Below are 55,333 nucleotides of genomic sequence, written 5' to 3'. Positions count from 1 at the left end.
ATCGGATTTCATCAGGGCCAGCGGTCGTAAACCCGCACCAACAGGCCGGACATATGACTGAAGCCGACCAAGTCGTTCGATATTTCAAAAAGTGCTTGCCAATAGGGGCCGTCCACATATGACGGGGTGGAGAAACTATCCCCCCACCGCGCCTTGCGTGTTCACATACAGCGCGTAGATCGACTGGCTCGCCGCCATGAACAGGCGGTTGCGCTTGACGCCGCCGAAGCAGAGATTGGCGCAGCGTTCGGGCAGGGCGATGCGGCCGATCATGACGCCGTCCGGCGCGAACACGACCACGCCGTCGAGCTCGGGATCGCCCATGCCCCAGCCGCACCAGAGATTCCCGTCGACGTCGCAGCGCATGCCGTCGGGCGTGCCTGGGCCTGCATCGATGTGGACGCGCTTGTTGGAAATCGTGGTGCCGTCGGCCGAGACGTCATAGGCGAGGATCTTGCGGTTCGGCACCCCGCGCGATTCCACGACGTAGAGGATCTTCTCATCCGGCGAGAAGCACAGTCCGTTCGGCCCGAGCACGCCTTCGGCGACGATCGTCGCCTTGCCGGTCGCGGGATCGAGCCGGTAGACGTTGGGCTCGATCTCGGGTTCTGCCTTGTAACCCTCGTAGTTGCCGAGCAGGCCGAAGGTGGGATCGGTGAACCAGATCGAGCCGTCGGATTTGACGACGACGTCGTTCGGCGAGTTCAGCCGCTTGCCGTCGAACGAATCCATCAGCACGGTGATGCTGCCATCATACTCGGTGCGAACAACGCGTCGGCCGCCATGTTCGCAGGTGATGAGCCGTCCCTGCCGGTCGCGCGTGTTGCCATTCGCGAAATTCGAGGGTTTGCGGAACACGCTGACGGCGCCAGTCTCTTCCTCCCATTTGAGGATGCGCTGGTTCGGAATGTCGCTGCAGAGCAGATAACGCCCGTCGCCGAACCACACCGGACCCTCCGCCCAGCGTAAGCCCGTCGCCAGCCGCTCCACCGCAGAAAGTTTCAGCCAGTATTTTTCGAAGCGCGGATCGAGTGCCTTGATCGCGGGGTCGGGGTAACAGGTCGCCGGCCGCCAGCCTTGCGTTTGGGACGATGCATCGTTCATGTGCGGTTCTCGTGTTGCGTTCCCTCTGTCCAAGTCTGCTAGCATCAGATATCCATGGTCGCAAATCGGTCGCTATGGGCGAGGGAACGACATGCCGCGCATTTTGATGACGGGAGCTTCGGGCGGAATCGGAACGCGGCTGCGCAAACTGCTGCCGCCGATCTATCCGGATCTGTTGCTCTCCGACATCAAGCCACCGGCCGATCTCGGAGCCAACGAAGAATTCAAAGCGGCGGACCTCGCCGATCTCGCGCAGTGCGAAGCGATCTGCGAGGGCATCGACGGCATCCTCCATTTCGGCGGCTATTCGGTCGAAGGCACCTGGGATCAAATCCTCCAGGCCAACATCATCGGCGGCTACAATCTGTTCGAGGCCGCCTACCGCAAGGGCGTCAAGCGCGTGGTGTTTGCCTCGTCGAACCACGCCGTCGGCTTCTATCCGCGCCACCACAAGATCGGCACCGACGTCACCGCGCGGCCCGATAGCCGCTACGGCGTCAGCAAAGTGTTCGGCGAGGCCGTCGGCGCGCTCTATGCCGACAAGCATGGCCTCAAGGTGACGTGCCTGCGCATCGGCAATTTCGGCGACATGCCGTTGGACCAGCGCCGGCTCGCGATCTGGCTCAAGCCCGACGACCTCGTGCAGCTCTGCCGCATCGGACTCGAGCATCCCGACATCCATTTCGAGGTCTTCTATGGCGCCTCCTTCAACGAGCGCGCCTGGTGGGACAATCACCGCGCCTACGAATTCGGCTATCGCCCGACCGGCCGTGCCGAAGATTTCCGCGAGCACGCGATGGCCGAGCAGGCCAAGCTGAAGCCGGACCCGGTCGGCGATTATTTCCAGGGCGGCACGTTCTGCAGCATGGAGTTCGATGCCGACCCAGCCCGCGTGATCGACTGGAATAAGCGGTAGAAGCGGTTTACCTGCCGAGCGTCACCAGCGGCTTGCCTGTCTCGACGATGTACGTCGCAAGCTCCGACGCGGTGCCGCTGCCGACGTTCTTCACCTCATGGTGTATCCCGTGAGGGATGAGCAGTACGGCGCCAGCCTTCAGGATCACCGGCTGCTTGCCGTCGAGGCGATATTCCAGCTCGCCTTCGATCAGATAGACGAGCTCTTCGCCCGGGTGACTGTGCCTGACGGCGACAACGCCCGGAGGAAAGTCGACGCGGACCTGGACGACCTCGCGTCCGGGGACGCTCAGAGCTTCCTTCATGAGATGTGTTCGCTTGATGTCTCCCAGCCGTGGCTCTTCGGATCGTGCAGCGAGCGAAGTCAGGCTGGTTGCGGCGATCAATGCCGCCGCAACGATGATTCCATGTCTCTTCATGTGAATGTCCTATCGGTTGTGCGCGTCCTTGCGCGGATGTCGATCAGGCGGCGGCCGCCGCCGAGGGTGTTGCGCGAAAGCTGATGGCCATGCGGTTGTAGGCGTTCATCAGGCTGATGGCGATCGTGAGGTCCACGAGCTCACGCTCCTCGAAGACGGCGCGCGCGGCCTGGTATGCCTCGTCAGGAACGCCGGTCTCGGCAACCCGTGTCACCGTTTCGGCCCATCCCAGGGCGGCCCGCTCGCGCTCGTCGAAGAGATTGCCGGCCTCGCGCCATGCCTGCAGCAGCGCGATCTTCTCGACCTTCTCTCCCTTCTTGAGCAGGTCGCGCGTGTGCATGTCGAGGCAGTAGGCGCAATTGTTGATCTGGGAGATCCGCAGATAGACCAGCTCGATCAGCGTGGGGGAGAGGCGGCTCTGCAGGACGTAGCCGTAGACGCCACCGAGCGTCTTGATGCCTGCCGGCGCGATCTGGTTGTAGTCGAGACGCTTACTCATGGTCTTCTCCTTGATGATGATCCTGCTCGGAGGCGGTGGTCAGATCCTTCTCGCCGCTGTCGACGACGAATACTGCGAGCAGGCTAGCGGGCTTGGACTTGCTCGCGTTGCGGCTGACGGGATGACGGGAGCCCGGCGGCTCGTAAAAGCTCTCGCCGGCGCGGTAGACCCGTCTCGGTCCGTCGTTCACCTGGGACTCGATCGAGCCCGACAGCACGTAGCCGAAAATGAAGGCCGACTTGGCGTGGATGTGCGGAGGCGACGCTCCGCCAGGTGCATAGTTGACGACCAGGGCCACGACTGACTTGCCCGGGATATTGGGAATCGATTGCTCGAAATGCGGCATGACCGTTTCGCCGATGCCGTGGGCGGCGCTCGGCGTCGCACCCGCAATGGCAATGGCAGCGCAAGCCGCACCGAAGATGGATGGCACTTTCATGGAGGTCTCCTGTTTCGAATTCGTGTCTGTTGTGCTGCGGCGCGTTGTTCACCTGCGGATGACCGCCTTCACCGAGTCCGCGAACACCCAGAAGGAAGCAGCCAAAAGGCCGACGTCCTTCAGCAGGAACTGCCCCGGAGCGACCGTGATCGCGGGCGCACCGAGCTCCGGCACGACGACGCCAGGCGTCGAGATCATGAAGCTCAGCGTCGTGACGAACAGTCCGGCCGAGAGAAGGCCGCCGGCTGCGGAATAGATCGGGCTTGCCAGCCGGAGCGCGATCAACGACCCGATGCTCAGTTCGACGAAGCCGAGAAAAGTGGAGAAGCCGCGGACCGAGAACAGCGCGTAGAACCAGCGCAACAGCGGGCTGTTTTCCACCAGAGGCACCAGCCCCTGGGCTTCGTAATCGGTGAATTTCATCCCGCCGAACCAGGCATAGATGATTGCAAGCGACGCATAGAGACCGATCCGGCTGACCGGTTCTGCGTAGGCCAGCAGGCGTTCAGACTGATCGCGCCAGCTGATGGTTTGGCTCAGCGCGATGGGTGAGGTGGACGAGTGGCTGACGATGCGTGACATGGTTGTCTCCATTTTTTGATGCTGGGTATCGCTCACGCATTCACGTGCGTGTGCAGGTTGTAGCGAGGGGCGGGAATGGCGCTCGAGAGCGTGTTCGTCATGGCGAGCCGCGCGCTCTCGTGGCGATCCCACACGGACTTGTCGGCCAGCGCCGGGATCGTCACGACTTCGCCGAGGTCGAGACCCGCGAGCGCGGCGTCGACCATGTCGTCGGCCGACATGACGATCTCGGCGGGCAGTTGGTGAACCGGCGTACCGGCGACATCCCAAAACTCGGTCGCAGTGGCGCCCGGCAGCACGGCTTGCACGCGGATGCCCTTGCCGGCGAGCTCGTGAACGAGTGACTGGGTGAATGCGAGCACGAACGCTTTCGAGCCGCCGTAGACGCCGTTCAGCAGTTCCGGTGCGATCGCGACGATGGAGGCGATGTTGATGATCGTGCCGTGGCCGCGGTCGATGAATCCGGGGACCGCCGCGTATGTCAGGCGCGTGAGCGCGCCGACGTTGAGGCGGATCATGTCCTCCATTTTGTCGACGTCGGAGGCGATCAGCGGGGCTGAGGCACCGACGCCGGCGTTGTTGACCAGCAGCGAGATGCCGGGCTCGGTTCTGAGGAGTTGCTCGACACGGCGCAGGTCGGTAGGGGATGTGAGATCGGCTTCCACCGTCTCCACCTTGCGGCCGCTTTCGTTGGCGAGCCTGCGCGCCAGCGATGCGAGCCGCTGCCTGTTGCGTGCAACGAGGATGAGGTCGTGGCCGCGCTTCGCCAGGCGATCGGCGTAGATCGCGCCGATACCGGTCGAAGCACCGGTGATGAGGGCAGTGCCTTTTCTGGTCTGGGTCATTTTCGTCTCTCCGTTTCGGTGCGGAGAGGAATAGGCGCTTCCGGAAATGACGGGTATCTGGCAAATTCGGGATCTATCCTTCCAGAATATGGAAGTCATAAATGGATCGTCTCGAAAGCATGTCGGTGGTTTTGGCAGTGGCGGAGGCCGGCAGCCTGTCAGCTGCTGCACGCCATCAGAAAATGCCCCTGGCAACGGTGAGTCGAAAGGTGTCGGAGCTCGAGGAGCACCTGCACACCAAGCTGTTTCACCGATCGAGCCGCGTCCTCGTTCCTACTGACGCCGGACGCTCCTACATCGCGGCGGCCAAGCGAATTCTTGCTGATCTTGCCGAGGCCGAACGCGTCGCCTCCGGCGAATACACCACGCCGCGCGGAGATCTGAGTGTCACGACGCTCGTTGCACTCGGCCGCTTGTGCCTGCAGCCGATCCTGGCCGAGTTCCTTGCGGCCTTCCCGGAGGTCGACGTTCAGCTCAACTTGCAGGACCGGACGCTCAATCTCCTGGACGAGCACATTGACGTCGCGCTTCGTGTCGGCGATCTCGCCGACAGCGGCCTGATCGCCGTGCGCGCGGGGGAAATTCACCGCGTGGTGTGCGCCAGCCCGGCCTATCTGGAACTGCGCGGTATGCCGAAGTCTCCCGACGATCTCTCTACGCATGACTGCATCAGCTATCCTCCGCTCCAATCGCCGAGCACGTGGAGATTCAAGCGAGGGCAGACCGAGTATGCGGTGCCGGTGCGGTCGCGCTTCATTGCGAGCAATCTGGAATCCGCCTTCGATGCCGCACGCGCAGGCATAGGGGTCACCGTCGCGTTCTCATACCTCGTCGCAGATCCGCTGCGGTCGGGAGAACTCGTCGCGCTTCTGCAGGACTTTCAGCCCCCGCCGCAACCGGTCAACTTCGTCTATTCGCCCAACCGCTTCATGCCGGCCAAACTGCGAGCCTTTCTCGATTTTGCAGTACCGCGCCTGAGGGCGCGCCTGGCCAATATGCCCCGGGACGTGGCGTCGCGTAAGCAACGGTCGTAACTGTCGGACCCGGACGTCAGAAATGCAGGTTGAGACGCAACAGCGCCTGGTGCCGTTCGAACTGCTCCAGGTTGAGGCTGCGGCTGTCGCCGACCGCGCTGCCTGCAACCTGCATCTGCCAGGTACCGGAGATGCCGACTTCCTTCGAGATGGTGTAGGAGAAGGTCGGGCCAGCGAAGATGGCATCGCCGACGAAGCGGTCGAGTGCGCCGCCGTCATACGCCCGTGCGTAGCGAACGCCGAGGCCGAGCACGAGTTCGGGCTTCACTGCGTACGAGATCGCTGCCTGGAGCTGCATCTCGGAATCGTGTCGCCAAAGATTGGTGGCGATCTCGCGGGTTCCGCCGGTCCCATACCAGACGTTGAAGGCCGCAAACAGCCTGTCCTTGACCAGCTCGCGATCGAAGAGCGCGGCAAACTCTGCGCCATATTGCTGGATATGCATGCCGCTGGCATCGTCGATCCGGCTCCAGCCGGGCTGCGCATGGAGGGTGAGCCCAAAGGGCGCGACGGCACGATCGACCAGCTTGTAGCGCAGTTCGAGCGCGGCGCCGCCGAAAGAGACGTCCGAATGATCGGCAAGTCCCGGAACGCCGTTGATGCGCTGTCCGCTCAGCGCAAATCCGGGTGCGATCCGGAAATTGTCCGAGACCGTGTATTTGACCTGATTGAGATTGGCCCAGGCCGCGTAGCTGCCGGCGCGCTTGCCGAACGCACCGACATTCTCGAATTCGATCTCGGTTTCGCCGGGCTTGCCGATGTCGGAACCCATGCTGAAGCCGAAGATGTGCTCGGTATCGATGTCCGCGTGAGCTGACGGCAGACCGCCCGGCAACTTGACGCCGAGACCAGGTGCGGAGCCGGGCCATGGAGCAGCATATGCGAGGCCGCGTGCGCCCTCGTCCGCGGAGGCGGAGACGCAGCTCGCAAGATAACCGGCGACGATGGTTGCCGCCGCCATTGCGCCCGGGAAGCTCGATTTTCTCACCAACACAATCCACCAACCCACACAAACCAAAGCCCGATCGACGCAGGGGTTTAGGTTCGCGCAATCTTCCCTGCGATTGCAAGTCATTCGCAACAGCATTCCATGGAACGGCCCGGAATGCAACTACTTGCTAATCATTCTTAGTTGCGTTCGAGACGATTATCCGTATCGCTGGCCTGGAGCAGGGGAAGCCGGCGGAGGCGCACCTGAGGTTCAGCTGCTTGCTTCATGCGAATTGCAGAGACGCCGAGTTCCAGCGAACCCGCGCCGCAGAAGCTGGAAAACCGGAGCACTAGCGCTCGTTCGGGAGCGTCGAGAATCGGCAAACCAGATGTAGGATTGGGAGTTGAACCTGCGGCGAGCCGCGCTGTGAGATGCTCGCGTGAGAAGGGCCCCGGCCACCAAGCGTCAGGCCTGCACCCCGGCTTATTGACAATCAGGGGGCTGGCCTTACCACGACGACAAAGCTGAAGGGAGCGACCTGATGACGAGTGGCTTGCGCAAGGGTCTGACGAGCTATGGCGACGCCGGCTTCTCGCTGTTCCTGCGCAAGGCGTTCATCAAGGCGATGGGCTATTCCGACGACGCGCTGGAGCGCCCGATCGTCGGCATCACCAACACCTATAGCGACTACAATCCCTGCCACGGCAACGTCCCGCAGATCATCGAAGCGGCGAAGCGCGGCGTTATGCTGTCGGGCGCGATGCCGTTCGTATTCCCGACCATCTCGATCGCCGAAAGCTTTGCGCATCCGACCTCGATGTACCTGCGCAATTTAATGGCGATGGACACCGAGGAGATGATCCGCGCCCAGCCGATGGATGCGGTGATCGTGATCGGCGGCTGCGACAAGACGCTGCCGGCGCAGGTGATGGCGGCGATCAGTGCGGATCTGCCGACGGTGGTGATCCCCGTAGGTCCCATGGTGGTCGGCCATCACAAGGGCGAGGTGCTGGGCGCCTGCACCGACTGCCGTCGGCTGTGGGCGAAATATCGCGCCGGCGACATGGATGATGCCGAGATCGAGGCGGTGAATGGCCGCCTGGCGCCATCGGTCGGCACCTGCATGGTGATGGGCACGGCCTCGACCATGGCCTGCATGATCGAAGCCATGGGCCTGTCGCTGCCGATGAGTGCGACGATCCCCGCGCCGCATGCCGAGCGTTTCCGCCTCGCCGAGGCGAGCGGCAAGGTGGCCGCCGAGATGGCCAAGACCAAGGGACCGAAACCCAGCGAGTTGCTGACGCCTGCCTCTTTCAGGAATGCGCAGGTCGTCCTCCAGGCAATCGGCGGCTCCACCAATGGCCTGATCCACCTGACCGCAATGGCGCATCGCTCGCCGCACCGGCTCGATCTCGACGTGTTCGACCAGATCGGCCGCGAGGTGCCGGTGCTGGTCGACCTCAAGCCGTCGGGCGAGCATTACATGGAGCATTTCCATCACGCCGGCGGCGTGCCGAAAATGCTGGCGCAGCTCGGCGACCTCGTCGATCTCGACGCCAGGACCATCTCGGGCCAGACGCTGCGCGACGTCGTCGCCAATGCGGAAGAGGTGCCCGGCCAGGACGCGATCCGCCCGCGTGACAATCCGATCAAGAAGGAAGGCGGCCTCGCCATTCTGCACGGCAATCTCGCCCCGCGCGGCGCAGTCATCAAGCAATCGGCCGCGAGCCCGAAGCTGTTGCAGCACACCGGGCGCGCCGTCGTTTTCGAATCCGTCGAGGACATGACCTTGCGGGTCGACGCTCCCGATCTCGACGTCACCGCCGACGACGTGCTGGTGCTGCGCAATGCCGGGCCGAAGGGTGCGCCGGGCATGCCCGAGGCGGGCTATCTGCCGATCCCGAAGAAGCTCGCGCGCGGCGGCACCAAGGACATGGTACGCATCTCGGACGCACGCATGAGCGGCACCGCGTTCGGCACCATCGTGCTGCACATCACGCCCGAGTCCGCCGTCGGCGGGCCGCTGGCCCTGGTGCAGAACGGCGACATGATCAGCCTCGACGTGGCCAGGCGCAGCATCGAGCTGCTGGTCGATGCCGCCGAGCTGGAGCGACGGCGCGCCGCCTTGAAACCCGCAGCAGCGCCTGACGAGGCGCGGCGCGGCTACGCGTGGCTGTTCAACGAAACCATCATGCAGGCCGACGAGGGCTGCGATTTCGATTTCATGCAGAGGACGGGCCCCGCGAAGGGCTGAGCCACCGACCGCAGGACTATCGCATTCGAGAGCTTCCCTGCGGCCATCCTTCGAGACGCCCGCTTTAGGCGGGCTCCTCAGGATGAGGACGGAGTGCGCGGCTGCAGTTTCAACGGGTGCTGACGCTGATGAGCCTCATCCTGAGGAGGCGCGTAAGCGCCGTCTCGAAGGACGAGGCGTACGCACAGGCCGCCGCCACGGGTCATATGCGATAGCCTGCCACCGATCGTGTGGCCTACTTGCCTTTGCTGGTGAACTTCTTCACGGCGGCGCGGAACGGCTCCGTGTTCATCGCCATGATGATCTTGTGCTCCTCGGCATCGAGCTGCTGCTTCACCGGCGTGGTCGCGGCCTGGTAGACCAGCTGTTTGGTGCCGGCGATCGCGGCCGGTGGATTCTGCGCCAGCCGTTCGGCAAGCTGCCGCGTTGCCGCCTTCAGCTCGGTTGCGGGAACGGTCTTGGCGACCAGGCCCCATTCATAGGCCTGCTGCGCGGTAAAATTGTCCTCGGCGAGAAAGATCTGCAGCGCCCGGCGCGAGCCCACCGTGCCGACGATGCCGACAGTCGAGCCGCCGTCCGGCGACACCCCGATCTTGGCATAGGCCGGCGTGAACTTCGCGTCCTCAGCGGCAATGCAGAGGTCGGTGACGAAGGCGAGGCCCATGCCGGCGCCGGCGGCCGAGCCGTGCACGCTGGACAGCGAGATCTTCGGCATGCGGCGGACGATCTCGATGAAGGCATGATAGTGCTTCAGGAGCTCGCCGACGACAGGCGTCACCGTGCCGGCTTCGGCGGCGGCTCCGATCGTCTGCAGATCGCCGCCGGCCGAGAAGGCGCGGCCTTCGCCTTCGAGGACGACGACCTTGATGTCGTCCGCGCCTTCGAGATAGGCCGCGAGCTGCTCGAGCTTCTGCGCGATCGCGAGATTGATCGAGTTGTACGCGGCAGGGCGGTTGAGGGTGATGGTCGCGATTGGGCCGTCGATCCGCAGCAGGGCAGGATCGTCGGGCTTTGAGATGGGAGCTGGCATCTTGAAATCCCCGGCAGGAGGTCGAGGCTCGAACTAAATCGCAGAAGGCGAGGGGTGACAATCCCCAGCCGCTCTTGCACTGGGCCAAACGATAGGCTCAAATGGGCTCGCCTTCGCCAAGGAACGGACACGAGCGCCGGCTCCTCCGCGGCCAGCAAACCAAAATCAGCGAGAGAGGAGCCGGCATGGGTTACGCTCGTGTCTTCCGGAAATGGGCTGTCCAATGACGGACGGTCCGGTGATCATCGTCGGCGCCGGCCATGGCGGCTACCAGGTCGCGGCATCGCTGCGCCAGGCGGGTTTTTCAGAGCGCATCTGCCTGATCAATGACGAGGCGCATCTGCCCTATCAGCGCCCGCCGCTGTCGAAGGCCTACATCAAGGGCTCGGCGGGGCCCGAGAGCCTGATGCTCCGGCCGGAGAAATTCTACCAGGACCAGAAGATCGAGCTGATCGCCGGCCGCGCCGTCTCGATCGACCGCGCCGGCCGCAAGGTCCTGCTCGCCTCAGGCGACACGCTGCCTTACGGCCATCTCGTGCTGGCGACGGGCGCGCGCAACCGCCTGCTCGATCTCCCCAACGCCAACCTGCCCGACGTCAAATATCTGCGCATCCTCGACGACAGCGAGGCGCTGCGGCAGATCATGCCCACCAAGAAGCGCGCCGTCATCATCGGCGCCGGCTTCATCGGCCTCGAATTCGCTTCCACGGCGCGGATCAAGGGCCTCGAGGTCGACGTGCTCGAGCTTGCCCCGCGCGTGATGGCGCGCGCGGTGACGGCCGAGGTCTCGGAGTATTTTCAAGAGCGCCACCGCGAGGCCGGCATCCGCATCCATCTCGGCGTGCAAGCCACTTCGATCGAGGCGGAGGGCGGCAAGGTCACCGGCGTGTCCTTGAGCGATGGGCGGCATCTGCCGGCCGATCTCGTCGTGGTCGGCGTCGGCGTGCTGCCGAACATCGAGCTCGCGGCCGAGGCGGGGCTGCCGGTCGCCGCCGGCATCATCGTCGACGAATATCTTGCGACGGCAGATCCCGACATCTCGGCGATCGGCGACTGCGCGCTGTTCGCAAGCCCGCGCTTTGGCGGATCGCTCCGGCTGGAATCGGTGCAGAACGCCACCGACCACGCCCGCTGCCTCGCGGCACGCCTGACCGGAGACAAGAAGCCCTACGACAGTCATCCCTGGTTCTGGAGCGATCAGGGCGACGACAAGCTCCAGATCGCAGGGCTCACCACCGGCTACGACCGCGTCGTGCTGCGCGGAGACCCCGCCAGGAAGGCGTTCTCGGCGTTCTGCTACAAGGGCGACAAGCTGCTCGGCATCGAGTCCATCAACCGCGCCGGCGATCACATGTTCGGCCGCAGATTGCAGGGCATGGATCGCTCGATCACACCGGAGCAGGCCGCTGACGAGAGCTTCGACCTGAAGAGCGCGCTGGCGTGAGCGCTTAGAGCGGCAAGACCGCCGCCACCTCCGCGGCCGTCGGCATCGACGGCCCGGCGCCCATTCGCTGCACGCTGATCGAGGCGGCGGCATTGGCGAAGGCGAGAGCGGCGGGTAACGGCATATCGTCGGCCAGTTGCGCGGCCAGCGCGCCGACAAAGCAGTCGCCGGCGCCTGTGGTGTCGACCGCTTTCACTGCGCGGCCGGCCACGGCAATCTCCTCTCGCACCGCCAGCGCGAGCACGCCGCGTTTGCCGAGCGTGACGCAGATGGTCTGGTCGTCGCGCGCCTGAAGCTGTCGCGCCACCTCGATGATCCGCGCAGCAGTATCGTCCTCCGAAAGCTCCACGCCGGCGAGGAAGCCGAGCTCGGTCTCGTTCAGCACGAGGATGTCGACGAGCGCGAGCAGCTCGCGGGACATGGCCTGCGCCGGTGCGGGGTTGAGCAGCGTCGTGGCCCCGGCGGCGCGGGCGCGCCGGAAGAACGCGGCGATGGCCGGCAGCGGAATCTCGAACTGGCTGACGGCGACGTCGCCCGCCAGCAGCGGCACGACCTCGACGTCTTCAGCGCCGACAAGCCCGTTGGCGCCGGGAACGACGACAATGGTGTTGTCGGCCTGCGCCACCGTGATGATCGCGGTGCCGGTGTGGGCGTCCGCCGTCTCCACGACATAGCCGAGATCGATGCCCTGATCGCACAGGAACGCCTTCAGCTCGGCCCCGAACGAATCCTTGCCCAGCCGTCCGATCAGCGTGGTCCGCGCGCCAAGCCGAGACGCGGCGACTGCCTGGTTGGCACCCTTGCCGCCCGGAAAATACAGGACTTGGCGGCCGGCAACGGTCTCGCCGACTTTCGGATGGCGATCGGCGGTCGCCACCACATCCATGTTGATGCTGCCGGCGACGAAGACGCGCCCCATCCTGATCCCCGCGCCTGTTAGACCCTGACCTCGAACTCGTGCCTGACCTTGGCGATGTCGACGAGTGTCGGCAGGCCGGCCTCGTTGCCGAGACGCTGGATCTTGAAGGTCGAGGCTGCGCGCGCGAAATCGAAATGCTCGCGCCAGCTTTTCCCGGGATGGGCGAGGTAGGAATAGACGTAAGCGCCGTGGAAGACGTCGCCGGCGCCGTTGGTGTCGATGACGCGCTCGCGCGGGATCGGCATCGCCGGCATCACCTGCACCGTTCCTGTCTCGTCGTACCAGAGCAGCCCCTTCTCGCCCATGGTGATGCCGCCGATCTTGCAGCCGCGGCCCTTGAGGTAGTCGAGCATCTTCTCCGGCGTCAGGTCCATCTGTTCGCACAGACGCTCGGCGACGATCGCGACGTCGATATATTCGAGCAGCTCGTGGGTGTTGGTGCGCAGCCCGCCGCCGTCGAGCGAAGTCAGGATGCCCGCCTCGCGGCAGACTTTTGCGTAGTGGATCGCGGCGTCCGGCTGGTGTCCGTCGACATGCAGCGCGCGACAGCCGCCGAGATTGAGCATCGGGAAGGGATGGATATGCTCGTCGTCGCGGCAGCGGACGATGGCGCGCTTACCGTCCTTGGGCATGATGAAGGAGAGCGAGGACTGGTTGACCTTGCGCCCATGCAGCGAGATCCCGTACTTCGCGCACATGTCCTGGAACATGCGTCCCAGCCAGTCATTGGCTGCCGTGGCGATGAGATCGGGCACGATGCCGAGCTTGGCGCAGCAGAAGGCCGCCGTTACCGCATTGCCGCCGAAGGAAACCGCGTAGTCCGAGGCCACGTGCTTCTCGTCGCCGGTCGGCATGTGGTCGGTGATGAAGACGACGTCGATATAGGTCTGTCCGATGAAGAGAGCCTGCATTGATTGTCCGTGATGCGCTTGTGGTCCCGGCCGGCGGGATTACTCTAGCACCGGTTCCGCTCCGGAGGGACGCTGAAATTATTCGCAAAACTGCCGCCCGAAGCGCTTGAGGTCAGCATGTTGCCGGAATACGACCAAGTCGGGCCAATGCCAAGCCCGGACAAACGCCGTCTTTCGGGCCGTGAGTTCCAAGTCGATCCTAGAGGGTGCAGGATGATCACCGGTCTCGATCACATCGTCGTTCTGGTGAGCGATATCGGTGCGGCCAAGGCGGCCTATCAGACGCTGCTCGCCCGCGCGCCGGCTTGGCAGAATTCCGGCGATGGCGCTGACCGGGTGCTGTTCACCCTCGACAACATGACGATCGAGCTGATGGCGCCGAGCGGCTCCAGCGTCACCGCCGACCGCATGCGCGCGCTGCTCGACGACCAGGAGGGCATGCTCGCCAGCCTGTGCTTTCGTGTCGCGGACATCGGCAAGATGCACCGGCGGCTGGAGCGGGTGGCCTTGGGGCCGGACCCGGTTGCGGAGGTCGAAAGCAGCGACGCGGTCACTGGCGCCGTGCTGCACTGGAAGCGCACGCGTGCCGCCACGGAGCTCACGCGCGGCGTGCGCATGTTCTTCCTCGAGCTGGCCGACGAGCGTCCGAAATCGGTCGCGACCGATATCGCGCCGATCGACGCGCTCGACCATGTCGTGATTACCACCGAGGACTCCGAGCGCGCCGCCGCACTCTATGGTGCGCGGCTCGGGCTTGATCTCGCGCTCGACCGCTCGCACCAGGACTGGGGCCAGCTGATGTTCTTCCGCTGCGGCGACCTCATCGTCGAGGTGGTGCGCCGGCCCGTCGCCGGCGGTGACCTCGCGCATGACCGGCTCTGGGGCCTGAGCTGGCGGGTCGCCGACATCGACGCCACCCGCGCCCGCCTGATCGCCAGCGGACTCGATGTGAGCGAGGTTCGCAACGGCCGCAAGCCGGGCACGCGGATCATGACGGTGCGGAACGGGACCTGCGGAATCCAGACCGTGCTGCTGGAGCGCTCGCCGAAGCCGGTGGATTGAGGCACGGTCTCTCCCCCGTCATTGCGAGCGCAGCGAAGCAATCCAGAATCTTTCGGCGGTGGCAGTCTGGATTGCTTCGTCGCTTCGCTCCTCGCAATGACGGCGCCCACGTGTTACACGCGCCTTGTAAGCATCCCAGCGAGCACCCGGTTTGGCGAAGGCAAAGCGAACTCTGAAATGGCAACGCGACCCCGAGGGGATGCGGCTGCGCATTCTCGAAGCGGCCAAGCAGGAGTTTTCCGCCCATGGGCTCGCCGGCGCACGCGTCGACCGCATCGCGGCGAAGGCCGGCGCGAACAAGCGCATGCTCTATTATCACGTCGGCAACAAGGACGAGCTCTATCTCGCCGTGCTCGAAGGGGCCTATGACAAGATCCGCAGCGAGGAGCGCGGGCTCGATCTCGAGCATCTAGATCCGCCCGAGGCCATCAGGCGGCTGATCGAATTCACCTGGAATTACTTCCTGCGCAATCCGGAGTTCCTGTCGCTGCTCCAGACCGAGAACCTCGCGCGCGCAAAGCACCTGAAGAAATCGACCAAGGTCAAGTCGATGCACTCGCCCTTCGTCGAGATGATCCGCACCGTGGTGCGGCGCGGTGTCGACAGCGGCGACTTCCAGGTCGCGGTGGATCCGGTGCAGCTCTACATCTCGATCGCGGCTCTGAGCTTCTTCTATCTCTCCAACTCGGCGACGCTCAGCGTCATCTTCGGCCGCGATCTCCTGGACAAGAAGGCCAAGGACGAGCGCCTCGCGCATATGGTCGGCCTGGTCCTGGCGGCGCTGACGGGGCAGTCCGCCGCGCTTTTCGCGATCGCGAAAGCGCCGAAGGCCCGCGCGAGCGTGGTGCAGACGGCGTAGCCGGAATCCGCGCCACGCCCTGTGATCGCAGCACGCAAGTGATGCACTGCTGAGCCGGAGTCCATGTTGCTGTCGAGCATGTCGCCGCTAGGTCCGGCTCAGTGCAGCAACGCTTCGCGTCGCAGCGCGGCCGCGACACGGAGGCGATAGTCCCGTCCCCCACAGCCCGGAACCCAGCACAAAACGTCACAGGGAAAGCTCTGGACAGTATTTATCCAACGGGTTAATTTCTCCTCACAACGAAGAAAATGCCGGGAGTGGAAATTGGCCGAGCCGAAGCCGCAAAATGCGGTGTCCAAGTTGCTGAATGCGGCCTGGGTTCGGCCGTTCTTGTTCCTGGTCTTCATCGTCGTCGCCTGGGACCTGGCGATTCGCCTGTTCGGGATTCCCGCCTACCAGATCCCGTCGCCGCTCGACGTCGTTGCCGTGCTGCGCACCGAATGGCCGGAGCTGCTGCGCCAGTCATGGCCGACCACCTACGCAACCGTCTGCGGCTTCCTGCTGTCGGCGCTGTTCGGCATTCCCGTGGCGATGCTGATCGCGGGCTCGAAGACGGTGGAGAGCTACGTCTATCCACTGCTGGTGTTCTCCCAGTCCGTGCCGAAGATCGCGATCGCGCCCTTGTTCGTGGTCTGGTTCGGCTTCGGCATCATTCCCAAGGTGATCTCGGCCTTCCTGCTCGGCTTCTTCCCGGTGGTGGTCTCCGCCGTGCAGGGCTTCAAGTCGGTCGATCCTGACATGGTCGATCTCGCTCGCGCCATGCAGGGCAGCCGCTTTCGGGTGTTTCGCGCGGTGAACCTGCCGCATGCCTTGCCGGCGATCTTCTCAGGACTGAAAGTGTCGGTGACGCTGGCCGTGGTCGGCGCCGTCGTCGGGGAGTTCGTCGGCTCCAATTCCGGCATCGGCTACGTCATGCAGCGCTCGATCGGCACCTTCGACCTGCCGACGATGTTCGCGGCGCTGGTGATCCTCGCGCTGCTCGGCGTGGTCCTGTTCTGGATCGTGGATCGGATCGAGAAGCTGGTCATTCCCTGGCATGTCAGTCAGCGCGAGGACGTGATCTTCGCCGCTTGAGTATTTTGGGCTCTGAAGTGAAACAACGATCGGCCACCAACGGCCGACGCAACAACGGCAAAAGGGAGATTGACGATGAAGCGCTTGATTGGGGCCGTCTCGGCGGTGCTGATGACCTTCGCAGCCATGCCGGCGCAGGCGGCCGACAAGGTCGTGCTGATGCTCAACTGGTACGTCTATGGCGAGCACGCACCGTTCTATTACGGCAAGGCCAAGGGCATTTACACGTCCGAAGGCATCGAGCTCGAGATCCAGGAGGGCCGCGGCTCGGCCGCGACCACGCAGGCCGTCGCCGCCAAGACCGCCGATTTCGGCTATGTCGACGTGCCCACCATGATGCGCGCCGCGATCAAGGGCGCGCCGGTGGTCGCGACTGGCGTGCTGCTCCAGACCAGCCCGATGTCCGCGATGGGCTTTGCCGACAAGAACATCAGGAAACCCGAGGACATCAAGGGCAAGACGGTGGCGATCACGCCGGCCGACTCCATGACGCAGATCTGGCCGCTGTTCCTGAAGAAGACCGGCCTGAAGGAGAGCGACTTCAAGACGGTCGCCGGCGACGGCCAGACCAAGCTCAACGCCGTCATCAACGGCCAGGCTGATCTTCTTCTCGGTTACGTCATGGACCAGTCGATGAAGATCAAGGACGCCACCGGCAAGGACGTCTATCCGATCAAGTTCGCCGACTACGGCATCAACATGGTGTCGTCGGGCATCATCGCCAACGCCGACTACGTGAAGGCCAACGCCGATCTCGTCCGCCGCTTCATGTCGGCGACGACGAAAGCGGTCGAAGCTGCCGAGAAGGAGCCGAAGGCCGCGGCGCAGGCGATCCTCGATGCCAATCCCAAGGGCGGCAAGATCGACACGCTGACGCAAGGTTTCGAGCTGACCATTCCGCTCTATCGGACCGCGGAGACCAAGGGCAAGCGGCCGTTCCAGGTCACCGATCAGAACATGACTGATACGGTCAATCTGATGGTCGAATATGGCGGTCTCGACGCCAAGGCCAAGGAGAACCCGAAGGCCTTCTACACCAACGATTATCTGCCGAAGAGCGGCTCGTGACACATTCACTCCCGTCATTCCGAGGCGCCCGAAGGGCGAACCCGGAATCTCGAAATTCCGGGTTCGATGCTTCGCATCGCCCCGGAATGACGGTTGGTAACGTCGAGCGGGTCTGATCGAATGAAAGCTGCAGAAGCGATATCTCACGCGCAGCCGGCCGCGCATCTGCGCCTGGTCGCGGACCGCGCCGGCGATGCCTCGGGCATCAAGCTGTCTGGCGTATCCAAGACCTACCGGACGCGCGACGGCGACGTGCCGTCGTTGCGGCCGCTCGACTTCCATATCAACGACGGCGAGTTCTTCGTCGTAGTCGGCCCAAGCGGCTGCGGCAAGTCCACCTTGCTCAAGCTGATCTCGGGCCTTCTGCCGCCGACGACGGGCGAAATCCTGGTCGAGGGAGAGAAGGTGACGACGCCGCACGGCAATGTCGGCATCGTCTTCCAGAACGCGCTGCTCCTGCCATGGCGCAACATCCTCAACAACGTGATGCTGCCGATCGACATGAAGCGGCTGCCGCGGCAGAAATATCTCGATCGCGCCCGGTCACTCTTGAAGCTGGTCGGGCTCGAAGGCTTCGAGAAAAAGCTGCCCTGGCAGCTCTCCGGCGGCATGCAGCAGCGCGCCTCGATCTGCCGCGCGCTGGTGCACGATCCCAGGATCATGCTGATGGACGAGCCGTTCGGTGCGCTCGATGCTCTGACGCGCGAGCGCATGAATGTCGAATTGATGCGGATCCAGCGCGAGACGAAGAAGACCGTGCTGCTGATCACGCATTCGATTCCCGAGGCCGTCTTCCTCGCCGACCGCGTGCTGGTCATGACCGAGCGGCCCGGTGCCGTCGCCGCGATCTACGACGTGCCGCTGCCGCGTCCGCGCTCGCTCGACGCGATGGCCGATCCTGTTTTCACGGAGCTCGTGCAGCGCATCCGCAAGCATTTCTTCTCGCAAGGTGCATTGGATTAGAGGCGATGCGATTGGTCTTGGTCGCAACCACGACAACGGTGCGCTCCCTCCCCCGCAAGCGGGGGAGGGCTGGGGAGAGGGTGTCTCCAATCGCGAGAACCCCCCAGAGGAGAAAACCCTCACCCGGCGCGGGACGATGCTTCGCATCGCCCGGAACGCGCCGACCTCTCCCGCAAGCGGGAGAGGTGTACCGCCGCCTGAGCTGCATCTCGGGAGTCGACTAACACCCATGTCATCCCGCCTGAAGTTGCGAGACATCACCTTCTTCGAACGTCCCGTGCAATTCGCGCGGCCGTTCCGCTTCGGTGCGATCACGATCAACGCGACCCCGCAGCTGTTCGTGCGGGTGGAGATTGAGGTCGAGGGCGGGGGAAGTGCCATCGGCGCCAGCGCCGAGTTGTTGGTCCCGAAATGGTTCGACAAGCGGCCGGAGCTGTCGCCGGCGCAAACGGTGGATGGACTGCGGCGATCGCTCGAGATCGCGCGGGGTCTCTATCTGGCGCGGACGGGATTTGTGACCGCGTTCGATCTGCATGCCTCGTGCATCGGTGCCCAGGTCGCGACCTGTGCAAAAGGCAACATTCCGGCGCTCGCCGCGGCTTACGGCCCCGCGGAAATCGACAAGGCGATCCTCGATGCGCTGCTCCGTGCAGCCGAGACCAGCTTCTTCGGCGGGATGGCCGGCAATATCGCCGGCATCGATGCGCGGCTTTCTCCTGACCTGAGCGAGAGGGACATCAGGACGTTCCTCTCCCTCCGGGTGATGCTGGAGCGCGTTGCCATCCGGCACACCGTCGGCCTTGATGATGTCGTTGAAGGCGAGGGCGGCGTTGCCGACCCGCGGGAGAACGCGGGTGCGCGTTATTTCAAGCTCAAGCTGTCGGGCGATCCCACGGCCGACGCGGCGCGGCTTGCCCGGATCGGCAAGGGGCTCGATACGCTGGGATATGACTACAAGGTGACGCTCGACGCCAACGAGCAGTATGCCGACCTCGCGGCGTTGCAGGCACTGATGGACCGGCTCGATCATGACGCCGCGCTGCGCCCGATCGCCACGCGGTTGCTCTATGTCGAACAGCCGATGCCACGCGACATCACCCGGCAATCGCCGCTGGGCGTACTGGCAGATCGCGGTTTCATCATCGACGAAGCGGACGATTCCTACGATGCCTTCCCGTCTGCGCGGGCACTCGGCTATCGCGGTATCTCCTCCAAATCCTGCAAGGGTCTCTACAAATCCATCGTCAACGCGACGCGCGCGGCGAAATGGAGCGCGGGCGGCGAGAAGTTCTTCGTGACCGGCGAAGACCTCACCTGCCAGGCCGGTCTCGCCGTGCAGCAGGACCTCGCGCTCGGCGCCTTGATCGGCGTCACCCACGCCGAGCGCAACGGCCACCATTATGTAGACGGCTTTGGCGATGCGCCTGCTGCCGAGGCGCAAGCCTTCGCGGCTGCGCATCCCGACCTTTACGGCGATGCCGGTCAGGGCATCCGCCTTTCCATCCACGACGGCGATCTCCTGACGGGATCGCTGCACACAGCGGGCTTTGCCACCTCGGTCCATCCGGACTGGTCGGCACTGCGCCCGCTTGAACAGCCAAATTCACTTCAGGAGCAATTGGCATGACCACCCAACGCCTCGGCCTCATCATGAACGGCGTCACCGGCCGCATGGGGCTCAACCAGCATCTGATCCGCTCGATCGTCGCGATCCGTGACCAGGGCGGCGTGCGCCTGAAGAACGGCGACCGCGTCATGCCCGATCCGATCCTGGTCGGTCGCAGCGCCGAAAAGGTCGAGGCGCTTGCGAAGCGCTTCAACGTCACGCGCTGGACCACGGACCTTGATGCCGCGCTCGCCGACAAGAACGACACCATGTTCTTCGACGCTGCGACCACGCAGGCGCGCCCCGGTCTTCTGACCCAGGCCATCAACGCCGGCAAGCACGTCTATTGCGAGAAACCGATCGCGACGAATTTCGAGGAAGCCGTCGAGGTCGTGAAGCTTGCGAACGCCAAGGGCGTCAAGCACGGCACGGTGCAGGACAAGCTGTTCCTGCCTGGCCTGAAGAAGATCGCCTTCCTGCGCGATTCCGGTTTCTTCGGACGTATCCTCTCGGTGCGCGGCGAGTTCGGCTATTGGGTGTTCGAAGGCGGCTGGCAGGAGGCGCAGCGGCCGTCCTGGAACTATCGCGACGAGGACGGTGGCGGCATCATCCTCGACATGGTCTGCCACTGGCGCTACGTGCTCGACAACCTCTTCGGCAACGTCCAGAGCGTGGTCTGCATCGGCAACACCGACATCCCTGAACGCTACGACGAGCAGGGCAGGAAGTACAAGGCGACCGCGGACGATTCCGCCTACGCGACGTTCCAGCTCGAGGGCGGCATCATCGCCCATATCAACATGTCCTGGGTGACGCGCGTCTATCGCGACGACCTCGTCACCTTCCAGGTCGACGGCACCCACGGCTCGGCTGTCGCGGGCCTCACCGACTGCATGATCCAGGCGCGGCAGGCGACCCCGAGGCCGGTCTGGAATCCCGACGAGAAGCGGCTGCACGATTTCTACGGCGACTGGCAGAAGCTGCCGGACAACGTCACCTACGACAACGGCTTCAAGGAGCAGTGGGAGATGTTCATCCGCCACGTCTACGAGGATGCGCCTTACAAGTTCACTCTGCTCGAAGGCGCCAAGGGCGTGCAGCTCGCCGAATGCGCGCTGAAGAGCTGGAAGGAACGGCGCTGGATCGACGTCGCCCCGATCAAGGCGTGAGGTTGATTGGATAGTGCCCCGATGTTTACCAAGCCGTCATTGCGAGGAGCGAAGCGACGAAGCAATCCAGACTATTGCCGCGGAGGCATTCTGGATTGCTTCGCTTCGCTCGCAATGACGGGGAGAGGTCTGAAATCATGAACAAGCCCGTTCAGCCGATGTCGCCATTGTCGCTCAAGCTGCCGAAGGCCGATCGATCAGTCGAGACTTACCGGCTCGCGGCCTCGCGCACGTTTCCCGCAAAGCTCGAGGGCGCGCTCAACCGCATCGCCTTCTCGGCCGTGCACACGGTCGCCGATCCATTGGCCGACAACGATCCCTGGCTCTCCGGCGCCGTCGACTGGGACAAGACCATCGCCTTCCGCGAGCACGTCTGGGATCTCGGTCTCGGCGTTGCCGAAGCCATGGACACGGCACAGCGCGGCATGGGCCTGGACTGGCCGACGTCGCTGGAGCTGATCACGCGTTCGGTCGCCGCCGCAAAGCGCCGCAACGCGCTGGTGTTCTCCGGCGCGGGCACCGACCATCTTGCGGTCGAGGATGCCAGGAGCCTCGACGACGTGATCCGCGCCTATGAGGAGCAGGTCTCGGCAGTCGAGAAAGTCGGCGGCCGCATCATCCTGATGGCGTCGCGCGCGCTCGCCAAGCTCGGCCGCAATGCCGACGACTATGCCAAGGTCTATGATCGCGTGCTGTCGCAGGTCCGCGAGCCCGTCATCGTTCACTGGCTCGGCGACATGTTCGATCCGGCGCTGACGGGATATTGGGGCACCAAGGATCTCGACAAGGCGATGGATACGGCGGTCGCCATCATCAATGCCAACGCCGCCAAGGTCGACGGCGTCAAGGTTTCGCTGCTCGACAAGCAGCGCGAGATCGACATGCGCCGGCGCCTCGAGAAGCGCATCAGGATGTATACCGGCGATGACTTCAACTATGCGGAGCTGATCGCCGGCGACGAGCAGGGTTTTTCGCACGCGCTGCTCGGCATCTTCGATGCGATCGCGCCGGCGGCGTCCTATGCGCTCTCGCGCCTGGCGGCCGGCGACGAGGCCGGCTTCCACGACGTGCTGGGGCCGACCGTGCCGCTGTCACGCCATATCTTCAAGGCGCCGACGCGTTTCTACAAGACCGGCGTGGTGTTCATGGCCTATCTCAATGGCCATCAGGATCATTTCACCATGGTCGGTGGCCAGGAGAGTACGCGCTCCACGCTGCATCTGGCCGAGCTGTTCCGTCTGGCTGACAAGGCCGGCCTGCTCGCCAACCCTGAACTCGCGACGCAGCGGATGAAGACCGTGCTCGCCATCCACGGTATCGAATCCTGATGCGCGACTTCTCGTCCGACCACCGCTGGCTGTCGTTGAACACGGCAACCGTCCGCAAGCAGGGTGACCTCGTCGCGATCATTGATGCCTGTGCTAAGCATGGCATCCGTGCCATCGATCCCTGGCGCGACCAGGTCGCTGCCGTCGGCCTCGAGCGCGCCGCGCGCGCGGTGCGCGAGGCCGGCCTCGAACTGTCGGGCTATTGCCGCGGCGGCATGTTCACCTCGGACGGCTCGCGCCGGGGCGAGGTGCGGGACGACAACAGGCGCTGCGTCGATGAAGCCAAGGCGCTGGGCGCGCCCTGCATCGTCCTCGTCGTCGGCGGCCTGCCGCAATATTCGCGGCCGGGCAGCGAGGTCTCGAAGGACCTCGCGGCGGCGCGTGGACAGGTCGAGGAGGCGCTTGCCGAGATGCTCGACTACGCCAAGCAGGCGAAGCTGCCGCTGGCGATCGAGCCGCTGCACCCGGCCTATGCAGCCGACCGCGCCTGCGTGAACACCACGAAGCAGGCGCTCGATATTTGCGACCGGCTCGATCCTGATCGCACCGGCATGCTAGGTGTCGCGCTCGACGTCTATCACATCTGGTGGGACCCTGAGCTGATGGGGCAGATCGAGCGCGCCGGGAAAGATCGCCTGCTTGCGTTCCACGTCTGCGACTGGCTGGTGCCGACGAAAGACATTCTGAACGACCGCGGCATGATGGGCGACGGCGTCATCGATATCAAATCGGTGCGCCGAGCGGTCGAAGCGCAGGGCTTTGCCGGTTATTCGGAGATCGAAATCTTCTCGAATGACTGGTGGGGCAAGCCGATGGATGAGGTGCTGTGCACTTGCATCACGCGGCACAAGACGGTGGTGTAGGTCAATGCGCGCGCTGCCCTCATGCTGCCCTCATGGGCTTGCGACCTGTTGCAGCGTGTTGAAGCGCGCCTTCTGCTCGCTGCTCAACGTGGCATAGAACTCGTCCAGGGCGGGTTCGACCAGCTTGGCAGCCGTCAGCATGGCCTCGAGCCGGTGCTGCATCGCCTCCAGCCGCCCGACGGGCGTCAGCGGCACATCGTTCGGACAGGCCGCTTGCAGGCCCTCAACGCCCTTGGCCGTCGCTTCGCTGAGACGGTCGAGCGCCTCCTTCTGTTTGCCTGCCGGGTGGAGTACAGCCTCGACCCTCTGGATCGGCAACTGCGTCAGGCTGGACTTCGGATCGCCACAGCCCTCGGCATGGGCTTCCCGGGCACTGGCTTCCTGCGGCTGTGATGATCGCTCGCCGACATTGGGGCCGAGCGCGTTGAAGCGGGCCTGCTGTTCGTCACTCAGCGAGTTGTAGAAATTCTCCAGTGCCGGTCGCACGATCTTGACGGCTTCCAGCGTCGCGCTGATGCGGTTCATCATCGCGCGCAAGCGGCCAGGGGGTGTCAGGGCATAGGTCTCCGCGCAGGAGTCCTTGAACACGCCGGCAGCGTTGGCCGCCGCGGTCTTCAACTCGTCGAGCAGTGCGCGTTGCTCCGGCGTCGGCTGCACTGCGCGCGCGATATCGGCAAGCGGCCAGGCGGTCACGCCCTTGTCCGGTGCGCCGCACAATTGCTCGAGCGTTTGTCGGCTCGCGCTGGCGCGTGGACGCGCGCGGTCGCCGCGGGCTTGCGGATAGTCATATGGGTTGGTGCTGGCATAGGCGGAATAGGGGCTATCACCACCCCAGAACACGGTGTCGACGAAATCGTCATAGGCGTAGGCCCAATAGCCGGGCTCGTAGGCATAGGACCAGAACGTGTAGTTGAAGATGTCAGAATAAGCGTAAGGCCAGAACACCGGCCCAAGCCATGCCACGAACACCGCGGGATGACGGTGACGCCAAGCTTGCCGGGGCGCCCAGGCGCTCTGGCGAGCGACCAGGGCCGCCTGGGTCTGCGAAGTGGCCTGCTCGCGGAAGCGCGACGCGAACCGGCCGCGCTGGGCAGCCTGCACGGCGGCCGCAGTCGCCGCGGCGCGCCCGGCCGGAGCCTGGAGTCCGAGCCGCTGCTGGCGAGCCAGGTCAAGTTGCTGCGCGCGCTGCTCACGCCCGAGCAAGCGGTTCTGGGTCTGGATCATCCGTTGCTGCTCGCGTTGTGCTCGCGCGCCTTCCACCTTTTGCGATTGCAATTGCTGAACGCGCTGCTGCAGGCGATCGATGCGGGTCTGGCGCTCCATCGTCTGGCGCGGGAGCATCTCGCGCTGTCGCTGCTCGACCTGCTGCACGCGTTGTTGGGCACGTTGCTCGCGCTCAAGCAGGCGGCTCTGCGACTGCAGCAATCGCTGCTGCTCGCGTTGCGCTCTTGCGCCTTCCGGCTTTTGCGATTGCAATTGCTGCACGCGCTGCTGCAAGCGGTCAACGCGGCCTTGCCGTTCCGCGGATTGGCGCGAAAGCATCTCGCCCGGCCGCGCCGGCCGATCGCTCACGGCCGGCGGCGCGCTCGGGCGTGAGGGGGCGGCGATGTGCGGCGCCGGCCGCGGTGCCATGGCCGGTCGTTGTGGCGCTGCCGGCGCCCGATGGACGTCAGGCCGCGGGGCCGCCACGTGCGGGGCCGCCCGCGGCGGCGCAGCGACATGTGGGGCGGGGCGGGGTGGCGGTGAGGCGACGCGCGGCGCCGGATGTGGCGCCATGGCCGGTCGCTGCGGCATGGCAGGGGGATGGGATATCGGTGCGGCGGGACGAGCCATCGCGGGCGGCGGCGCCATCGCTGGCGGCGCCGGACGGGCCATGGCAGGCGGTGCTGCCGGCCCCGGTGGTCCGCCTCTTCCGTGTCCCTGGCCGGGCCCTTGGGCGAACGCGCCGACGCTCTCTGCCAGCATCGAGACACCAACCAAACCGGCCATCAGGCAAACGCCACGCGGAAGCATGATCCTGGCTCCCAGTCGCCCACGATGGTCAACGCGCAGCCGGCGGAATCGTTCTTTGTCGGCCGCGGCCGGCGTGCGATCTTCCGACGCAGGCATCCTCAAGAGAAATCGTGCGTCAGGGTGGTGGCGAGCCGCTCCAGCGCCCAGTCGACCTGATCACTGGTGATCACCAGCGGCGGGGCGATGCGGATCGTATGCTCATGGGTATCCTTGGCGAGGATGCCCTTGCCCCGAAGCGCCTCGCAGTAGCGGCGAGCGCAGCCGGCCTCGGGATGCAGCTCGACCGCCAGCATCAAGCCGCGTCCGCGCACCTCGCGGATCGTATTGGCGCGGATGCCTTTCAAGCCTTCCAAAAAGCGCGCGCCCTGACTGGCCGCGTTCTCGATCATGCCTTCCTCGACCAGCACGCGCATCGCGGCGCGCGCCACTGCGCAGGCAAGCGGGTTGCCGCCGAAGGTCGAACCGTGCTGCCCGGGCCTCAGTGTCCCGAGCACGTCGTTGTTCGAGAGCACGGCCGACACCGGATAGAAGCCGCCGGACAGGGCCTTGCCGAGCAGCGTCACGTCGGCCTCGATACCCTCATGCTGCTCGGCGAGCAGCTTGCCGGTGCGGCCGAGCCCGGTCTGGATCTCGTCGAGCACCAGCATCACGTTGTTGGCGGTGCAGAGCCGGCGCACCTCGGTGAAATAGCCGGCTGGAGGAATGATGACGCCGGCTTCGCCCTGGATCGGCTCGACCAGAAAGGCGACGGTGTTTGGAGTGATTGCGTCTTGCAACGCCGCGGCATCGCCGAACGGGATGATCCTGAAGCCCGGCGCGAACGGGCCGAAATGTGTGCGTGTCTCGGGGTCGGTTGAAAAGCCGACGATGCCCAGCGTGCGTCCGTGGAAATTGTTGGCGCAGACGATGACCTCGGCCTGGCCGTCCGGCACGCCTTTCACCTCATAGCCCCATTTGCGCACCGATTTGATCGCGCTTTCGACTGCCTCGGCGCCGCTGTTCATCGGCAGCACCTTGTGGGAGCCGGTAAGCGCGGCGATCTCTTCGTAGAACAGGGCGAGCTGGTCGTTGTGGAAGGCGCGCGAGGTGAGTGTCAGCCTGTGTGCCTGCTCGACCATTGCCGCCAGGATCTTGGGGTGGCAGTGGCCCTGGCTGACCGCCGAATAGGCCGAGAGGCAATCGAGAAAGCGGTTACCTTCGGTATCCCAGACCCAGACACCTTCGCCGCGCGACAGGACGACCCCGATCGGCTCGTAATTATGGGCGCCAAAGCGTGCTTCTGTCGCGACGAAATCAATGATCGACGAGCTCATCTGTCGTCACTCCATTGCTGCGCGGCGGCGTCAACCGACCGGACCGGAGGCCGTCAACTCTGATGTGGGTGTCAGCCAACCGACTTGGAAGTCTGCCGACTTGGAAGTCTGCCGGCGCCCGAGGGCGGGGCGCGGCCTGATTTGGCTGAAATGTCAGACGGTTCTACGGAATCACAGGGCGTCGTTCGCCAACCTGGGCTTTACTGTGCATGGGGTTGTTTTCGCATTTTTGTTTTGGAAGCCTCACCCGGTCGTGCACGGCACGCTCAAAAACCCGCGAAACCGCACCCGTCCGCCCCGCACCGGCTGCCCGCTCACCGCATAGTTCGGGAAGCGCGCCAGGAAGCGCGAGATCGCGATCGCTCCTTCCAGCCGCGCCAGCGCCATGCCGGCGCATTGATGTGCGCCGGTGGCGAAGGCGAGGTGCCGGTTCGGCGAGCGCGCGATGTCGAAGCTTTCAGGGGCCGCAAACTGCGCAGGATCGCGATTGGCCGCGCCGATGCACAGCGTGACCGACGTGCCGGCCTCCAGCATGACGCCGCCGAGTTCGACCCGCTCCGTGGTCATGCGGTTGCCGAGCTGGTTGGAGCTCTCGTATCGCAGCACCTCCTCGACCGTGGACTTGATCATGTCGGGATTGTCGATCAGCCGCTGCTTCTGGTCGGGATGACGGTCCAGGGCGACGAGGCCATTGCCGATCAGATTGGTGGTGGTTTCGTGCCCTGCATTAAGCAGGAAGATGCAATTGTGCAGCAGTTCCTTCTCGGTCAGGCGCTCGCCGTTCTCTTCCCCCTGGATCAGGCGCGTCAGCACGTCGCGCTCGGGATTGCCGGGCTTCTGGCGCCTCCGCGCGACCAGTGTCTCGAGATAGGCCAGGAAGTCCTGCACCGCCTTGTTGCCGCGCGCAGCCACATCTGGCGACACCACGGGTTCGAGCGCGCCGAGGATCGCCAGGGACCAGTCGCGCAGCGGACCGCGTTCTTCATGCGGCACGTCGAGCAGATTGCCGATCACTTCGATCGGTATGGAGGCGGCGAAGTCCTCGATCAGCTCGCAAGCCCCCTTGGCTGCGATGGCGTCGAGCAGGCCATCGACCAGCTTGATGAGGTCACCCTCCATGCCGGCGATCGCCCGCGGCGACAGCGCGCCCATGATCAGGCGGCGCACGCGGGTGTGCGAAGGTGGATCGTTGAAGACGAGGCTGGTGGTGTGGTGCTCGTAGAGCGGCGTGTCGCCGTATTTCGGCGCGAACTCGCGCTTCTTGTCCGAGCTGAACGACTTGGTGTTCTTGTAGGTGGTGACGAGATCGTCATAGCGCGTCAGGAACACGGTGCCGTTCGGCAGGCGCTTGACCGGCTCGTTCTCCCGCAGTGCACGATAGGTCGGATAGGGGTTGTCGTAGAACTCCGGCGTCAGCTTCTCGAGGTCGAAGCTGGCCGCCAGCGCCTTCGCATCTGCGTTCATCCCGTTATTCTCGCCGGTTAAAGCCGATATGCCGTTTTTGTTGTTCTGGTCGACGCCTGCATGCGTCTACAGTCTTCGGACACTGCTAGCCGACCGGACAGGAAAATGCACGCGCGCGCTAACGCTCCCGACACGGCCCCGAACTGGCCCGATGATATTTTCGCGGCATTGCAGCGCTTCGATGTCCGGCAGGTGCCGTATGTGCCTGACGCCGGTCATTCGAGATTGATCCAGCGCGTGCTGGCTTCCTCGACGATGCGCGGCATTGCGCTGACGACCGAGGAGGAGGGGGTGGCGCTGCTCGCGGGCGCCTGGGCCGGGGGCCAGCGCGGCGTGCTGCTGATGCAGTCGAGCGGCGTCGGCAATTGCATCAACATGCTCTCGCTGATCCCGATCCTGCGCTTTCCCTTCCTCACGCTGGTGACCATGCGCGGCGAGTGGGGCGAGTTCAATCCGTGGCAGGTGCCGATGGGATCGACCACGCAATGCGTGTTCGAGCTCTCCGGCGTCAAGGTGCTGCGTGCCTCGCACGCGGCCGAGGTGCCGGCCGTGCTGGAGGCCGCCGCGGCGCAGGCCTATGATGCGCTCACGCCCACCGCCGTCCTGTTGTCGCAGCGCCTGATTGGCGCCAAGGTTTTCACCAAATGAGCAAGGCCAATCTCCTCGACCGCCGCCAGGTGGTGTCCACGCTGCTCGCGGACCGCAAGGACGTCGTCGCGATCGGAGGCCTGGGTGCCTCCACCAACGACATGTGTGCGGCCGGCGACCATGCGCGCAACTTCTATCTCTGGGGCGGCATGGGCGGCGCCGCGATGATCGGGCTCGGGCTCGCACTGGCGCAGCCGAAGCTGCCGGTGCTGGTCATCACGGGCGACGGTGAGATGCTGATGGGGATGGGCAGTCTTGCCACCATCGGGCTGCAGAAACCGTCCAACCTCTCCATCGCCGTGCTCGACAACGAGGCCTATGGCGAGACCGGCGGCCAGACCAGCCACACCTCCGCCGCCGCGGACCTCGTCGGCGTCGCCAGGGCCTGCGGCATCGAGGACAGCCGCTCCGTTACGACCATGGCTGGGGTTGAGGCCTTTGCGAAGGTCGTCCACGACGTCTCGGCGGGGCCGCGCTTTGCCAATGTGAAGATCGACAGCGCCCAACTCGAGCGGATCCTGCCTAGCCGGGACGGGACCTACATCGTCAACCGGATTCGCGCCGACCTTGGCTTCCAGCCGATCTAGCTGCGCCGCCCCGCCGTTGTTCAGCCGGAAGCCCCCCGTCGCGCTCGTGCCGCGGGCGAACGGGGCCAATTCCATTGAATCCATAGGTTGCGATGCAACATAGTGCTTGACTTTTGCGTGGGTGAGTGCTTACTCACCCAGCATGAGCTCATTGCGTATGACGAGCGACCTGAGGCGTCAATTGATCCTCGGCGCCGCAAAGCGCTGCTTTGCCCGACACGGTTATAACGGCACCACGACGAAGAGCGTGGCGGCCGCCGCTGCCATTTCCGAGGCGCTGCTGTTCAAGCATTTCCCTTCCAAGGCGGCGCTCTACGCCGAAATTCTCAGCGACGAATGCGAAGCGGATCCGGCGTTCATCGAGCTTCTCGAGCGGCAGCCCTCGACCGCCACGCTGGTCGAAGTGATCCGCAGGATGGTCGGGCATTTCCTGCACATTGCTGATTGCCCCGATCAGGAAGAGGCCCAGCGCCTGCGACTGATGGCCACGAGCCATTTGGATGACGGCGAATTCGCCCGTTTGCTATATGCCAAGATCGAGGCGCTCATCGGGGCGGTTTTTGTCGGCTCGCTCGAGCGCGCCGTGGTCGCCGGGGATGCGCGGCCCTACGCTGGCAATCCGCTCAACCTGTTCTGGTTCGCGCATCATGCGGTGATGATGGCGGCGCTGACCAGGCTGCCGGCCGCGCCTTGTCTGGCTTACGGGAAGGCGAACGATCTGGAGCGGCAGCTCTGTGAGTTTCTCCTGAGGGGTATCGGACTTAACGACGCCGCAATTGCTTCGCATCTGGGCCGCGATCAGGCCCCAGATGCCGGCAAGGCGGCGATTGCAGAAAGTGCATGACATGAACATCGTAGCCGAACACAAGATTTCGGGCCAACCGATCGACAACAAGGCTCCCAAGCGTCCGGTCCGGCCGGTGCTCTGGTTCGTCATCATCGGCACGCTTCTGGCCGCGCTGGTCGGTGGCCTCGTCTGGTTCAATTATTTCCGCGGCCAGATGATCAAGCAGTTCTTCGCCAACAACAAGCCGCCGCCGGTCGCCGTCAGCGCGGCCGAGGCGAAATCCGAGGTGGTGCCGAACCTGCTCACCGCGGTCGGCAGCCTGGTCGCGGTGCATCAGGTCGACGTCAGCGCCGACGTCAACGGCCGCGTCACGGAGATCAAGTTCGAGCCGGGTACGCGTGTCGAGGCCGGCACGCCGCTGGTGCAGATGTTCGACGCACCGGAGCAGGGCGACCTCGCCAACTACAAGGCGCAGGCGACCGTCGCGCAGCTGTCGCTCGATCGCGCCAAGCAGCTGGCTGCGCGCCAGTTCGGTCCGCAGGCGACCGTCGACAATGCGCAGGCTGCCTACGACCAGGCGCTGGCCGGCATCGCCAAGACCGAAGCGCTGATCTCGCAGAAGCTGGTGCGCGCGCCGTTCTCCGGCGATCTCGGCGTCCGAAAGGTCGAGGTCGGCCAGTATCTCACCGCCGGCACGGCAATCGTGTCACTGACCGATCTGTCCGAGCTGTGGGCAAACTTCACGGTGACGGAAAAGGACTCCGGCAATCTGAAGGTCGGCCAGGCCGTTCGGCTCAAGGTCGACGCCTATCCGGGCCGCACCTTCGAGGGCAAGATCACCACGATCGAGCCGCAGATCTCGACTGACACCCGCAACATCCGCGTGCAGGCGACGATCGCCAACCCGGAGAAGATCCTGAAGCCCGGCATGTTCGTGACCACGACCGTGGTGTTGCCGGAAAAGCCGGCCGTGATCACCGTCCCCGAAACGGCGGTTGATTACACGCTCTACGGCGACTCGGTATTCGTGATCGCCGAGAAGAAGGAAGAGGACGGCAAGACCAGCCTCTCGGCGGTGCGCACCTTCGTGCAGACCGGAAACCGGGTCGAAGGTCGCGTCGAAATCGTCAAGGGTCTGAAAGCGGGCGACAAGGTCGTCGCCGTCGGCCAGCTCAAGCTGCAATCGGGGGCGCCGGTGTCGATCTCGACCGATCCGGCCCCGACGATCCCGGCGCAGCCGCCGCGCTACTGACGAATTCATGCGCGTGATCCGGCTTGGCCGGATCACGTCTCTTGAGACAAAGAAATCGAGATCGCCGCGATGGCCCTTACCGATATTTTCATCAAGCGCCCGGTTCTGTCGGTCGTCGTCAGCCTGCTGATCCTGCTGATCGGCCTGCGCGCGGCGATGGTGCTGCCGATCCGGCAATATCCGAAGCTGTCGAACACGGTCATCAACATCACGACCGTCTATCCCGGCGCGTCCGCAGACCTGATCCAGGGCTTCATCACCACGCCGATCGAGCAGGCCGTCGCCTCTGCCGAGGGCGTCGACTACATCACCTCGTCCTCGGTGCTCGGCACGTCGACGATTCAGGTCTACATCAAGCTGAATTTCGATCCGAACCAGGCGCTCACCGAGGTGCTGGCGAAGACGAACTCGGTGAAGTACCTGATCCCGAAGGAATCCAACGATCCGATCGTCACCAAGACCACGGGCCAAACCACGGCCGTGATGTATCTCGGATTCTCGTCCGAGGAGCTGTCCGGTTCGGCGATCTCCGATTATCTGACCCGCGTGGTGCAGCCGGTGCTGTCGACCGTCGACGGCGTCGCCTCGGCCGACATTCTCGGCGGCCAGACCTTCGCGATGCGTCTTTGGCTCGATCCCGTGAAGATGGCCGGCCGCAATGTGTCGCCGGCGGATGTCGCGGCCGCGATCCAGACCAACAACTTCCAGTCCGCGGCAGGCCAGACCAAGGGCTATCTCATCGTCTCGAACGTTTCGACGAACACGGGCCTGACCAACGTCGATCAGTTCAAGAAGATGATCGTCAAGGCCAAAGACGGCGGCTTCGTGCGGATGGAGGACATCGCCACCGTCGAGCTTGCCGCCCAAAGCACGGACGCCAGCGTCGCCTTCAACGGCGAGCGCGCGATCTTCATTGGCGTGCAGGCGACGCCACAGGGTAACCCGCTGACGCTGGTCAAGGGTGTGCGCGCGCTGTTCCCCGAACTCGAACGCAACCTCCCGCCCTCCATGAAGATGAAGGTCGCCTACGACTCGACCAAGTTCATCCAATCTTCGATCGACGAGGTGCAGAATACATTGGGCGAAGCCGTGATCATCGTGATCGTGGTCATCTTCCTGTTCCTGGCCTCGCTGCGCTCGGTCATCATCCCCGTCGTCACCATTCCGCTGTCGATGATCGGCGTCTGCACCCTGATGCTGGCGCTGGGCTTCAGCTTCAACTTGCTCACACTGCTCGCGATGGTGCTCGCGATCGGCCTCGTGGTCGATGACGCCATCGTGGTGGTGGAGAACATCCATCGCCATCTGGAGGAGGGCAAGACGCCGGTCCAGGCTTCACTCCAAGGGGCGCGCGAAATCGTCGGTCCCGTCATCTCGATGACGATCACGCTTGCTGCGGTGTACGCGCCAATCGGATTCCTCGGCGGCCTCACCGGCTCGCTGTTCCGCGAATTCGCCTTTACGCTCGCGGGCTCGGTGGTGGTGTCCGGCGTGATCGCGCTGACGCTGTCGCCGATGATGTGCTCGGTGCTGCTCAAGAACACCGAGGAGGGACGCTTCGCCAAGCTCGTGAACCGGGTGTTCGGTGCGATGACGCGCTGGTACGGACGCAGGCTCGACCGTTCGCTGGACTACAAGGCCATCACCGGCCTGTTCGCGATCACGATCCTGGGGCTGGTCGGCTTCCTCTACATGCACACCTCGAAGGAGCTTGCGCCCGAGGAAGACCAGGGCATCGTGTTCGCGGTGACCAAGGCACCGAAATACGCCAACATCGATTATGTCGACTTTTACGGCGACAAGCTCGACAAGGAATTCCAGAAATTCCCCGAGACCGATCTGCGCTTCGTGCTGAACGGCATCAACGGTCCGCAGGGCGGCATCGCCGGCATGCTGCTCAAGCCCTGGGACGAGCGCAAGCGCTCGGCGATCGAGCTGAAACCGCTGGTGCAGGCCGAACTCTCCAAGATCGAGGGCGTGCAGGCGTTCGCGTTCAACCTGCCGCCGCTGCCGGGCGGTCCGGGCGGCCTGCCGATCCAGATGGTGATCAACTCCACCGCCGGCTTCCAGACCGTCTATGAGCAGATGGAGAAGCTGAAGGAGGCTGCGCGCAATAGCGGCATGTTCATCGTCTCCGACAGCGATCTTGCCTACAACCAGCCGAACGTGAAGGTGACGATCGACCGCATCAAGGCGCAAGACCTCGGCGTCAACATGCAGAACCTCGGTGCTACGCTCGCGGTCCTGCTTGGCGGCAACTACATCAATCGTTTCAATCTGGAAGGTCGGTCCTACCAGGTGATCCCGCAGGTGCCTCGCGCCAAGCGGCTGTCGCCGGAATCGCTCGCGGGCTTCTATGTGACGACCAACACTGGGCAGCAGCTTCCGCTGTCGACGTTGGTGTCGATCGAGACCAAGACCGACCCGAATTCGCTGACCCACTTCAACCAGCTCAATTCGGCGACGTTCTCGGCAGTGCCGATGCCGGGCGTAACCGTCGGCGCGGCGGTCGACTTCCTCGAAGGCGAGGCCAAGAAGCTGCCGCAGGGCTTCAGCCACGACTATCTGGCCGACTCCCGGCAGTATGTGCAGGAAGGCAATCAGCTCGCGATCACCTTCGGGTTCGCGCTGATCATCATCTTCCTGGTGCTGGCGGCGCAGTTCGAGAGCTTGCGCGACCCGCTGGTCATCATGATCTCGGTGCCGATGGCGATCGTCGGCGCGTTGATCCCGCTGTTCTTCGGCGCGGCGACCATGAACATCTACACCCAGGTCGGCCTCTTGACGCTGGTCGGCCTGATTACCAAGCACGGCATCCTGATGGTGGAGTTCGCCAACGAGCTCCAGGTCAGGGAGCGGCTCGACCGGCGCTCCGCCATCGAGATGTCGGCACGCATCCGCTTGCGGCCGATCCTGATGACCACGGCGGCGATGGTGACCGGCCTGATCCCGCTCCTGACCGCGACCGGTGCGGGCGCGGCCAGCCGCTTCTCGATCGGCCTTGTGGTCGTCGCCGGCATGTCGATCGGCACGCTGTTCACGCTATTCGTGCTGCCTGCGGTCTACGTGGTGCTGGCAACCGATCATCGCGCGGCGGCAGATTCGGAGCGGAACAAGCAGGTCAACGAGCTCGATCTCGGCACCAAGGCGTTGCGGCCGACCTGACGCCGCGACCTGGCAGAGCCAAAAAGCGGCAACGGCGATCACCGTTGCCGCTTTTGTTGTCTCTGCTAGTCTTGCCTGGGCGCCAAGGAGCGCCGCATCCGAACGCAGGGGCGCTGCACATGACCCGTGAATTCTCCGCCGGCAACTACCGCTTCATTCCGTCGGTGTTTCAGTATTCGGCCGGCGCGGCTGCCGAGGAGGGCTACGAGATCGAGCGCGTCCGCTTCGATCGTCTGGTGCCGCTGGCCGAAGGCTTTGCGCTCGCCGCAAAATTCATCCAGGAGGCCGGGCGCCCGCTGACGGCATTCTGTGCCTGCGAGCTGCGCTCGCCGGCGGCTTTCAGCGAGGAAGGCTTTCGTGCGTTCAACCTGCACTATGTGAAGACGTTGTCCGAATGGGGCATCTTCGACGGCACCACCAATCCGGTGGCGCGCAGCAACGTCTGTCCCGAGATCGATCCGCCGTCCGAGCCGTCTTTCTACGCGTTCTCCTTCACGCGTCCGACCCGGTCGGCAGCGCCGAGCTTCGTGATCGCGGGTGGTGCAGAGGCACGCGAGGGCAGCGGCACCTACGTCGAGCGTACGGTGCGCTACCGCGACCTCAGCCCGGAGGGGCTGCGCGAGAAGGTGCGCTTCACAACCACCTCGCAGATGGAGACCCGGATGGCGGCCTTCGGCTTCGGCTGGAAGGATACCACCGGCGTGCAGGCCTATTCCGTGCACGACTTCCACCACGCGCTGGTCGATGAGCTGGTCCGTCGCGGCGCGCTGCGCTCCGGCCTGACCTGGCACTTCGCGCGGCCGCCGGTGGTCGATCTCGAATATGAGATGGACTGCCGCCGCGTGATGCGCGAGGTCGTGATCTAGCGCCCTCGCGGATCGAGCGCGTCGCGCAGGCCGTCGCCGAGCAGGTTCAACGACAGCACGACGAGAAAGATCCCGAGGCCCGGCCAGACCGCCATCCAGGGCGCCTGCGTCAGGAACCGCCGGGCGGCGGTGAGCATGCTTCCCCAGGACGGCGCGGGCGACACCACGCCTTGCATCACCGCATAGTCGCGGTTGAAGACGGCGCCGGCGATTAGCTGGCCAAGCCTCGACCGGAGAAGATCAGCGCGACAGCACCGCGCCCGACAGCAGCGGGCCGAGCTCAGCGATCATGTTTGTCTTGCGCGCGCTGCTTCGATGCTGGCGTCGATGACGCTGCGATCGGTGTTGCCGGAAGGGTTCTGCCGCGTCGGCATGGAGGCGCGGAAGTGCACCCAGAGTTCGTGGCTGACGCGCTCGAGCCGTTCGAGCTCGCCTAGCGGGTCGGGATGATCGTCGGCGCGAATGTCGAGCGCCGGCCATTCCTCCTCGCCATGGATCAGGAGCGCGGCCGATTGCTTGCCGCGCTTGTCCCCGCCGGCGGCTTCACCCGCGCGCATCGCCGCGAGCAAACGGCGCGGGAAGGGCAGGCTGTCATTGGCGATGTAGGTCTTGGCCGTCTCGTCGAGCACGTCGGCGCAGGCGAGCATGTTGCCCGCGATCGAGAAGCCGCTGCCCGCGATGTGGCCGCACCAGTCGACGCAATCGCGCCCTGTATGCGCGGCGATCTCGCCGCTTGCATCCATGATGTGGATCTGGCGGCTTTCGCGGCCGTCGTCGGTCGCGAGCAGGGTGGCGAGCACGTCGTGCGCGTTCAAACCTTCGCGCAGCAGCTTGACGCCGTCGATGCCGTAATAGGGGTTGACGAAGGCCTGCGTTGCGATGGCGCCGACGCCGGCGGCAATGTACGGGACCCGCGCGCCGACGGCGAAGAAGCGGGTCGCGACCGCAATGCCAAACTGGCCGGTGGCGGGGTCTCGCGCGATGATCGACCAGGTCATGTGTTGCCCCTTCAGCGTCCTGCGGCGTAACCCTGCATGCCGCGCGGATTGGCGGCGGCGCGGCGGCGCACGCCGACGCGCGATGCCGCGGTGAGGCGGCCTTCCGACCAGTCGGGACCGACCTCGACGATATGCCCGCGCTCGCGCAGGTTCTCGATCGTCGCCCTCGGCACCCGGTTCTCGACCACGAGCACGCCCGGACGCGCGGTGCGCGGCCAGAACGAGATCGGGAAGTGCTCGGAGTGCCAGGCCGGCGCGTCGATTGCCTCCTGGAGATTGAGGTTGCAATGAACGTGGCGCAGGAAGAACTGCGTGATCCACTGGTCCTGCTGGTCGCCGCCGGGCGAGCCCCAGGCGAGGTACGGCTCGCCGTCGCGCAATGCCATGGTCGGCGACAGCGTCGTGCGCGGCCGCTTGCCCGGCGCGAGCGCGGCGGGATGGCCTTCCTCCAGCCAGAACATCTGTGCGCGGCTGCCGAGGCAGAAGCCGAGCTCCGGAATGATTGGCGAGGATTGCAGCCATCCGCCCGATGGCGTCGAGGACACCATGTTGCCGGCCTTGTCGATGATGTCGAAATGCACGGTGTCGCCGCGCACCTCGCCGAATCGGCCCACCGTCGGTTCGCCGGCACCGAGCGCGCCGACAGCCTCCCGTCGGCCCTCGGCGCGGCGCAGCTTGACCTCGCCGCCAAAGCCTTCGACCGAGCCGGGCACGAAGTCGAGCGAGGCGCGATCAGTGACGAGCTTGCGGCGCTCGTCATTGTAGGCATCCGACAGCAGCGTCGCGATCGGGATTTCGGTGAACTTGGGGTCGCCATAGAACTTTTCGCGGTCGGCGAAGGCAAGCTTGGCGCATTCGATCTGGAGATGGATGAACTCCGGCCCGGTCGGATCGAGCCCGTCGAGCGCAAAGCCTTTCAGCAGCGCAAGCTGTTGCAGCGTCACCGGTCCCTGGCTCCAGACGCCGGCCTTGCAGACGGTGTAGCGGCCGTAATCGTAGGTGAGCGGCGCTTCCACCGTCGGCTGCCAGCGTGCCATGTCGTCGGCGGAGAGTACGCCGCGATGAGGCGAGCCGCTGACGTCCATCACCTCCTGCGTCCGGCAGAACTTGTCGATGGCCTCCGCAACGAAGCCTTGCGACCAGGCATTGCGTGCGCGCTCGATCTCGGCGTCGCGGCCATCGCCGCCGCTCTCGGCTTCGCTGAGGATGCGGGCGTAGGTTGCGGCCAGCGTCTTGTTGGTGAAGAGCGTGCCGGGCTTCGGCACCTCCCCGTTCGGCAGATAGACCGCGGCCGAGGTTGGCCAATGCTTGCGAAACAATTGCTCCACGGTCTGGATCGTGGCGCAGGCACGTTCGACCAGCGGATAGCCATCGCGGGCATAGGAGATCGCGGGCTCCAGCACGTCGCGCAAGCGCATCGTGCCGTAGTCTCGCAGCAGCATCATCCAGGATTCGAAAGTGCCGGGAACGCAGGCCGCGAGCAGGCCTGTGCCGGGCACCATATCGAGGCCTTCACTTCTGTAATGTGCGATGGTGGCGCGGGCCGGCGCCGGGCCTTGACCGCAGATCACCTCGGTGCAGCCGCGCCTCACGTCATGGACGATGATGGGCACATCGCCACCGGGGCCGTTCAGATGCGGCTCGACCACCTGGAGCGTGAAGGCGGTGGCGACACCGGCATCAAAGGCGTTGCCGCCCTTTTCCAGGATAGCCATGCCGACGGCGGTCGCGATCCAGTGCGTGGTGGCGACGACCCCGAACGTGCCCTCGATCTCGGGCCTCGTCGTGAACGGATCGGTATTGATATTGCTTCCCATGCGACTTCACCACCTTCTTGCCGGCGCGCGCAATTGATCACAGCAGATGCCGTGCCGCCAATGCGCTGACAGCATGGCACGCGCGCGTCACGCCGGGGCCGGCGCGGTGTGGACTGCGTGACAGGCGACGCCGTCGATCAGTTCCGGAGTCTCCTTGCGGCAGAGATCGAATGCCAGCGGGCAGCGTGGATTGAAGGCGCAGCCGGGGGGCGGATTGATCGGGTTCGGGATCTCGCCCTTGACCGGAATGCGCTGGCGACCGCTCATCGCGAGATCAGGCACGGCCCCCAGCAGCATCTTGGTGTAGGGCATGCGCGGGCGGGCAAACAGCTCGCGGCCCTCCGCGATCTCGACGATGCGGCCGAGATACATCACGCCGACGCGGCTCGCCATGTGGCGGACCACGGCGAGGTTATGGCTGATGAACATGTAAGTCAGGCCGAACTTGTCCTGGAGGTCGCGCATCAGGTTGAGGATCTGCGCCTGCACCGAGACGTCCAGCGCCGAAGTCGGCTCGTCGCAGACGATGAACTCGGCGTCGGAGGCAAGCGCCCGCGCGATGGCGATACGCTGGCGCTGGCCGCCGGAGAATTCGTGCGGATATTTCAGCCTGTCGTCGGGATGCAGGCCGACGAGGCTGAGCAGCTCGCCGACGCGGGCCTGGATGTCGCGCTCGCCCTGGATCAGGTCGAAGGCGCGGATCGGCTCGGAGATGATGGCGTCGACACGAAAGCGCGGGTTCAGGCTCGCATAGGGATCCTGGAAGATCATCTGGATGCGGCGGCGCAGCTTTCGCCGCGCCGGGGCCTGCCGTGGATCGGTCATCGAGACGCCGTCGATCAGCACGTCGCCGGCACTTGGCGGCAACAGGCCCACGACCATGCGCGCCACCGTGGTCTTGCCGGAGCCGGATTCGCCGACCAAGGCAAACGTCTCGCCCTTCCGGATATCGAAGGTGACATGATCGACCGCCTTGAGATATTCGAGATGCCCGCCTTCGAGCACGCGGTTGAGCCAGGGTTTTGAGACGTCGAAGACGCGGCGGAGGTTTGTGGCCTGGACAAAGGGAGCGCTCATGCCGCGCTCTCCGCCGGCACATCGTCATAGAGGTGACAGGCGACCGATTGCTCGCCGCGCGGCTGCGGTTCGGGACGCTCGACGCGGCAGCGATCGAAGGCGAACGCGCAGCGTGGATTGAACGAGCAGCCCGGCGGGATCGCCGAAAGGCGCGGCATCGAGCCGGGAATCTGCACGAGACGCTTGTCGTCTCCGGCGAGCGTCGGGATCGCGCCCATCAGGCCCTTGGCGTAAGGATGCAGCGGGTTCTTCACGACGTCCTGCACGGGGCCGATCTCGGCGATGCGGCCGGCATACATCACCGCGACCCGGTCCGAGGTCTCCGCGATCACGCCCATATCGTGAGTCACCAGCATCACGGCGGTACCGTGATCGCGGCCGAGACGCTTGATCAGCGAGATGATCTGCGCCTGCACGGAGACGTCGAGCGCGGTGGTCGGCTCATCTGCGATGATCAACTCGGGCTCGGCGCAGATCGCCAGCGCAATCACCACGCGCTGGCGCATGCCGCCGGAGAACTCGTGCGGATAGCCGTCGATCCGCTTTTCGGGTGCGGGAATGCCGACCTCGGCCAGGAGGTCGACGGCGCGGCGGCGGGCGGCCGCTTCGGAGAGATTGAGATGGGTCCGGATCGTCTCCACGATCTGGTCGCCGACCCGGTAGAGCGGATTGAGCGAGGTGAGCGGATCCTGGAAGATCATCCCGATGCGCTTGCCCCGGATGCGGCGCATCTGCTCCGGCGGCAGATTGTCGATACGCAGGCCGGCGAGACGAATCTCGCCGCCGGCGATGCGGCCGGGCGGATCGATCAGGCCGATCACCGACAGCCCGGTGACGGACTTGCCGGCGCCGGATTCGCCGACGACGCCGAGCACCTCGCCCTTGGCGATGTCGAAGGACACGCCGTCGATGGCGCGCAGCGTGCCGCGACGGGAGGCGAACTCCACGTGAAGATCGCGCACGGAAAGGACGGGTTCGGTCATGGACGAGGCGTACTCATCGGAGCTTCGGGTTGAGCGCGTCGCGCAGCCAGTCGCCGAGCAGATTGATCGACAGGATCAGCGCCGCGAGTGCAAGCCCGGGGAAGGCGACGATCCACCACTCGCCCGCGAACAGATAATTGTTGCCGATGCGGATCAACGTGCCGAGCGAGGGCATGGTGTCGGGCAGGCCGACGCCGAGGAAGGACAGCGTCGCCTCGGTGATGATGGCCAGCGCGAGGTTGATCGTGGCGATGACCAGGATTGGGCCCATCGTGTTGGGCAGCACATGCCGCAGCATGATCTTCGGTGCCGGCAGGCCGATCAGCTGTGCGGCGGCCACGTAATCCTTGTTCTTCTCGACCATGACGGAACTGCGCACCGTCCGGGCATATCCCACCCAGAAGCTGAGGCCGATCGAGATCACCAGCACCGTCAGCATGCTGGTGGCGTCCAGCCGGTTGCCGAGGATCGATTTCGCAATGCCATTGACCAGCAGCGCGATCAGGATGGCGGGGAAGGTGAGTTGCACGTCGGCGATCCGCATGATCACGCCGTCGACTGCGCCGCCGAAATAACCCGCAATCAGGCCGAGCCCTATGCCGAGCGCACCGGCGAAGATCACGCCGGCGACGCCGACGGCGAGCGAGATGCGCATGCCGTAGAGAATGGCGGAGAACACGTCGCGGCCCTGCTCGTCGGTGCCGAGCAGGAACGGGCTCTGGCCGTCCGCGGTCCACAGCGGTGAAATCCGCGAATTCATCAACTGCAGTTGTGCCGGATCGAACGGGTTCTGCACGGCGAGCGCGGATGCAAAGATCGCAAGCAGGAAGAATATGACGGTGATGGCCGCGGCCACCATGGTGAGCTTCGAGCGCCGAAACGAATAGAACAGGTCGCTGTCGAGCGCGCGGCTGATCCAGCCATGGGCGCTATGCGTCTGCGCGCTCTGCTCGTCGGACTTGGCAACGACTGCGTCGGGCATGGAGGCTGCCTTATGCGGCGCGACCGACGGTCGAGCGCAGGCGCGGATCGACCACCGTGTAGAGGATGTCGACCACCAGATTGATGGTGACGAAAATCAGCGAAACCATCAGCAGGTAGGCGGCCATGATCGGGATATCGACATTCTGCACGGCCTGCACGAAGAGAAGTCCCATGCCCGGCCATTGGAACACGGTTTCGGTGATGATGGAAAATGCAATAACCGAGCCAAACTGAAGTCCGGCCACGGTGATCACCGGAATCAGGGTGTTCTTCAGCGCGTGGCCGAAATGGATGGCGCGGGTGCTCAGCCCCCGGGCGCGGGCGAAGCGAATGTAGTCGGTCCGCAGCACTTCCAGCATCTCCGCGCGCACCAGCCGCATGATCAAGGTCATCTGGAACAGGCCGAGCGTGATCGAGGGCATGATCAGTGCCTTCAGTCCGGACAGCGTGAGCAGGCCCGTCGTCCACCAGCCGAGCTTCACCACGTCACCGCGGCCGAACGAGGGCAACCAGCCCAATGTCACCGCGAACAGATAGATCAGGAGAATGCCGATCAGGAAGGTCGGCAGCGAAATGCCGATCAGCGAAACAGCCTGGAAGAGCTTGGCGAGCACGGTGTCGCGCTTGAGCGCCGAATAGACGCCCATCAGGATGCCGAACACCATCGCAAACACGGTCGCGCAGACCGCAAGCTCCAGTGTCGCGGGCATACGCTCCATCAACAGCGCCGAGACTGGCTGGCGGAACTGGTAGGAGACGCCGAACTTGAACTGCGCGGCATCGGCGAAATATCGCACGAACTGCACCGGCACTGGATCGTCGAGCCCGAGCGACTTACGCACGGCTTCTCGTTCGGCCGCCGACGTGTCGATGGAAACGATCTGGTTGACGGGGTCGCCGGCAAAGCGAAACATCGAGAAGGCGATGATGCCGACGGCGAACATGACGCCGATGGCCTGAATGGCGCGGCGAAGAGTGAAAGCGAGCATTCCTTCCACTATCCTTGGGTGTGCGTACGGCCGACGTCCTTGTCAGCCGAGAAAGGATAAGGTCCCGGACGCCTGACGCCGCCGGGACCTCGTGTTAAACTGACGCTAGTCCTTCTTGGTCGCCCAGTGGAACATGACCAGATTGTCGGCGCGCTGCGGCAGGTTGACCTTCTTCGATACGCCCCAGGCGAGCGCCTGCTGGTGCAGCGGGATGTAGGCCCAGTCCTTCATGCCGATTTCGTAGGCCTGCTTGATCAGCTGGTTGCGCTTGGCTGTGTCGGTTTCGACCAACACCTTGTCGGTGATGGCGTCGAACTCCTTGTTGCAATAGCCGCCGAGATTGGCCTCGCCGCGCGAGGATTTCGCATCGCTACGGCAGCCCATGATGTCGTAGAGCACGTTGTGGGAGTCCATTGTGCTCGGCGTCCAGCCCAGGAGGTAGAACGAGGTCTGGTAGCCGCCTTGCTTCAGCACCTTGGCGAAGTACTGCGCCTTCGGCTGCGCCAGCAGGTTGATCTTGACGCCGATGCGGGCGAGCATGCCGACGACGGCCTGGCAAATCGCCGCGTCGTTGACGTAGCGGTCGTTCGGGCAGTCCATGGTGACCTCGAAACCATCGGGGTAACCGGCTTCGGTCAGGAGCTTCTTGGCTCCATCGGGGTCGAATTTCGGCCGCGTGAACTCCTTGGACAGCGCGAACAATTCGGGGGCGATCATCAGCGCCGACGGCGTCGACAGCCCGCGCATCACGCGCGTCTTGATCAGCTCGATATCGATCGCCTTGTAGAAGGCTTCGCGGACGCGCGCGTCCTTGAACGGGTTCTTGCCCTTGATATTGGAATAGAGCAACTCGTCGCGGGTCTGGTCGAAGCCGATGAAGATGGTGCGCAGCTCCGGTCCTTTCAGCACCTGGGCGTTCGGGGTGGAATCGACGCGGGAGATGTCCTGGATCGGCACCGGCTCGATGACGTCGACTTCGCCCGAGAGCAGCGCAGCGACGCGGGTGGCGTCGGAAGCGATCGGGGTGAAGATGATTTCCTTCAGGTTACCTTCGACCTTGCCCCAGTAATTAGGGTTGGCCTTGAAAACCGTCTTCACGCCGGGCTGATGGCTTTCGATCATGAAGGGGCCGGTGCCATTCTCGTGAAGCGAGGCGTAGCTCGGCGTGGTCGCCGCCACGGGCGTCGGATCGACGACGTTGTTCGCCTCGGCCCATTTCTTGTCCATGATGTACCAGACATCCCACGATGAATGCAGGATGGGGTTGGGCGAGGGCAGGACGAAGTCGACGGTGTAATCGTCGACCTTGACGACCTTGACGTCGGCCGCGAGGCGGGTCTGCATGTTGGACCCCTTCTTGCGGACGCGGTCGGCGGAGAACAGCACGTCGTCGGCGGTGAAGGGATCGCCGTTGTGGAACTTCACGCCTTTGCGCAAATGGAAGCGCCAGCGGGTCGGCTCCGGCGTCTCCCAGCTTTCCGCCAGCGCCGGAATGATCTTGAGGTCCTTGTCGCGCGCGGTGAGGCCTTGATAAACGTGGCCGAGATGGGCGTGGGTCGTGCTCTCATTGAGGGTGTAGGGATCGAGCGACTTCAGGTCGCCCTGGTTGGCATAGCGCAGCGTCTGGCTCGACGCCGGCGAGACCGTCAACACAACCGTTCCGGCGAGCGTCGCCGCAAACAGATTTCGACCCAATGACATTCTTGACCCTCTTCACACCGCGTGCCGGTGATTTTTGATTTGTTCGGCCGGCCGATCAATCCATGTTGCCCAGAGTTCTCGACCGGTGCAAGCGCCATTCCAGCAAGGAACGCGCCAAGTTGCACCGCTGTGCAGCAACGCCGACCATGTCGCCAGGCATGGAGGACCATGTCTTTCGACTTTGGTTGACTATGCCGGCTGATTTGCCCGACGGAGCATGTCGCGCCGGCATCAGGTCGCTTGCGTTGCACCACAACTCGCGGCGATACTCAGGCACGCCGCTCGAATCTCATCTGGAGGGGACATGAAGGTTAACATCGAAATCGACTGCACCCCCCTCGAGGCCCGCCAGTTCTTCGGTCTGCCGGACGTGGCGCCGATGCAGACGGCGGTGATGGACAAGTTGCAGCAGCAAGTTCTCAGCAACATCGACAAGGTCTCGCCGGAATCCCTGATCCAGAGCTGGTTCACCTTCGATCCCAAAATCGCCGAGCGGTTTCAGGACATGTTCGTCGCGATGGCCGGCCTCGGCGGGACGCGCGGCGGCGGCGACAAGAAGAAGTAGTGTCGTCCGAACCGGACGGGGCGCCGAGACCGGGCCGGCTTCGTCCGCCGAGTCTCGGCCTGCTGCTCGCCGAGGCGCGTGGACTGTTCGAGTTGAATGCGAGTCTATTGCTATCGCCGCTCCTGATGCGCGCGCCGAGGGGCGATGGCCATCCGGTGCTGGCGCTGCCCGGCTTTCTCGCCAGCGACCTCTCGATGGCGCCGATGCGGCGCTATCTCAACGAGCTCGGTTATGAGGCACATGCCTGGCGGATGGGCCGCAATCTCGGCGGGCTCGGGCGGGTGCGGGATTCGCTGCGCACCCGCTTGGCGGAAATCCACGCCGCGAGCGGACGCAAGGTCAGCCTGGTCGGATGGAGCCTCGGCGGCGTCTATGCCCGCGATCTCGCGCTTTGGGCACCCGACAAGGTCCGTTACGTCATCACGCTCGGCAGCCCTTTCGCCAACGACGTACGGACGACCAACGCCACGCGACTCTACGAGGCGCTGTCCGGCGAACGGGTCGAGGATTTTGCGGAAGCGCGCGAGGCGATCGCCGGCGATCTGCCGGTGCCGACGACGTCCATCTATTCGCGCGCTGACGGCGTCGTGAACTGGCGGACCTGTCTGCTCCGTCCGTCCGACCGTGCCGAGAACATCGAGGTGCGCTTGGCAAGCCATATCGGGCTCGGGGTGAACCCCGCGGCGCTGTGGGCCGTGGCGGACCGCCTGGCGCAGCCGGAGGGGGAATTCCGGCCATTTGACCGGGCCGGGCCGTTTGCCGTTGCATATGCCCCGCCGGAAAAGGCAGTATCGGCCTGACGAGAAGCGCCGCAAACGGCGCCCGTCAAACCTTTGCGGGAGGGAAAAGCATGGCTGACGGGAAGAAGCTGTCGTCACTGGACGCCTCGTTTCTCTATCTGGAAACGCCGGAAATGCCGATGCATGTCGGGAGCATGGCGATCTTCCGCCTGCCCGACGACTACAAGGGCGACTTCTTCGAAGACTTCAAGGCGATGATCGTCTCGCGCCTGCACATCGCGCCGATCCTGAAGGCGCGCTTGGCGAAGGCGCCGCTCGACATCGACCATCCCTCCTGGGTCGAGGACGACCAGTTCGACATCGACCGTCACATCTTTCGCGCCAGCCTCCCGCAGCCGCGCGACCGCGCCACGCTCGAACGCATCGTCGGCTGGATGCACGCCAAGCTCTTGAACCGCGCGCGCCCGCTCTGGGAGTTCTACGTGTTCGAGGGCATGAAGGACAATGAGGTCGGGCTCTATTCCAAGATGCATCATGCCGCGATCGACGGCGGCGCCGGCGCTGCCCTGACCAACATGATCTACGATATCTCGCCGATCCCGCGGAAGGTCGAGCCGCCGGCGGCAGGCACCAAGTCCGGACAGGAGCCGCGTGACATCGCCGCGAACCTTCTCGATTCGTATCAGCAGCTCTTCTCTCAACCGCTCGACGCTTCGCAGACCGCGAAGAACCTGCAGCTTCCGCGCACCGGCAAGAGCGACATCGGCTCGATCCTGTTCGACAATGCGATGTACCAGATCGAGAGCGCGGTGCGCTTCGCCGGCAACATCCCGACCGTGCTCAAGAGCGTGTCCGACGTGCTCGGCAAGGTTGCCGATCCCAAGTCGCGCGAGAGTCTCGCCAGCATGGTGTCGCCGCCGACCATGCTCAACAAGACGATCTCGTCGGAGCGCAGCTTCGCCGGCGTGTCGATCCCGTTGTCACGCGCCAAGGCGCTTGCCAAGCAGGCCGGCGGCAAGCTCAACGACGTGGTGCTGGCGCTCGCCTCCGGCGTGGTCCGTCGCTATCTCCAGCAATATGGCACACTGCCGGCGAAGTCCTTGACCGCCGCCGTGCCGATCTCGCTCCGCGAGGAAGGCAATACGGAAGCCAACAACCAGGTGTTCGGCATGATCTGTTCGATCGCCACCAACGTCGAGGATCCAAAGGCACGGCTGGAGGCCATCATCGCGCAATCGACCAAGTCCAAGGAGATGTCGCATCCGTTGCGCGCACTGATGCCGCAGGTCTCCAACATCTCGATGCTGGGCGCGCCCATCATGGTCCAGATCCTGGCGCTGCTCTACAGCCGCTCCAACCTCTCGGACGTGCTGCCGCCGGCGGCCAACATCACGGTGTCCAACGTGCCAGGACCGCGGCAGACGCTCTATGCCGCCGGCGCCGAGCTGCTGCACATCTTCCCGGTGTCGATCTCGACCCACGGGCAGGCGCTCAACATCACCGTGCAGAGTTATCGCGACCAGCTCGATTTCGGCTTCATCGTCGGCGCCAACATCATTCCGCATGTGCAGGTGATGTGCGATATGCTGCCGGAAGAGTTTGCCGCGCTGGAGGCCGCCTATGCGCCGCCTGCGGCCGACATCAAGGGCGCCGCGGAATAGGAACCTTTGCCAGGAATCTCATGATGATTGAAATGCCGCCGCTCAAATTCGCGCAGACGAATGGAATCCGCATGGGCTATTACGAGGCCGGCCCGGCCGAGGACAAGCCGCCGGTCGTGCTGTGTCACGGCTGGCCGGAGCTCGCCTTCTCCTGGCGCCACCAGATCAAGGCGCTGAGCGAGGCCGGCATCCGGGTGATCGCGCCGGACCAGCGCGGCTATGGCGCGACCGACCGGCCCGAGGCGGTCGAGGATTATGACATGGAGCATTTGACCGGCGATCTCGTCGGTCTGCTCGATCACCTGAACATCGACAAGGCGATCTTCGTCGGCCACGATTGGGGAGGCTTCGTCGTCTGGCAGATGCCGCTGCGGCATCTCGCGCGGGTCGCCGGAGTTGTCGGCGTCAACACGCCGCATTGGGACCGCGCTCCGGTCGATCCGATCGCGCTGTTCCGTCAGCGCTTCGGCGACCAGATGTATATCGTCCAATTCCAGGATCCCGCGCGCGAGCCGGACAGGATTTTTGGCAGTCGCGTCGAGCAGACCTTCGATGCCTTCATGCGCAAGCCGCTGCCGCGGCCTGCGGTCAGGCCGGAAGAGCCGCCGGTCGCGGGCGTCGGCGCATCGCCGAAAACCAACTTGGCGTTTCCGCAGATGATCGCGGCCTATGACGCCAAGGTGGATCCGCGCACGCCGATCCTGTCGGCGGAAGAGAAGAAGGTGTTCGTCGACACCTTCACGAAGACCGGCTTCACCGGCGGCATCAACTGGTATCGAAATTTTACGCGTAATTGGGAGCGCGCCAAGGGATTGGATCATCACATCCACGTCCCGTCGTTGATGATCATGGCCGAGAACGATGCCGTGCTGCCGCCCTCGGCGGCCGACGGCATGGAGAAGCTCGTGAGCGACCTCGAGAAGTATCTCGTCAAGGACAGCGGCCATTGGACGCAGCAGGAGAAGCCGGAAGAGGTCAGTGCCAAGCTGATCGAATGGCGTAGAAGGCGGTTTGGGTGAGGATCCAGTCGTCCGCGTAAGTCAGAAATCGCTCCGGGATGGGCCGAAGGACCGGGCCCGGAATCTCGAGATTCCGGGTTCGATGTCGTGCATCGCCCCGGAATGAGGGCAAGAGGGGGAAGCGCTTCAAATGTCATCCAAGAACCGTCTGGATCCGATCCCGCATCCGCCGACCAAGCCGGTGGTCGGCAACATGTTGTCGCTGGACTCGGCCGCCCCCGTGCAGAACCTGACGCGGCTTGCCAAGGAGCTGGGCCCGATCTTCTGGCTCGACATGATGGGTTCGCCGATCGTCGTCGTCTCCGGCCACGATCTGGTCGACGAACTGTCCGACGAGAAGCGCTTCGACAAGACGGTGCGCGGCGCGCTGCGGCGGGTGCGCGCGGTCGGCGGCGACGGCCTGTTCACGGCCGATACCCGCGAGCCGAACTGGAGCAAGGCGCACAACATCCTGCTGCAGCCGTTCGGCAACCGCGCCATGCAGTCCTATCACCCGAGCATGGTCGATATCGCCGAGCAGCTCGTCCAGAAATGGGAGCGGCTCAACGCCGACGACGAGATCGACGTCGTCCATGACATGACCGCGCTCACGCTGGACACGATCGGCCTGTGCGGCTTCGACTACCGCTTCAACTCGTTCTACCGGAGCGACTATCACCCCTACGTCGAGTCGCTGGTGCGCTCGCTCGAAACCATCATGATGACGCGCGGCCTGCCGTTCGAGCAGCTCTGGATGCAGAAGCGGCGCAAGACACTCGCCGAAGACGTCGCTTTCATGAACAAGATGGTCGACGAGATCATCGCCGAGCGGCGCAAGAGCGCGGAGGGGATTGACGACAAGAAGGACATGCTCGCGGCAATGATGACCGGCGTCGACCGCGTGACCGGCGAGCAGCTCGACGACATCAATATCCGCTACCAGATCAACACGTTCCTGATCGCGGGCCACGAGACCACCAGCGGCCTGTTGTCCTACACGCTCTATGCCCTGCTCAAGCATCCTGACATTCTCAAGAAGGCCTACGACGAGGTCGACCGCGTCTTCGGCCCCGACGTCAATGCGAAGCCGACCTATCAGCAGGTGACGCAACTCGCCTACATCACGCAAATCCTCAAAGAGGCGTTGCGGCTGTGGCCGCCCGCGCCCGCCTATGGCATCTCGCCGCTGAACGACGAGACCATCGGCGGCGGCAAGTACAAGCTCAGGAAGGGCACCTTCACCACGATCCTTGTGACGGCGCTGCATCGTGACCCCAGTGTTTGGGGGCCCAATCCCGATGCCTTCGATCCCGAGAATTTCAGCCGCGAGGCGGAGGCCAAGCGGCCGATCAATGCGTGGAAGCCGTTCGGCAACGGCCAGCGCGCCTGCATCGGCCGTGGCTTCGCCATGCACGAGGCTGCGCTCGCGCTCGGCATGATCCTCCAGCGCTTCAGGCTGATCGACCACCAGCGCTACCAGATGCATTTGAAGGAGACGCTGACGATGAAGCCGGAGGGCTTCAAGATCAGGGTGCGTCCGCGCGCCCATCGCGAGCGTGGCGCCTATGGCGGGCCCGTTGCCGCGGCGGTTTCGATTCCGAAGGCGCCGCGTCAGCCGACCGCGCGCCCGGGCCACAACACGCCGATGCTGGTACTGTACGGCTCCAATCTCGGCACCGCCGAGGAGCTGGCGACGCGCATGGCGGATTTGGCCGAGATCAACGGCTTTGCCGTGCATCTCGGGCCGCTCGACGACTATGTCGGCAAGCTGCCGCAGGAGGGTGGCGTTCTGATCATTTGTGCCTCCTACAATGGCGCGCCGCCGGACAATGCAACGCAGTTCGTCGAATGGCTCGGCAGCGATTTGCCGAAGGATGCCTTTGCTGGCGTGCGCTACGCCGTGTTCGGTTGCGGCAACAGCGATTGGGCCGCGACCTATCAATCGGTACCGCGCTTCATCGACGAGCAATTGTCGGCCCATGGTGCGCGCGCGGTGTATCCGCGCGGCGAGGGCGATGCACGCAGCGATCTCGATGGGCAGTTCCAGAAATGGTTTCCGGCGGCGGCCCAGGTCGCGACCAAGGAATTCGGCATCGACTGGAATTTCACCCGCACCGCCGAGGACGATCCGCTCTACGCGATCCAGCCGGTGGCGGTGACCGCCGTCAACACCATCGTCGCCCAGGGCGGCGCGGTGGCGATGAAGGTGCTGGTCAATGACGAGCTCCAGAACAAGAGTGGTCCCAATCCGTCGGAGCGCTCGACGCGCCACATCGAGGTGCAGTTGCCGTCCAACGTCGCCTATCGAGTCGGCGATCACCTCAGCGTCGTTCCGCGCAACGACCCGACACTAGTGGACTCGGTCGCTCGCCGTTTCGGCTTCCTGCCGGCTGACCAGATCAGGTTGCAGGTCGCCGAAGGTCGGCGTGCACAACTGCCGGTTGGTGAGGCCGTGTCGGTCGGCCGTCTGCTCAGCGAGTTCGTGGAGCTTCAGCAGGTCGCATCTCGCAAACAGATCCAGATCATGGCCGAGCACACTCGCTGCCCCGTGACCAAACCGAAGCTGCTCGCTTTCGTCGGCGAGGAGCCTGAAACGCTCGAGCGTTACCGCGCAGAGATTTTGACCAGGCGCAAATCGGTGTTCGATCTGCTGCTCGAATATCCCGCCTGCGAATTGCCGTTCCACGTGTATCTGGAGATGCTCTCGTTGCTGGCGCCGCGTTATTACTCGATCTCGTCATCGCCATCGGTCGATCCGGCGCGATGCAGCATCACGGTCGGCGTGGTCGAAGGGCCGGCGGCCTCCGGCCGCGGCACCTACAAGGGAATCTGCTCGAGCTACCTCGCCAATCGGCGCACCGGTGATGCGATCTACGCCACCGTGCGTGAGACCAAGGCCGGCTTTCGGCTCCCGGACGATCCCTCGGTGCCGATCATCATGATCGGCCCGGGAACTGGCTTGGCGCCATTCCGCGGCTTCCTCCAGGAGCGTGCCGCACGCAAGGCCAAAGGCGCCGCCCTCGGTCCGGCCATGCTGTTCTTCGGTTGCCGCCATCCCGACCAGGATTTTCTCTACGCGGACGAATTGAAGGCCACGGCGGTAAGCGGCATCGCCGAGCTCTTCACCGCGTTCTCGCGCGCCGATGGGCCGAAAACCTATGTGCAGCACGTGCTTGCCGCGCAGAAGGACAAGGTCTGGCCGCTGATCGAGCAGGGCGCGATCATCTATGTCTGCGGCGACGGCGGCAAGATGGAGCCGGACGTGAAGGCCGCACTGGTTGCGATCCAGCGCGAGAAGACCGGCAGCGATGCCGCCACGGCTGCGCGCTGGATCGAGGAGATGGGCGCGAAAAGCCGCTATGTGCTGGACGTCTGGGCGGGTGGGTGACGGCCCGCCCGATCGTGCTAAACGTCTGGCATGATTCCCTGGGAAAAGATCGAGATCGCCAAAATCCCCGGCTCCGACGAGGAACTCCGCCTGATGCGGCGGGGCAAGGAGTTTTCCATCAAGCTCGGCACCAACGAGCTGATGAACAATCGCCTGTCGGGCTCGGAAGCGGCCCTCGCGACGCTCGCGGCCAAGCAGATCGAGACCGTCGCAAAACCTGTGGTTCTCATCGGCGGCCTGGGCATGGGCTTTACGCTACGCGCGGCGCTCGCCGTGCTCGGCGCCAAGGCGAAGATCGTAGTCTCCGAACTCGTGCCTGCGGTGGTCGCCTGGGCACGAGGCCCGATGGCGGAAGTTTTCGGCGACAGTCTCGATGATGTCAGGGTGAGCATCCGGGAGAGTGACGTCGGCGAGATCATCCGGGCGCAGCGGTCCGCCTTCGATGCCATCCTCCTCGACGTCGACAACGGGCCGGAAGGGCTGACCCGCAAGAGCAATGACGCGCTCTACGATGCGAGCGGGCTTGCGGCGGCGAAGACGGCGCTGCGGCCGGGCGGGGTGCTCGCCGTCTGGTCTTCGGGACCCAACGCGGCCTTCACCAAGCGCCTCCGTCGTGCAGGCTTCGACGTCAACGAAATCAACGTCCGCGCCACCGGCAGAGGCGGCGGCGCGCGCCACGTGATCTGGATGGCGCGGAAGAACTAGGCCGCCTGCGCCGCCGCGCCGTGCGCATGCGTGTCGATGGCGCCGACGATCTCGGGCCAGAAGCGCATCGGCAGGGCGTGACCCATGCCTTCGATCATCAACAGCTTGGCATTCGGAATTGACGCCGCCGTGTCCTTGCCGCCTTCGGGATGGACCAGGGGATCGACCGTGCCATGGATCACCAGCGTCGGAGTCTTCACGCTATGCAGCCGTTCCTTGCGGCTGCCGGACGCAAGCACGGCGCGGAGTTGTCGGCCGACGCCGGCCGGATTGAGCCCGCGCGCGAACACGCGCTCCGCACGTTCCAGGTCCAGCGCTTCCTCTTCCGGAAACGACCCGGCGCGCAAGATCTTCCAGGTCTGGCCGTAGCGGACGATGAACTCCTCCTTGCTGCGCGGCGGCGGCGCCATCAGCATCGCGGCGGCTTCGCGCGTCGGCGGCGGTATACGCGGATTGCCCGTAGTCGACATGATCGATGTCAGCGAACGCACGCGGTGCGGAAACGACAGCGCCACCTCTTGTGCGATCATGCCTCCCATGGAGGCGCCGACCAGGTGCGCCGACTTGATGCCGAGCGCATCCATCAGGCCGACCGCGTCCTCGGCCATGTCGATCAGCTTGTAGGTTGCGGCCACGGGAATCCTGAGAAAGCGCAGCTTCAGCAGCTCGAGCGGCGTCAGGCGCTTGCCGCCCGTGAGATGGCTCGACTTGCCGATGTCGCGGTTGTCGAAGCGGATCACCCGGAAGCCGCGCCCGGCGAGTTGCTCGCAGAACGCATCGTCCCAGTGGATCATCTGCGCACCGAGCCCCATGATCAGCAGCAGCGGTTCGGCATTGTCGTTGCCGAAAATCTCGTAGCAGATGTCGATGCCATTGGCGCGGACGGTCTGGGGCGGCTGATGGGCGGTCACGGGTCCCTCCTGCTGGTCGATGCTGTATCGCACAGTTTCGTTCCGCGAAGAAGCCGCGAGCGCGATACCGCGCCCGCTGCTTGCCGGTTGACCGGCATCTCGCAACGGTGTGGTATGGCGAAAAGAGAAGGGTGCAAAGCCCTCCACATTGGGAGGACGCTATGACCGACAAGATCACGGATCCGGTCGCCTTGTGGCAGAAGATGGTCGGCGAGATGGAGAAGGGGTTCAACTCCGTCGCGACCAAGGCGATGGAGACGCCCGAATTCTCGCAAGCCGTGAACCGCGCCGGCGGCGTTGCTGCAGGTGCTCAGAAGCAGTTCGGCGATCTCATGGAGAAATATCTTCTCTCCATGAACCTGCCGAGCCGCGAGCAGATCACTGGTATCGCGGAGAGGCTTCAGTCGATTGAAGGCCAACTCGGCGAGATCAAGTCGATGCTGAACCAGATGTCGGCCAACTCGGGCGCGCAGCAGGGCGGCGCCGCTCCGCGTCCGCCGCGTACGAAACGTCCGCCGTCCGAAGGCGGAGACGAGACATGAACGCGCCGATGGGAGTTGACTTCGCCTCGATCCCGGAGCGCATCCAGTCCGAGGTGCAGCGCGCGATCCAGCGCAGCATCAAAGGCGTCGAATATCTCTCGACCTCGGGCCCGTCGCTCGGCTCGACGCCCAAGGACGTGCTACATTCGCGTGGCACCATGAACCTCTATCACTATCGGCCGATGTCGGACGAGATCTATCGCGTGCCGGTGCTGATCGTGATGGCGACCACCAACCGCGGCTACATCCTCGACCTCGTACCCGGCCAGAGCTTCATCGAGTTCCTGCTGAGGCGCGGCTACGACGTCTACATGCTGGACTGGACCGCGCCGCGTCCGGAGGAGAAGAGCCTGAGCATGGAGGACTATGTCCTCGATTTCATCCCGGATTGCGTCCGCCGTGTGCAAGCCGATTCCGGCGAGCAGGAGGTCTCCATCATCGGCTATTGCTTCGGCGGCGTGCTGTCGTTGCTCTACGGCTCGATCCACAAGGACGGGCCGATGAAGAATCTGATCTGCTTCACCACGCCGGTCGATTTCCGCGAGATGAAGCTGTTCTCGAATTTCTCCGACCGCCGCTATTTCGACGTCGATCGTCTCGTCGACAGCGTCGGCAACGTCCCGCCGGAAATGATCCTGTCCTCGTTCGAGATGCTGCGCCCGGCCTCCCGCACGGTGAGCCAGATCCAGCTTTGGGAGAACATCTGGAACGACGAGTTCGTCAAATCCTACCGCATGTTCGACCGCTGGGCGACGGACACGCTGCCGCTGGCCGGCGAATATTTCCGCACCATCACCAAGGACCTGATGTGGGACAACAAGCTGTTCAACGACACCATGTCGGTCGGCGGCCGTGCGGCGAAGCTCGAAGACATCAGGGTTCCGATCCTGCATGCAGTGGCCGAGCACGACCATATCGTGCCCTATGATGCCGCCAAGCACCTGATCTCCAGGATCGGCTCGGCGGACAAGGAAGAGGTGATCCTGAAAGGCGGGCACGTCTCTCTGGTCGCCGGCGCCAACGCAGTGAAACGGCTTTGGCCGAAGCTGGACTCCTGGCTGGGGAAGAGATCGACATGAATGAGCAGCGTTCCTATCCGCGTCAGGTCAAGAGCGACGCCGGCGATATCGAGATCCGCCTGATGTCGCCGGAGGACGAAGCTGCGGTGCTCACCTTCGGCAAGGGCCTGCCGACGCACGATCTCCTTTTCCTGCCACGCAACATCAGCGAGCCAAAAGTGCTCTCGGCCTGGGTCAAGGAGATCGAGCGCGGCGCGATTCAGAGCCTGCTCGCGGTAAGGGACGGCCGGGTCGTCGGCTGCGGCACGCTGGTGCGTGATCCACACTCCTGGTCGCCCCATGTCGGCGAGATCCGCATGGTGGTCTCGCCCGAAGTTCGCGGCAAGGGAGTGGGCAAGGCGCTGTCGCAGGAGACCTTTGCGCTCGCGCTCGGCGCCGGTCTGGAGAAGCTCTCGGTCCAGATGACCGTCGATCAGCAGCCGGCGATAGCCTTGTTCGAGAGCCTGGGCTTCAAGGCCGAGGCGCTCCTGCGCGACCATGTTCGGGATGTCGGTGGCAAGACCCACGACATCGTCGTGCTCGGGCACAACATCGCGCAGGTCCGGGCGCAGATGGAGGCCTATGGGCTGCCAGGCGCCGTTCAGCATTGAGCGGGCGATCGAGTCAATTCAGCCTTTTTCTTGCCCGCAGCCTGTCGAGGCAGCAAAGCGGCTCTTCCTTGCAGAATCTCACGACTTCGTGATGTCGCACTGCAACATTAATGTTGCGATGCACAATTAACCATGCCATATAGACCGTGCCCCGGGCCAATGCGGACGGGGTGAGCCCATAGCTCAAATCAA

General features: G+C 64.5%; 50 protein-coding genes and 1 pseudogene. 29 read left to right on the top strand and 22 right to left on the bottom strand.

Annotated features, from left to right (window positions below):
• Positions 1-135: 135 nt before the first annotated feature.
• Positions 136-1,104, bottom strand: coding sequence for an SMP-30/gluconolactonase/LRE family protein (locus ACYCVF_RS35395; RefSeq protein ID WP_459602699.1), 969 nt, complete (start codon positions 1,102-1,104; stop codon positions 136-138).
• 91 nt (positions 1,105-1,195) lie between these two features.
• Here ACYCVF_RS35395 and ACYCVF_RS35390 point away from each other — a divergent pair, with 91 nt between their 5' ends.
• The gene (locus ACYCVF_RS35390) at positions 1,196-2,020 is read left to right on the top strand and encodes an NAD-dependent epimerase/dehydratase family protein (RefSeq protein WP_459602701.1); all 825 of its coding nucleotides are present in this window, start codon (positions 1,196-1,198) and stop codon (positions 2,018-2,020) included.
• A gap of 7 nt (positions 2,021-2,027) precedes the next feature.
• Here ACYCVF_RS35390 and ACYCVF_RS35385 read toward each other — a convergent pair whose 3' ends face one another.
• The 5 genes from ACYCVF_RS35385 to ACYCVF_RS35365 are packed head-to-tail and all read right to left on the bottom strand — an operon-like array spanning position 2,028 to position 4,803.
• On the bottom strand, positions 2,028-2,438 hold the full coding sequence (locus ACYCVF_RS35385; protein ID WP_459602703.1) for a cupin domain-containing protein: 411 nt from the start codon (positions 2,436-2,438) through the stop codon (positions 2,028-2,030).
• Positions 2,439-2,481: 43 nt separating this feature from the next.
• A complete protein-coding gene (locus tag ACYCVF_RS35380) occupies positions 2,482-2,937 on the bottom strand; it encodes a carboxymuconolactone decarboxylase family protein (RefSeq protein WP_459602705.1) in 456 nt (151 codons plus the stop codon).
• Positions 2,930-3,376: a cupin domain-containing protein gene (locus ACYCVF_RS35375; RefSeq protein WP_459602707.1), complete on the bottom strand. Its 447-nt coding sequence runs from the start codon at positions 3,374-3,376 to the stop codon at positions 2,930-2,932. The genes ACYCVF_RS35380 and ACYCVF_RS35375 overlap by 8 nt, the downstream gene beginning before the upstream one ends.
• A 48-nt stretch (positions 3,377-3,424) precedes the next feature.
• Positions 3,425-3,958, bottom strand: a complete 534-nt coding sequence (locus ACYCVF_RS35370) for a YkgB family protein (RefSeq protein WP_459607334.1) — start codon at positions 3,956-3,958, stop codon at positions 3,425-3,427.
• Between the two features lie 32 nt (positions 3,959-3,990).
• Complete coding sequence (locus tag ACYCVF_RS35365) at positions 3,991-4,803, bottom strand: SDR family NAD(P)-dependent oxidoreductase (RefSeq protein ID WP_459607336.1); 813 nt, start codon at positions 4,801-4,803, stop codon at positions 3,991-3,993.
• A 101-nt stretch (positions 4,804-4,904) separates the two neighbouring features.
• Between ACYCVF_RS35365 and ACYCVF_RS35360 the strand changes: the two genes are divergently transcribed.
• The gene (locus tag ACYCVF_RS35360; RefSeq protein ID WP_459602713.1) at positions 4,905-5,837 is read left to right on the top strand and encodes a LysR family transcriptional regulator; all 933 of its coding nucleotides are present in this window, start codon (positions 4,905-4,907) and stop codon (positions 5,835-5,837) included.
• 16 nt (positions 5,838-5,853) lie between these two features.
• Here the strand turns inward: ACYCVF_RS35360 and ACYCVF_RS35355 are convergent, their stop codons facing one another.
• On the bottom strand, positions 5,854-6,798 hold the full coding sequence (locus ACYCVF_RS35355; protein ID WP_459602767.1) for a hypothetical protein: 945 nt from the start codon (positions 6,796-6,798) through the stop codon (positions 5,854-5,856).
• 511 nt (positions 6,799-7,309) lie between these two features.
• Here ACYCVF_RS35355 and ACYCVF_RS35350 point away from each other — a divergent pair.
• The gene (locus tag ACYCVF_RS35350; RefSeq protein ID WP_459602715.1) at positions 7,310-9,022 is read left to right on the top strand and encodes an IlvD/Edd family dehydratase; all 1,713 of its coding nucleotides are present in this window, start codon (positions 7,310-7,312) and stop codon (positions 9,020-9,022) included.
• Between the two features lie 235 nt (positions 9,023-9,257).
• On the opposite strand, the gene ACYCVF_RS35345 is transcribed toward ACYCVF_RS35350, so the two are convergent.
• Positions 9,258-10,052 (bottom strand): enoyl-CoA hydratase/isomerase family protein, encoded by a 795-nt coding sequence (locus ACYCVF_RS35345; RefSeq protein WP_459602717.1) that lies wholly within the window; start codon positions 10,050-10,052, stop codon positions 9,258-9,260.
• A 223-nt stretch (positions 10,053-10,275) separates the two neighbouring features.
• Here ACYCVF_RS35345 and ACYCVF_RS35340 point away from each other — a divergent pair, with 223 nt between their 5' ends.
• The gene (locus ACYCVF_RS35340; protein ID WP_459602719.1) at positions 10,276-11,496 is read left to right on the top strand and encodes an NAD(P)/FAD-dependent oxidoreductase; all 1,221 of its coding nucleotides are present in this window, start codon (positions 10,276-10,278) and stop codon (positions 11,494-11,496) included.
• A 4-nt stretch (positions 11,497-11,500) separates the two neighbouring features.
• On the opposite strand, the gene ACYCVF_RS35335 is transcribed toward ACYCVF_RS35340, so the two are convergent.
• On the bottom strand, positions 11,501-12,415 hold the full coding sequence (locus ACYCVF_RS35335; RefSeq protein ID WP_459602721.1) for a ribokinase: 915 nt from the start codon (positions 12,413-12,415) through the stop codon (positions 11,501-11,503).
• A 17-nt stretch (positions 12,416-12,432) separates the two neighbouring features.
• On the bottom strand, positions 12,433-13,326 hold the full coding sequence (locus ACYCVF_RS35330; protein WP_459602723.1) for a sugar kinase: 894 nt from the start codon (positions 13,324-13,326) through the stop codon (positions 12,433-12,435).
• A 213-nt stretch (positions 13,327-13,539) separates the two neighbouring features.
• Between ACYCVF_RS35330 and ACYCVF_RS35325 the strand changes: the two genes are divergently transcribed.
• The 9 genes from ACYCVF_RS35325 (at position 13,540) to ACYCVF_RS35285 (ending at position 23,318) form a co-directional block, all read left to right on the top strand.
• Entirely contained in the window at positions 13,540-14,388 is an 849-nt protein-coding gene (locus tag ACYCVF_RS35325) for a VOC family protein (RefSeq protein ID WP_459602725.1), read from the top strand.
• Positions 14,389-14,539: 151 nt separating this feature from the next.
• The gene (locus tag ACYCVF_RS35320) at positions 14,540-15,247 is read left to right on the top strand and encodes a TetR family transcriptional regulator (RefSeq protein WP_459604707.1); all 708 of its coding nucleotides are present in this window, start codon (positions 14,540-14,542) and stop codon (positions 15,245-15,247) included.
• Positions 15,248-15,511: 264 nt separating this feature from the next.
• Positions 15,512-16,321 carry an ABC transporter permease gene (locus ACYCVF_RS35315; protein WP_459604706.1) on the top strand — a complete coding sequence of 270 codons (810 nt, stop codon included), beginning with the start codon at positions 15,512-15,514 and terminating at the stop codon, positions 16,319-16,321.
• A 75-nt stretch (positions 16,322-16,396) separates the two neighbouring features.
• Positions 16,397-17,389 (top strand): ABC transporter substrate-binding protein, encoded by a 993-nt coding sequence (locus ACYCVF_RS35310; protein ID WP_459604705.1) that lies wholly within the window; start codon positions 16,397-16,399, stop codon positions 17,387-17,389.
• A gap of 120 nt (positions 17,390-17,509) precedes the next feature.
• Complete coding sequence (locus ACYCVF_RS35305; protein WP_459604704.1) at positions 17,510-18,352, top strand: ABC transporter ATP-binding protein; 843 nt, start codon at positions 17,510-17,512, stop codon at positions 18,350-18,352.
• Between the two features lie 229 nt (positions 18,353-18,581).
• Positions 18,582-19,979, top strand: a complete 1,398-nt coding sequence (locus ACYCVF_RS35300; protein ID WP_459604703.1) for an enolase-like domain-containing protein — start codon at positions 18,582-18,584, stop codon at positions 19,977-19,979.
• Positions 19,976-21,127: a Gfo/Idh/MocA family protein gene (locus tag ACYCVF_RS35295; RefSeq protein WP_459604702.1), complete on the top strand. Its 1,152-nt coding sequence runs from the start codon at positions 19,976-19,978 to the stop codon at positions 21,125-21,127. The genes ACYCVF_RS35300 and ACYCVF_RS35295 overlap by 4 nt, the downstream gene beginning before the upstream one ends.
• A gap of 137 nt (positions 21,128-21,264) precedes the next feature.
• Positions 21,265-22,455 (top strand): dihydrodipicolinate synthase family protein, encoded by a 1,191-nt coding sequence (locus ACYCVF_RS35290; RefSeq protein ID WP_459604701.1) that lies wholly within the window; start codon positions 21,265-21,267, stop codon positions 22,453-22,455.
• Entirely contained in the window at positions 22,455-23,318 is an 864-nt protein-coding gene (locus ACYCVF_RS35285) for a sugar phosphate isomerase/epimerase family protein (RefSeq protein ID WP_459604700.1), read from the top strand. The genes ACYCVF_RS35290 and ACYCVF_RS35285 overlap by 1 nt, the downstream gene beginning before the upstream one ends.
• 30 nt (positions 23,319-23,348) lie before the next feature.
• On the opposite strand, the gene ACYCVF_RS35280 is transcribed toward ACYCVF_RS35285, so the two are convergent.
• Entirely contained in the window at positions 23,349-24,281 is a 933-nt protein-coding gene (locus ACYCVF_RS35280) for a Spy/CpxP family protein refolding chaperone (protein ID WP_459604699.1), read from the bottom strand.
• A gap of 12 nt (positions 24,282-24,293) precedes the next feature.
• Here ACYCVF_RS35280 and ACYCVF_RS35275 point away from each other — a divergent pair, with 12 nt between their 5' ends.
• On the top strand, positions 24,294-24,914 hold the full coding sequence (locus tag ACYCVF_RS35275; protein ID WP_459604698.1) for a hypothetical protein: 621 nt from the start codon (positions 24,294-24,296) through the stop codon (positions 24,912-24,914).
• A 515-nt stretch (positions 24,915-25,429) separates the two neighbouring features.
• On the opposite strand, the gene rocD is transcribed toward ACYCVF_RS35275, so the two are convergent.
• Both rocD and ACYCVF_RS35265 read right to left on the bottom strand, forming a co-directional pair.
• Complete coding sequence (rocD, locus tag ACYCVF_RS35270; protein ID WP_459604697.1) at positions 25,430-26,644, bottom strand: ornithine--oxo-acid transaminase; 1,215 nt, start codon at positions 26,642-26,644, stop codon at positions 25,430-25,432.
• 243 nt (positions 26,645-26,887) lie between these two features.
• A complete protein-coding gene (locus tag ACYCVF_RS35265; RefSeq protein ID WP_459604696.1) occupies positions 26,888-28,108 on the bottom strand; it encodes a cytochrome P450 in 1,221 nt (406 codons plus the stop codon).
• Positions 28,109-28,213: 105 nt separating this feature from the next.
• Here ACYCVF_RS35265 and ACYCVF_RS35260 point away from each other — a divergent pair, with 105 nt between their 5' ends.
• The 6 genes from ACYCVF_RS35260 to cnbZ all read left to right on the top strand — a co-directional run bounded on the left by ACYCVF_RS35260 (position 28,214) and on the right by cnbZ (position 35,413).
• Entirely contained in the window at positions 28,214-28,756 is a 543-nt protein-coding gene (locus tag ACYCVF_RS35260) for a phosphonopyruvate decarboxylase (protein ID WP_459604695.1), read from the top strand.
• A complete protein-coding gene (locus tag ACYCVF_RS35255; RefSeq protein WP_459607338.1) occupies positions 28,753-29,343 on the top strand; it encodes a thiamine pyrophosphate-dependent enzyme in 591 nt (196 codons plus the stop codon). Before ACYCVF_RS35260 ends, ACYCVF_RS35255 begins: the two co-directional genes overlap by 4 nt.
• 142 nt (positions 29,344-29,485) lie before the next feature.
• The gene (locus tag ACYCVF_RS35250; RefSeq protein ID WP_459604693.1) at positions 29,486-30,187 is read left to right on the top strand and encodes a TetR/AcrR family transcriptional regulator; all 702 of its coding nucleotides are present in this window, start codon (positions 29,486-29,488) and stop codon (positions 30,185-30,187) included.
• 1 nt (position 30,188) lies between these two features.
• Positions 30,189-31,382, top strand: a complete 1,194-nt coding sequence (locus ACYCVF_RS35245; protein WP_459604692.1) for an efflux RND transporter periplasmic adaptor subunit — start codon at positions 30,189-30,191, stop codon at positions 31,380-31,382.
• Positions 31,383-31,451: 69 nt separating this feature from the next.
• Positions 31,452-34,547 (top strand): MexW/MexI family multidrug efflux RND transporter permease subunit, encoded by a 3,096-nt coding sequence (locus ACYCVF_RS35240; RefSeq protein WP_459604691.1) that lies wholly within the window; start codon positions 31,452-31,454, stop codon positions 34,545-34,547.
• A 119-nt stretch (positions 34,548-34,666) separates the two neighbouring features.
• Entirely contained in the window at positions 34,667-35,413 is a 747-nt protein-coding gene (gene cnbZ / locus ACYCVF_RS35235; protein WP_459604690.1) for a 2-amino-5-chloromuconate deaminase CnbZ, read from the top strand.
• Here cnbZ and ACYCVF_RS35230 read toward each other — a convergent pair.
• The 8 genes and pseudogenes from ACYCVF_RS35230 to ACYCVF_RS35195 all read right to left on the bottom strand — a co-directional run.
• Positions 35,410-35,583 (bottom strand): annotated as a pseudogene (locus ACYCVF_RS35230) (ABC transporter permease); the annotation flags it as partial. The gene cnbZ and the pseudogene ACYCVF_RS35230 overlap by 4 nt on opposite strands.
• Positions 35,584-35,700: 117 nt before the next feature.
• The gene (locus ACYCVF_RS35225; protein ID WP_459604689.1) at positions 35,701-36,411 is read right to left on the bottom strand and encodes a DUF1028 domain-containing protein; all 711 of its coding nucleotides are present in this window, start codon (positions 36,409-36,411) and stop codon (positions 35,701-35,703) included.
• Positions 36,412-36,422: 11 nt separating this feature from the next.
• Positions 36,423-38,228: a gamma-glutamyltransferase family protein gene (locus ACYCVF_RS35220; protein WP_459604688.1), complete on the bottom strand. Its 1,806-nt coding sequence runs from the start codon at positions 38,226-38,228 to the stop codon at positions 36,423-36,425.
• An 87-nt stretch (positions 38,229-38,315) separates the two neighbouring features.
• Entirely contained in the window at positions 38,316-39,305 is a 990-nt protein-coding gene (locus tag ACYCVF_RS35215) for an ABC transporter ATP-binding protein (RefSeq protein WP_459604687.1), read from the bottom strand.
• A complete protein-coding gene (locus ACYCVF_RS35210; RefSeq protein WP_459604686.1) occupies positions 39,302-40,288 on the bottom strand; it encodes an ABC transporter ATP-binding protein in 987 nt (328 codons plus the stop codon). The genes ACYCVF_RS35215 and ACYCVF_RS35210 overlap by 4 nt, the downstream gene beginning before the upstream one ends.
• Positions 40,289-40,301: 13 nt before the next feature.
• The gene (locus tag ACYCVF_RS35205) at positions 40,302-41,270 is read right to left on the bottom strand and encodes an ABC transporter permease (RefSeq protein ID WP_459604685.1); all 969 of its coding nucleotides are present in this window, start codon (positions 41,268-41,270) and stop codon (positions 40,302-40,304) included.
• Positions 41,271-41,280: 10 nt separating this feature from the next.
• Positions 41,281-42,261, bottom strand: coding sequence for an ABC transporter permease (locus ACYCVF_RS35200; protein WP_459604684.1), 981 nt, complete (start codon positions 42,259-42,261; stop codon positions 41,281-41,283).
• Between the two features lie 105 nt (positions 42,262-42,366).
• On the bottom strand, positions 42,367-43,962 hold the full coding sequence (locus ACYCVF_RS35195) for an ABC transporter substrate-binding protein (protein ID WP_459604683.1): 1,596 nt from the start codon (positions 43,960-43,962) through the stop codon (positions 42,367-42,369).
• Between the two features lie 304 nt (positions 43,963-44,266).
• Here ACYCVF_RS35195 and ACYCVF_RS35190 point away from each other — a divergent pair, with 304 nt between their 5' ends.
• The 6 genes from ACYCVF_RS35190 to ACYCVF_RS35165 all read left to right on the top strand — a co-directional run bounded on the left by ACYCVF_RS35190 (position 44,267) and on the right by ACYCVF_RS35165 (position 52,019).
• The gene (locus ACYCVF_RS35190) at positions 44,267-44,527 is read left to right on the top strand and encodes a DUF6489 family protein (protein WP_459604682.1); all 261 of its coding nucleotides are present in this window, start codon (positions 44,267-44,269) and stop codon (positions 44,525-44,527) included.
• Positions 44,527-45,327 (top strand): esterase/lipase family protein, encoded by an 801-nt coding sequence (locus tag ACYCVF_RS35185; protein ID WP_459607339.1) that lies wholly within the window; start codon positions 44,527-44,529, stop codon positions 45,325-45,327. Before ACYCVF_RS35190 ends, ACYCVF_RS35185 begins: the two co-directional genes overlap by 1 nt.
• A gap of 50 nt (positions 45,328-45,377) precedes the next feature.
• Positions 45,378-46,928 carry a WS/DGAT/MGAT family O-acyltransferase gene (locus ACYCVF_RS35180; RefSeq protein WP_459604680.1) on the top strand — a complete coding sequence of 517 codons (1,551 nt, stop codon included), beginning with the start codon at positions 45,378-45,380 and terminating at the stop codon, positions 46,926-46,928.
• 23 nt (positions 46,929-46,951) lie between these two features.
• Positions 46,952-47,947, top strand: a complete 996-nt coding sequence (locus ACYCVF_RS35175; protein ID WP_459604710.1) for an alpha/beta fold hydrolase — start codon at positions 46,952-46,954, stop codon at positions 47,945-47,947.
• 130 nt (positions 47,948-48,077) lie between these two features.
• Complete coding sequence (locus ACYCVF_RS35170) at positions 48,078-51,314, top strand: bifunctional cytochrome P450/NADPH--P450 reductase (RefSeq protein ID WP_459604679.1); 3,237 nt, start codon at positions 48,078-48,080, stop codon at positions 51,312-51,314.
• Positions 51,315-51,344: 30 nt separating this feature from the next.
• Positions 51,345-52,019 carry a polyamine aminopropyltransferase gene (locus ACYCVF_RS35165; RefSeq protein ID WP_459604678.1) on the top strand — a complete coding sequence of 225 codons (675 nt, stop codon included), beginning with the start codon at positions 51,345-51,347 and terminating at the stop codon, positions 52,017-52,019.
• Here the strand turns inward: ACYCVF_RS35165 and ACYCVF_RS35160 are convergent.
• Positions 52,016-52,930, bottom strand: a complete 915-nt coding sequence (locus tag ACYCVF_RS35160) for an alpha/beta fold hydrolase (RefSeq protein WP_459604677.1) — start codon at positions 52,928-52,930, stop codon at positions 52,016-52,018. The genes ACYCVF_RS35165 and ACYCVF_RS35160 overlap by 4 nt on opposite strands.
• A gap of 161 nt (positions 52,931-53,091) precedes the next feature.
• On the opposite strand from ACYCVF_RS35160, the gene ACYCVF_RS35155 reads away from it, so the two are divergent.
• From ACYCVF_RS35155 to ACYCVF_RS35145, 3 genes are read left to right on the top strand one after another with little or no spacing between them, the layout of a single operon-like run.
• A complete protein-coding gene (locus tag ACYCVF_RS35155) occupies positions 53,092-53,472 on the top strand; it encodes a hypothetical protein (protein WP_459604676.1) in 381 nt (126 codons plus the stop codon).
• A complete protein-coding gene (locus tag ACYCVF_RS35150) occupies positions 53,469-54,551 on the top strand; it encodes a PHA/PHB synthase family protein (RefSeq protein WP_459604675.1) in 1,083 nt (360 codons plus the stop codon). The genes ACYCVF_RS35155 and ACYCVF_RS35150 overlap by 4 nt, the downstream gene beginning before the upstream one ends.
• Positions 54,548-55,141, top strand: a complete 594-nt coding sequence (locus ACYCVF_RS35145) for an N-acetyltransferase family protein (protein WP_459604674.1) — start codon at positions 54,548-54,550, stop codon at positions 55,139-55,141. Before ACYCVF_RS35150 ends, ACYCVF_RS35145 begins: the two co-directional genes overlap by 4 nt.
• The last annotated feature ends 192 nt before the right edge of the window (positions 55,142-55,333 follow it).

The organism is Bradyrhizobium cedriense, from assembly GCF_054602315.1.
The sequence above is the reverse complement of the archived record's forward strand: the minus strand, read 5'-3'. Positions and strand labels throughout refer to the sequence as shown.

Coding starts and splice junctions, on each gene's coding strand:
- ACYCVF_RS35380 (WP_459602705.1), bottom strand. CDS start 2,937: ATGAGTAAGCGTCTCGACTACAACCAGATCGCGCCGGCAGGCATCAAG.
- ACYCVF_RS35375 (WP_459602707.1), bottom strand. CDS start 3,376: ATGAAAGTGCCATCCATCTTCGGTGCGGCTTGCGCTGCCATTGCCATT.
- ACYCVF_RS35255 (WP_459607338.1), top strand. CDS start 28,753: ATGAGCAAGGCCAATCTCCTCGACCGCCGCCAGGTGGTGTCCACGCTG.
- ACYCVF_RS35190 (WP_459604682.1), top strand. CDS start 44,267: ATGAAGGTTAACATCGAAATCGACTGCACCCCCCTCGAGGCCCGCCAG.
- ACYCVF_RS35180 (WP_459604680.1), top strand. CDS start 45,378: ATGGCTGACGGGAAGAAGCTGTCGTCACTGGACGCCTCGTTTCTCTAT.
- ACYCVF_RS35345 (WP_459602717.1), bottom strand. CDS start 10,052: ATGCCAGCTCCCATCTCAAAGCCCGACGATCCTGCCCTGCTGCGGATC.
- cnbZ (WP_459604690.1), top strand. CDS start 34,667: ATGACCCGTGAATTCTCCGCCGGCAACTACCGCTTCATTCCGTCGGTG.
- ACYCVF_RS35200 (WP_459604684.1), bottom strand. CDS start 42,261: ATGCTCGCTTTCACTCTTCGCCGCGCCATTCAGGCCATCGGCGTCATG.
- ACYCVF_RS35355 (WP_459602767.1), bottom strand. CDS start 6,798: ATGGCGGCGGCAACCATCGTCGCCGGTTATCTTGCGAGCTGCGTCTCC.
- ACYCVF_RS35360 (WP_459602713.1), top strand. CDS start 4,905: ATGGATCGTCTCGAAAGCATGTCGGTGGTTTTGGCAGTGGCGGAGGCC.
- ACYCVF_RS35220 (WP_459604688.1), bottom strand. CDS start 38,228: ATGGGAAGCAATATCAATACCGATCCGTTCACGACGAGGCCCGAGATC.
- ACYCVF_RS35290 (WP_459604701.1), top strand. CDS start 21,265: ATGAACAAGCCCGTTCAGCCGATGTCGCCATTGTCGCTCAAGCTGCCG.
- ACYCVF_RS35365 (WP_459607336.1), bottom strand. CDS start 4,803: ATGACCCAGACCAGAAAAGGCACTGCCCTCATCACCGGTGCTTCGACC.
- rocD (WP_459604697.1), bottom strand. CDS start 26,644: ATGAGCTCGTCGATCATTGATTTCGTCGCGACAGAAGCACGCTTTGGC.
- ACYCVF_RS35335 (WP_459602721.1), bottom strand. CDS start 12,415: ATGGGGCGCGTCTTCGTCGCCGGCAGCATCAACATGGATGTGGTGGCG.
- ACYCVF_RS35145 (WP_459604674.1), top strand. CDS start 54,548: ATGAATGAGCAGCGTTCCTATCCGCGTCAGGTCAAGAGCGACGCCGGC.
- ACYCVF_RS35395 (WP_459602699.1), bottom strand. CDS start 1,104: ATGAACGATGCATCGTCCCAAACGCAAGGCTGGCGGCCGGCGACCTGT.
- ACYCVF_RS35245 (WP_459604692.1), top strand. CDS start 30,189: ATGAACATCGTAGCCGAACACAAGATTTCGGGCCAACCGATCGACAAC.
- ACYCVF_RS35370 (WP_459607334.1), bottom strand. CDS start 3,958: ATGTCACGCATCGTCAGCCACTCGTCCACCTCACCCATCGCGCTGAGC.
- ACYCVF_RS35205 (WP_459604685.1), bottom strand. CDS start 41,270: ATGCCCGACGCAGTCGTTGCCAAGTCCGACGAGCAGAGCGCGCAGACG.
- ACYCVF_RS35275 (WP_459604698.1), top strand. CDS start 24,294: ATGACGGTGACGCCAAGCTTGCCGGGGCGCCCAGGCGCTCTGGCGAGC.
- ACYCVF_RS35340 (WP_459602719.1), top strand. CDS start 10,276: ATGACGGACGGTCCGGTGATCATCGTCGGCGCCGGCCATGGCGGCTAC.
- ACYCVF_RS35170 (WP_459604679.1), top strand. CDS start 48,078: ATGTCATCCAAGAACCGTCTGGATCCGATCCCGCATCCGCCGACCAAG.
- ACYCVF_RS35265 (WP_459604696.1), bottom strand. CDS start 28,108: ATGAACGCAGATGCGAAGGCGCTGGCGGCCAGCTTCGACCTCGAGAAG.
- ACYCVF_RS35195 (WP_459604683.1), bottom strand. CDS start 43,962: ATGTCATTGGGTCGAAATCTGTTTGCGGCGACGCTCGCCGGAACGGTT.
- ACYCVF_RS35210 (WP_459604686.1), bottom strand. CDS start 40,288: ATGACCGAACCCGTCCTTTCCGTGCGCGATCTTCACGTGGAGTTCGCC.
- ACYCVF_RS35165 (WP_459604678.1), top strand. CDS start 51,345: ATGATTCCCTGGGAAAAGATCGAGATCGCCAAAATCCCCGGCTCCGAC.
- ACYCVF_RS35325 (WP_459602725.1), top strand. CDS start 13,540: ATGATCACCGGTCTCGATCACATCGTCGTTCTGGTGAGCGATATCGGT.
- ACYCVF_RS35240 (WP_459604691.1), top strand. CDS start 31,452: ATGGCCCTTACCGATATTTTCATCAAGCGCCCGGTTCTGTCGGTCGTC.
- ACYCVF_RS35295 (WP_459604702.1), top strand. CDS start 19,976: ATGACCACCCAACGCCTCGGCCTCATCATGAACGGCGTCACCGGCCGC.
- ACYCVF_RS35175 (WP_459604710.1), top strand. CDS start 46,952: ATGATTGAAATGCCGCCGCTCAAATTCGCGCAGACGAATGGAATCCGC.
- ACYCVF_RS35330 (WP_459602723.1), bottom strand. CDS start 13,326: ATGCAGGCTCTCTTCATCGGACAGACCTATATCGACGTCGTCTTCATC.
- ACYCVF_RS35385 (WP_459602703.1), bottom strand. CDS start 2,438: ATGAAGAGACATGGAATCATCGTTGCGGCGGCATTGATCGCCGCAACC.
- ACYCVF_RS35310 (WP_459604705.1), top strand. CDS start 16,397: ATGAAGCGCTTGATTGGGGCCGTCTCGGCGGTGCTGATGACCTTCGCA.
- ACYCVF_RS35260 (WP_459604695.1), top strand. CDS start 28,214: ATGCACGCGCGCGCTAACGCTCCCGACACGGCCCCGAACTGGCCCGAT.
- ACYCVF_RS35285 (WP_459604700.1), top strand. CDS start 22,455: ATGCGCGACTTCTCGTCCGACCACCGCTGGCTGTCGTTGAACACGGCA.
- ACYCVF_RS35350 (WP_459602715.1), top strand. CDS start 7,310: ATGACGAGTGGCTTGCGCAAGGGTCTGACGAGCTATGGCGACGCCGGC.
- ACYCVF_RS35250 (WP_459604693.1), top strand. CDS start 29,486: ATGAGCTCATTGCGTATGACGAGCGACCTGAGGCGTCAATTGATCCTC.
- ACYCVF_RS35155 (WP_459604676.1), top strand. CDS start 53,092: ATGACCGACAAGATCACGGATCCGGTCGCCTTGTGGCAGAAGATGGTC.
- ACYCVF_RS35225 (WP_459604689.1), bottom strand. CDS start 36,411: ATGACCTGGTCGATCATCGCGCGAGACCCCGCCACCGGCCAGTTTGGC.
- ACYCVF_RS35305 (WP_459604704.1), top strand. CDS start 17,510: ATGAAAGCTGCAGAAGCGATATCTCACGCGCAGCCGGCCGCGCATCTG.
- ACYCVF_RS35390 (WP_459602701.1), top strand. CDS start 1,196: ATGCCGCGCATTTTGATGACGGGAGCTTCGGGCGGAATCGGAACGCGG.
- ACYCVF_RS35215 (WP_459604687.1), bottom strand. CDS start 39,305: ATGAGCGCTCCCTTTGTCCAGGCCACAAACCTCCGCCGCGTCTTCGAC.
- ACYCVF_RS35300 (WP_459604703.1), top strand. CDS start 18,582: ATGTCATCCCGCCTGAAGTTGCGAGACATCACCTTCTTCGAACGTCCC.
- ACYCVF_RS35150 (WP_459604675.1), top strand. CDS start 53,469: ATGAACGCGCCGATGGGAGTTGACTTCGCCTCGATCCCGGAGCGCATC.